Source organism: Telluria antibiotica (assembly GCF_011682055.1).
Taxonomy (GTDB): domain Bacteria; phylum Pseudomonadota; class Gammaproteobacteria; order Burkholderiales; family Burkholderiaceae_D; genus Telluria; species Telluria antibiotica.
Genome location: NZ_JAAQOM010000011.1, coordinates 1 through 56555 on the forward strand (window position 1 = coordinate 1; position 56555 = coordinate 56555).

A 56555-nucleotide genomic window follows, 5' to 3' on the forward strand; every position below is an offset into this window, starting at 1 on the left:
GTTCGGGGTTCGGGGTTCGGGGTTCGAGGTTCGGGGTTCGGGGTTCGGGGAACGGGAAACGGGAAACGGGGAACGGGGAACGGGGAACGGGGAACGGGGAACGGGGAACGGGGAACGGGGAACGGGACATCGTAGGGTGGGCACCCCGTGCCCACCAAGCGCACCCCGTCACGCGGCCTCCTCGTCCCCGCGCGGCGCCTTGCGATCGTCGTACGGCCCATGCGTGAGCCAGTACTGGCGGAACGCGAGCCGCACGTTGTCGCGCAATTCCGTGTCGTTCCACGGCTTCGTATAAAAGCGGTAGATCGCGCCGCGGTTGATCGAGTCGAGCACCGTCTCCACGCCCGTGTAGCCGGACAGGATGATGCGCATCGTGTCCGGATACATCTCCTTGACCTTGCTGAGGAATTCGGTGCCGTTCATGACGGGCATCTTCTGGTCGCACAGGATCACCTGCACGTGGTACAGCGCCAGCAGCTCGAACGCCTCGGCCGGCGAAGCGGCCGTCAGCACGCGGTAGTTGTCGCGCCTGAACAGGCGGTGCAGCGTGCCCAGGATGTTGACGTCGTCGTCGACGAGCAGCAGCGTCTGGACGTTGCGGTCGTCCTCTGCCGGCCGCGTGGGCTGGGCGCGGTTTTCCAGCACGAGCCGGGCCAGGTCGGCGGGCGCGAGCGCGCGCGCGAAATGGAAGCCCTGGATCTCGTCGCAGCGGTGGCGCCGCAGCAGCGCCATCTGCGCGCGCGATTCCACGCCTTCCGCGATTACCTGCATGTGCAGGCTGTGCGCCATGCTGATGATCGCGAGCGCGATCGCGGCGTCGTCCGGGTTCGTCGTGATGTCGCGCACGAACGCGATGTCGATCTTCAGCTTGTCGATCGGGAAACGCTTCAGGTAGGCGAGGCTCGAATATCCGGTGCCGAAATCGTCGATGGCGATGCGGATGCCGAGCGCCTTCAGCCGCTCCAGCACCTGCACCGTGTGCTCGAAGTTCGACATCAGCGCACTCTCCGTCAGCTCCAGTTCGAGCAGGCCCGGGTCCACGCGGTGTTCCGCGAGCGCGGTGCGGATGTCGCCTTCCAGGTCGCCCTCGACGAACTGCCGGCTCGACACGTTCACGGCCACGCGCACGTCGCGCACGCCTTCCTGGATCCACTTGGCGATCTGGCGGCAGGCCTCGCCGATGATCCACGCGCCCACGCGCACGACCATGCCCGTGTCTTCCAGGATGGGCACGAATTCGGCCGGGTACACGAGGCCCGTGCCGGGACGGCGCCAGCGCAGCAGCGCTTCCACGCCGGTCACGCGGCCCGTGTTCAGGTCCAGCTTGGGCTGGTAGTGCAGCTCGAACTGGTCGCCCTCGATGGCGCCGCGCAGCGCCAGCTCGAGCTCGAGCCGGGCCAGCACCTGCACGTTCATCCCGGCCGTGAAGAAACGGTAGCCGTCGCGGCCTGCCTCCTTCGCGCGCACCATCGCCACGTCGGCGTATTTCACCAGCGTGCCGGGGTCGGTGGCGTCGTCCGGGTACATCGCGATGCCGATGCTGGCCGTCAGCACGGCCTGCTGCCCGTTCAGGTCGAACGGCGCGCGCAGCGCCTCGCGCACCTCGTTGGCGACGCTCACGGCCTCGTCCTCGGTCTGCTCGCGCGTCATCGTGAGGATCAGCGCGAACTCGTCGCCGCCGAGACGCCCGATCGTGTCGCGCAGGCGCACGCAACGCACCAGCCGCGTGCTGAACTGGCGCAGCAGCTCGTCGCCCAGCGCGGGACCCAGCGAATCGTTGACGATTTTAAAACGGTCGAGCGTGATGAACAGGACGGCGATGCGCCAGTTCTTGTCCTGCGCGAGCTCGATGGCATCGCGCAGCGTGTGGAAGAACAGGCTGCGGTTCGGCAGGCCCGTCAGGCTGTCGTAGTTCGACATGTGCTTCAAACGCTGCGCCGCCTGCAGGCGCTCGCTGATGTCGCGCGCCACCGCGATCAGGATGCGGTCGTGGTTCTCGTACTGCAGCTGCCAGCTGATCTCGACCGGCACGGCGCCCTGTCCGTCCGCGCGCAGCAGCTCCGTCTCGACGATGTCGTGCTCGCGCGACGCCGACGCCGGGTCGGCATAGCGTTCGAGCTGCGGCCGCTCGGCGAGCCCCAGCGCCACCGGGTCGATGCGCAACAGCGCCTCGCGCGAAAAACCCAGCATGCGGCAGGCGCCGTCGCTGACGTCGACCATCGCCATCGTGCGTGCATCGACGAGGAAGATGGCGTCGGACGTCGCGTCCATCGCGCCGCGGAAGCGCTGCAGCTCCGCGGTCCGTTCGCGCACCTTGCGCTCCATGCGCGCGCCGTAGTCGCGCGACTCCTGGTGGAACAGGCGCACTTCGAGCAGGTTGCGGATGCGCGTCAGGACCTCGACCGTGTCGAACGGCTTGCCGATGAAGTCGCGCGCGCCGGCCTCCAGCGCGGCCAGCTTCTTGTCCGGCTCCGCCGTCACGACGAGCACGGGCAGCCACGACTCGCGCTCCATCGGTTTCAGCGCCTCCATGACCTGGAAGCCGTCCATGTGCGGCATCTGCAGGTCGAGGATGATCAGGTCGTAGCGGTGCTGCAGGTGCAGCGCGGCCACCTGGCGCGGATCGGTGGTGCTGGCGACGTGCTCGTAGCCGCTGGACTTGAGCAGGAATTCGAGCAGTTGCACGTTCACCGGCTCGTCATCGACGACGAGGATGTGCGCGCGGCGGATGTCGGTAGGCGAAATCATGGAGCGTCCTCACTGGGGCTGTTTCTCGTCGACGGCGCGGGTGGCGAGCACGCCGTCGATGGCCTCGTTGAACTGGCCGATGTCGATCGGCTTGGTCAGGTAGCGCGCGAAGCCGGCGGCCAGCGCACGGTCGATGTCGGCGCGCATGGCGTTGGCGGACACCGCGATGGCCGGAATCCGCGCGGTGTCCGGTTCGCGGCGCAGCTGCGCCAGCACCTCGAACCCCGACAGGCCGGGCAGGTTCAGGTCCATCAGGATCACGTCGGGCAGCTGGCTGCGCGCGAGCGACAGGCCGAAGTGGCCGTCCGGCGCACACACGAGGCGCAGGTCGGGACGGAAGCGCACGATTTCCTGCACCAGCTTCAGGTTGGCCGGATTGTCCTCGATGTACAGCACGGTGGCCGGGCTTGCGGCCGAGGCGCCGTCGGCACGGACCGGCCCGGCGCCGACATGCGCGGCGGGCGGCGCCTCGGGCGCGGTGGCGGCACCGAGGTCGACGCAGGCCAGCTCGATCCAGAACACGCTGCCCACGCCAGGGCTGCTGGTGACGCCGATCTCGCCGCCCATCAGTTCTACCAGGCGGCGCGTCACCACGAGGCCGATGCCCGTGCCTTCCTGCGTGCCCGCTTCCTGGCCGAGGCGGTTGAACGGCTGGAACAGGCCCGCCACCTGTTCGGGCGACAGGCCCATGCCCGTATCCTGCACGGACAGGCGCAGGCGCTGCGGCGCCGGCTGCGCGCAGTCGACGACGACGGCGCCGCCGTCGCGGTTGTACTTCACGGCGTTCGACAGCAGGTTCAGGAGCACCTGCTTCAGGCGCGTGCGGTCGGCCTGCACGCGGGCCGTCGGCGCTTCCGGGAACAGCACGCGCACGCCACGCGTGGCGGCCAGCGGCGCGATCATGCCCCGGCATTCGGCCAGCACGTCGGCGAGCGGCACCGGCTCCATCGACAGCGACACGGCGCCCGCCTCCACCTTGGCCAGGTCGAGGATCTCGTTGATCAAGGTGAGCAGATGGCGGCCCGACTTCAGGATGTGGCCCGCGAATTCCTGCTTTTGTTCGGGCGTCGTCGGCATGTCGTTCGACGCCAGGATCTGCGCGAAGCCGAGGATCGCGTTCAGCGGCGTGCGCAGCTCGTGGCTCATCGACGACAGGAACGCCGACTTGGCCTGGTTGGCATTGCGCGCCTCCTCGATCGCGAGCTCCAGTTCCGAGTTCGCCAGTTCCAGCTGGGCCGTGCGTTCCTGCACGCGCGCCTCCAGCCCTTCGTTCAGGCGCATCACTTCCTGCTGCGCGCGCGCCCGTTCCTGGGCTTCGCGCGCGATCTCGCGGTTCGAGTCTTCCAGCGCGCGCGTGCGCTGCTCGATCTCGGTCAGCATGGCGTTGAACGAGTCGACGAGTTCCGCTGCCTCGTCCTCGCTGATGCGCGGCGCGCGCCGCGAGTAGTCGCGCCGTGCCACCACTTCGCGCGCGATGTTCGTGATGGCGTCGATGGGCGTCGTGATCGTGTGGCCCAGCCGGCGCACGAGCAGCCACGCGGTGAACAGCGCGAGCACCGTCACGCACACGCAGATCACGAGGTAGTCGCGCATGCGCGCCATCATCTGGTTCTGCGAGCGCAGGTACACGGTGCCGAGCAGGTCGCCGTTCTCGCTGATCGGCTTGTACAGCACCAGCTCGTCGCCGTCGCCGACATACGTTTCCTTGGCGCCCGCGCGCACGGGTCGCCCGCCCTTCGCCGGCCGCACGGGGAACACGCCGGCCTCGCCGGGCGCGACGTAGGTCGCGAACAGCGCGCCGTGCTCGTCGTAGATGGCGGCCGCGCGCACCGACGGCCGGCTGCGCAGCAGCGCAAGATTCTCGCCCGCCAGCCGGGCATCGTCGAAGGCCAGCGCGGCCGACGTCATGTGGCCCACCAGTTCCGCCTGCGTCGCCAGGTCGTTCAGCAGCGCGTGCTTGTAGCTGCGCAGGTCGTAGGCGACGACGGTGCCCACCGAGACGACGAGTGCGGCGAGCGTCGTCGACATCACGATCGTGACGAGTTTTTCGCGGATGGAGCGGCGCGGCCGGATCATGGCATCACCACGCGGACAGCGCCAGCAGGCGCGCGCTGATGCGCAGCTGCGCGGCCAGCGCCTCGGGCCGGTCGATGTGCAGGCGCAGGTGGGCCCCGTCCGCCACGAGCCCGATCACGCAGCCCTGCACGGGCGCGCCGTCGCAGACCGTCAATACGGGCCGGCTGCGTACGGCATCCAGCAGGCGCGTGCGCGCCGCCCCCGGCGCCACGTACAGGACCTGCAGCCCGGGCGGCACGGCACGTGCGGGGTCGATGCGCTGGACAGCCAGCGAATGGCCGTGGACAAGGCGCCCAGCCATGTAGCGCTCGGCCTCGTCGGCCAGCGCGTCGTCGCCGGCGACGCCGACGTTCAAGGGGCTGCCGGGACGCGGGAATGCGGCGTCCGGCCAGTCGACGAACGTGGCGACGCGGTACAGGTAGGCCGCCTTGAGCTTGCGCTCAGGGGCGGCAACGGGGGCGGCCCGGGCCTGGGCGGCATCTGCGAGGATCAGCAGGCACAGCACCGCCTGGCGGGCGCGACGCGCGGCTGAGAAGGACGACGCCATCACGGGTATGCCGGCCCCGGATGGCCATGCGCGAAACGGTCGAGCGGCATGCGAGGTCCTGGTTCGGTCAGTGGACAACGGTGCGGGCGAGCCCCACGGCCGGCCCGCAAGTCGAGCAGGATAGCAGCACGGCCGCAGGTAATGTCGCACGGAACGAAGGCATGCATCCACGACGATAAATACACCGGCAATCGTATGGACGGCCGGCGCATCGTGCCCGCCGTGGCTTTTCGTTAAGATTCCAACGCCGCGCACGGGAAGGCGCGCTAGAATGGACCCGAGCGCGCTGCGGATCCTGTCGCCGGCACACGGCGGCGCGCCCACGACTGATCCTGGAGACCCTGGCGGCGCACCCCGGCCGCCATCATACAAAGGAGCGACACGTGACGAACGACATCCTCGACCTGGCCACCCGTGTGGGCCGGGCACTCGAAGCCAAGAGCCTGCTGCTGGCCACCGCCGAATCCTGTACCGGCGGCGGCGTCTCCCAGGCCATCACGGAAATCCCCGGCTCGACCGGCTGGTTCGAATGCGGCTTCGTGACCTATTCGAACGCGTCCAAGACCGAGATGCTGGACGTGCCGGCCGCGCTGATCGCGCAATTCGGTTCCGTCAGCGAGGAAGTCGCGGGCGCCATGGCCGAAGGCGCCGTCGCCAACAGCAACGCCGACGTGGCGGTCTCCACGACGGGCATCGCCGGCCCGACGGGCGCCGTCCCCGGCAAGCCCGTGGGCACCGTGTGCTTCGGCTGGTCCAAGGGCGATACGACGTACACGGAACGGCTCGTCTTCTCCGGCGACCGCCACGCGGTGCGCGAGCAGACCGTGGCGCACGCGCTGGCCGGCCTGCTGCGCCTCCTCGAGTAGGATGCGGGGTGTGCCGATGCGGGCCGCGGCGGCGCTGCTCGCCGCGCTCGCCGGTCCGGCTGCCGCCGCCGACCTCGACGAGGGCGTCACCGTATATGCGGCCGGCGACATCGCGCGCTGCGCCTATCCCGACCCCGCGTACTCGGGCGCGGCGGACACCGCCGCAACCGTCGCGGCCGGGCTCGCGCAAGACCCGCGTGCCGTCGTGCTGGCGCTGGGCGACCTGACCTACCCGCGCGGCGCCGCGCGCGAATTCACCGACTGCTACGCCCCCACGTGGGGCCGCTTCAAGGACCGCACGTGGCCCGCGCCCGGCAACCACGAGTACTACACGCCTGGCGCGACGCCCTATTTCGCCTGGTGGGGCGAGCGCGCGGGCCGCGGCTACTACAGCTTCGACCTCGGCGGCTGGCACATCGTCTCGCTGGACAGCAACCTCGCCCCGGCCCGGCACGCGGCCCAGCTGGACTGGCTGCGCGCCGACCTGGCGGCCCATCCGGCGCATTGCACGCTCGCCTACTGGCACCATCCGCTGTACAGCTCGGGCGGCCATGGCAGCATCCCGAAGATGCGCGACGCGTGGCAGGTGCTGTACGACGCCGGCGCGGAACTGGTGCTGTCCGGGCACGACCACGATTACGAACGCTTCGCCCCGCAGGACGCCGACGGCCGGCTCGACCCGGCGCGCGGCATCCGCCAGTTCGTCGTCGGCACGGGCGGGGCGTATCCGACGCCGTTCCTGCTCACCGTGCCGCACAGCGAAGTCCGCGACAGCAACCGCACCGGCGTGCTCCGGCTGCGCCTGTACCCGGGCGGCTACGGCTGGGAATTCATCGAGTCCACCCGGCTGTATTCGTTCGGGGTCGCGCCGGCCGACCACGGCAGCGCCGCCTGTCATTAAAAAAACGGAGTCCCCATGAAACGCCTCCTGTCCGCCCTGTCCCTGCTGTTGCTGTGCGCCGGCGCGCCGGCCGCGTTCGCGCAGCCCGGTGCGGCGGCGGCCGTGCCGCAGGTCCGCTACGACAAGACGACGCTGCCCAATGGCCTCGAAGTGATCCTCGTCGAGGACCACCGGCTGCCCATCGTGGCCGTCAACATCTGGTACCACGTCGGCCCCGCCAACGAGGCGCCGGGGCTGACCGGGTTCGCCCACCTGTTCGAGCACATGATGTTCGCCGGCAGCCGGCACCTGCCGCGCGGCCTCGCCGACCGCCTGCTGGAAGGCGCGGGCGCCACCGACAGCAACGGCAGCACGGACTACGACCGCACGAATTACTACGACACTGTGCCGTCGAACCAGCTGGAACTGGCGCTGTGGGTGCACGCCGACCGCATGGGCTACCTGCTCGACGTGCTGGACCAGACGGCGCTGTCGAACCAGCAGGACGTCGTGCGCAACGAGCGGCGCCAGAGCGTCGAGAACCGCCCGTACGGCATCGTCGAGGAAACGCTGAACCACGCGCTGTTCCCCAGGACGCATCCGTATTACGCGGCCGTCATCGGCTCGCACGCCGACATCCAGAACGCGAAGCTGGCCGACGTGCGCGACTTCTTCAAGCGCTACTACGGCCCGAACAACGCCAGCATCGTCATCGCGGGCGACATCGACAAGGCCAGAACGCGCGCCCTCGTGGCCAAGTACTTCGGCAGCTTCAAGCGCAGCGCGCCCGTCGTCCACCCGCAGGTGGCCACGCCGCCCATCACGCGCGAGCGCCGCATCGTCGTGCCGGACCGCGTCGAGCTGCCCCGCGTGTACATGGCGTGGCTCACGCCGCCCGCGTTCCAGCCGGGCGACGCGGAACTGGAGGTGACGGCGCAGATCCTTGCCGGCGGCAAATCGAGCCGGCTGTACAAGTCGCTCGTGTACGAACAGCAGATCGCGCAGGAAGCGTCCGCCGCGCAGAATTCGAACGCGCTCACGTCGACTTTCATCGTCGACGCCACCGCGCGGCCGGGCCACGACGCGGCCGAACTGGAAGCGGCCATCGACGCCGAGCTGAAGACGCTGCGCGACACCGGGCCGTCCGAACAGGAGATCGAACGCGCCCGCAACACGATCGAGACGGCGATGCTGACGGGGATCGAGAAGCTGGGCGGCACGGGCCTCGCGAACCAGATCAACCAGTACAACCAGTACACGGGCGACCCGGGCTACCTGCCGAAGGACGTCGAGCGCCTGCGCCGCGTGACGGCGGCCGACGTGCGCCGCGTGGCGCAGGCGTTCCTGGCACCGAACGCGCGCGTGATCGTCTCCGGCGTGCCGGGCAAGCCGGATCTCGGGCCCGATGTCCCGACGCCGCCTCCGCCGAAGGCGTCGAAGACGGGACTGTCCGCCGGCATCAACCGCGACGAGCCGTGGCGCCGCACGCCGCCGAAGCCGGGCCCGGCGCCCCGCTTCGCGCTGCCGCAGGGCGCCTCGTTCACGCTGCCGAACGGCCTGACCGTCATCCATCACCCGAACCCCGCGCTGCCGCTCGTGGCGGCGGAACTGGTCGTGAAAAGCGGCTCCGACGCCAACCCGACCGACCAGCCGGGCCTCGCCGGCTACACGGCGCAGATGCTGCAGGAAGGGACGGCCACGCGCAGCGCGCCGCGCATCGCCGACGAGATCGCGCAGCTCGGCGCCTTCCTCGGCAGCGACGCGTCGAACGACGCGTCGACCGTGTCGCTGCTCGCGCTGCGATCCACGTTCGGGCAGGCGCTGGACGTGCTGGCCGACGTCGTGCAGCATCCGGCCTTTCCCACTGCGGAAGTGGAGCGCCAGCGCGCCGCGCGCCTGGGCGACCTGACGCAGCAGCGCGACGACCCGGCGCTGGTCGCCGCCGTCGCCGCGGCGGGCGCGCTGTACGGCCCGAACCACCCGTACGGCTACGGCCAACTGGGCACGGAGCAGGCGATCCGCGCCACGACACGCGAAGACCTCGTGCGCTTCTGGCGCCGCCACTACCTGCCGGGGAATGCGGCCCTTGTCGTCACCGGCGACATCACGCTGGACGAACTGCGTGCGCTGGCGGAGAAGCGCTTCGGCGGCTGGGAACAGGCCGACGCGGCCGTGTCGGCGGTCGGCGATCCGGAAGGCAGCAAGGCGCGCCTCGTCGTCGTCGACAAGCCGGGCGCCCCGCAGACGGCGCTGCGCGTGACGGCCATCGCGGCCGCGCGCAGGACACAAGACTATCCCGCCATGCAGGTCATGAACGCAGCGCTGGGCGGGCTGTTCTCGAGCCGCATCAACCTCAACCTGCGCGAGGAAAAGGGCTACAGCTACGGCGTGTTCTCCGCGTTCCGCTACGACCGCACGCCGGGCCCGTTCACCATCGCGGGCAGCGTGCGCACGGACGTCACGGGGCCGTCCGTCGCGGAGATCTTCAAGGAAGTGAACGGCATGCGCGACAAGCCGCTGCCGGCCCCCGAGCTCGCGGGCGCGCGCGACTCGCAGGTGTATTCGCTGCCGGGCCGGTTCGAGACGAACAGCGGCACCGTCGCGAGCCTGGCCGAGACGTACGTCTTCGACCTGCCGGCCGACTACTGGCGCAGCTTGCCGGACCGGTTCCGCGCCGTGACGGCGGCGCAGGTGCAGGCGGCGGCGCAAACGTGGCTGAAGCCCGACCGCCTGAAGGTAATCGCCGTGGGCGACCGCGCGGCGATCGCGCCGCAGTTGCAGAAGCAGGGACTCGGCACGCCGGAAGTGCGCGATGCGGATGGGCAGGTGCAGTGATGGCCTGAGGCCGCCACTCACACGATTCAGACGGACGCGGCTTGCTGCGATACGAGCTGCATCGCCTGGTCGAGCTCGTTCGTCAACTGCAGCGCCGTCGCTTTATTGGCGGTGGCGTCTAGCGGCACGGCGACGGCCGCGCCAAACGTGATGCGGATCGTCGGCCGGCGGAACAGGTGTGCGAAGCGGATCCGGTCGGGTCCCTGGTAATGGGCAGGCACGATTTCTCCGCGAGCGCGCAATGCGATCGTCGCGGCGCCCCGCTTGGCGTCCGCATTGTCCTGATTGCGTGTGCCCATGGGGAAGATCAGCACCAGGCCGCCCTGCTCGACAAGCGATACCGCGTGCTTGATGGTGGCCGTCGAGGGGTTGCCACGATCCACCGGGAACCCGCCCCCGGAGCGTACGAACCAGCCGCTGACCGGATGATCGAACAGCTCTTTTTTCGCCATCTGGTGCAGGACGCGCGGCAGCACTGCATAGCCGACCCATAACGGATCCGCCCAACCCACGTGATTGCAGACGATGACTTTTCCGACCGGGCCATGCAGGTGCCCGGTCCCCGTCACCGTGACCTTGCCGACGCGCGACATGAGGCTTCTCAGCGCGCGGATGAAGAGTGGCAATTTAGTGGCGGTAGACGAAGTATTGACCATATTTATTGCATGGCAAAAGGATAATTGTAGCGCAGCCCTGCGGTCATGGTCCGGAGTCGGATAGGCAACAGACGTTGTGCACGGCGTCAAATGTGACTTGCGCTCGTCACGCCTATGCGTTTAACATGTGAACAGTTCTTCACACGTTAAGCATGAGCATCCCACCCGACATCGACAATGCCGTCGACGAACTCGCCGACCTGTTCCACCTGCTGGGCGACCCGACGCGCCTGCGCATCGTGCTCGCCTGCCTCGCGCAGCCGACGGCGGTGGGTGACATCGCGGCGGCGTTGAACCTGTCCAGCTCGCTGGTCAGCCACCACCTGCGCCTGCTGCGTGCGGCCCGCATCGTCAAGGCCGAGCGCCAGGGCAAGCAGGTGTTCTATGCGGCCGCCGATGCCCACATCAGCGGCCTGCTCTCCGACATGTTCGAACACATCGCCGAACCCGTCACCGAATCAACCACCGGACTGGACGCATGAGTCACCACCATTCCCACGGCCATGGACATGGCCACCATCACCACCCCGCGCCAGGCGACAACGGCCGCGCGTTCGGCCTCGCGATCGCGCTGAACACGGCCTTCGTCGCCATCGAATTCGTCTACGGCTTCATCGCCAACTCGACGGCGCTGATGGCCGACGCCGGCCACAACCTGTCCGACGTGCTCGGCCTCGGCCTCGCCTGGGGCGCCGCCTTGCTCACGAAAAGCATGCCGACGCGCCGCTTCACGTACGGCATGCGCGGGACGACCATCCTGGCTGCCCTCGCCAACGCCCTGCTGCTGATGGTCGCGTGCGGCGCCATCGCCTGGGAAGCGCTGCACCGCTTCGCCCATCCGGAACCGGTGGCCGGCACGACGGTGTCCATCGTGGCCTTCATCGGCGTGCTGATCAACGGCTTCTCGGCCTGGCTGTTCGTGGCCGGCAGCAAGGACGACATCAACGTGCGCGGCGCCTACCAGCACATGGCGGCCGATGCCGTGCTGTCGCTGGGCGTGGTCATTTCCGGCATCGTCATCATCTACACGGGCTGGACATGGCTCGACCCGGTTGTCAGCCTGCTGCTCGTTATCGTGATCGTCGTCGGCACGTGGTCGCTGCTGAGGGAATCGATCCAGATGGTGCTGGCGGGCGTGCCGGCCAGCGTCGATGCGACAGCCGTGACGGCGTTCCTCGCCGCGCAACCCGGCGTGACGGAAGTGCACGACGTCCACATCTGGGCGATGAGCACGACGGAGACCGCGTTGACGGCCCACCTCGTCATGCCGGCCGGCTATCCGGGCGACGCGGCCATCGACGACGTCACCCGCCATCTGCGCGAGTACTTCTCCATCCACCACTGCACGCTGCAGGTGGAGCAAGGCACGACCAAGCACAGCAGCTGCAGCCTGCACGACGGGCTGGAAGCGCATGCGCACGACGATCATGACCATGACCATGGCCATGACCACGATCATCACGGCCACGATCACGGCCACCGCGCCCACCCGCACCCGCATTGAATCCACTAAAAAAATGGCCCGCGCATCGGCGGGCCATTTTTTTGAAACGCGCGCTGATCAGCCCGCGAGATTCGCGAACAACGCCGTGCTGAGGTAGCGCTCGCCGAACGATGGGATGATCGTCACGATCAGCTTGCCCGCATTCTCCGGCCGCTTGGCGACCTGGATCGCGGCCCACAGGGCGGCGCCCGACGAGATGCCGACCAGCAAGCCCTCCTCGCGCGCGGCCGCGCGAGCCGTCTCGAACGCGTCGTCGTTCTTGACGGTGATGACCTCGTCGTAGATTTTCGTATTCAGCACTTCCGGGATGAAGCCGGCGCCGATGCCCTGGATCGGGTGCGGGCCCTTCGTGCCCTTGGACAGGATCGGCGACGCTTCCGGTTCCACGGCGATGGCCTGGAAGCCCGGCTTGCGTGCCTTGATCACTTCGGCCACGCCCGTGATCGTGCCGCCCGTGCCGACGCCGGCCACGAGGATGTCGACCTTGCCGTCGGTGTCGCGCCAGATTTCCTCGGCCGTCGTGCGGCGGTGGACGTCCGGGTTCGCGGGGTTGTTGAATTGCTGCGGCATGAAGCAGTTCGGATCGGCCGCGACGATTTCCTCGGCGCGGCGGATGGCGCCCAGCATGCCTTCCGGCCCCGGCGTCAGCACCAGTTCGGCGCCGTACGCGCGCAGCAGCATGCGGCGCTCGTTGCTCATCGTCTCGGGCATGACGAGGCGGCAGCGGTAGCCGCGCGCCGCGCATACCATCGCCAGCGCGATGCCCGTGTTGCCGCTCGTGGGTTCCACGATGATGGTGTTCGGGCCGATCTTGCCGGCCTGCTCGGCCGCCTCGATCATGGCCCAGCCGATCCGGTCCTTCACGCTATGGGCCGGATTATAAAACTCGAGCTTGGCGGTGATGTCGGCGCCGGCGCCCTGCGCCATGCGGCGGATCCGCACCAGGGGGGTATTGCCGATCAATTCCGTCACGTCGTTCGCGATACGCATGCAGTCCTCCAGGTTGATGAATTTGGACTTACTTGACCTTCAACAGTTCCACGTCGAAGATCAGGTCGGAATCCGGCGGAATCGAGCCGCCGCCGGCGCCCCGTTTGCCGTAGGCGAGTTCGCTCGGGATGATCAGGGTGCGCTTGCCGCCCACCTTCATGCCCTGCACGCCCTGCTCCCACCCCTTGATGACCTGGTGCGCGCCCAGCTGGAACTCGAGCGGTTCGCGGCCCGCATCCAGCGACGAGTCGAATTTGCGGCCGTGCTGCTTGGTGGCCAGCGGCTTGTAGAACCAGCCCGTGTAGTTGACGACGACGTTGCTGCCGATGGTCGCTTCCGCGCCCTTGCCGATCACGTGGTCGATGACCTGGACTTGCGGCCCTTGCTCCGCCTGGGCGTCGGGTGCCGGGTTGACGGGATTGGTCGGGTTGGCGGGGGCGGCGGCGGTGGCGGTGGCCTGGGCCGGGTCCTTGGGACCTTGCAGGCCGTTGCCGGCCTGCCGGGATGCGTCCTGCGCGTGGGCGGCAGCAGCCGCCAGCACCAGGCTTGCGAAGGCGATACGACGGATCATGGAGCCTCTTTCATGGATCAGTAAGAAAAAACCAATCCTATGATAGCAAGGCCTCCTCGGGTTGCACAGCGTCGACGGACTCGGTTACAAGTGCCGGCGCAGGCACGGCATTGGCCTCTTCCGCCAGCTTGCGCAGCAGATGCCCGGCCGCGACCATGCCGAACGTGGCCGTGACGACCATGCTCGAGCCGAAGCCCGCGCAGTTCAGGCCCGTGATGCTGTTCGCGTCGACCGCGCACGCATCGCCCGCTTCCGGGTAGCGCAGCGGCTCCATCGAGAACACGGCGTCGATGTGGTACTTGTTCTTTTCGCCGCGCGCGAAGCCGTACTGGGCGCGCAGCACCTTGCGCACTTTCTTGAGCAGCGGCTCCTGCTCGGTGCGGGCGAGGTCGCGCACCTCGATCTTGGTCGGGTCGAGCTGGCCGCCGGCGCCGCCGATGACGATCAGCGGAATCGCCTGCCGGCTGCAGTACGCGATCAGCGCGGCCTTCGCCTTCACGCTGTCGATGGCGTCGACGACGTAGTCGAAACGGGCCGCGCCAGGCCGGTCTGTGCCAATCATCGCCGGGATATTGTCCGGATCGATGAAATCCTCGACGAGCTCGACTTCGCAGTAAGGATTGATGAGCGCGATGCGCTGCTTCAGCGCCTCGATCTTGGGCATGCCGACCGTCGTGGACAAGGCCTGGATCTGCCGGTTGATGTTGGATTCGGCCACGTTGTCGAGGTCGATGAGCGTAAGCCGGCCCACGGCGCTGCGCGCGAGCGCTTCGACGATCCAGGAGCCGACGCCGCCCACGCCGACCACGCAAACGTGCGCCGCGCGGAAACGTTCCAGTGCACGCTCGCCGTAGAGGCGGGCAATGCCGCCGAAGCGGCGGCCGAAGTCGACGTCGGCGAGCATGTCGTCCGCAACCGTCACAGGGAGGGAGGTGGAAATCGTAGTCATGATCCTTTCATTTTACCGGACGGAATGGCGCTCCTTGCCCTAAAATAACTTTCAGTCAATCAAAAAATCATCCGCAAACTGCGCGTCCACAACAGCAACCATGAACACCTTACTTCCCGAACCCGCTCCCGATTTCGACCAGCCCGTCGCCGTCCTCAAGCATTGCCACGGGCGGATCCGCAAGCAGCTCGCCACGTTGGAAAAACTGCTCGTCCACCTGCCGGAATACGGCGCCGACGAACAGGCGCGCCAGGCGGCAAGTGCCGTGCTGAAATACTTCGACAAGGCGGCCCACCTGCATCACGACGACGAAGAACAGGACCTGTTGCCGATGCTCCGTGCCGTCGCCCAGGGCGAGGATGCGGCCACGCTGCAGGCGCTGGCGCCGCGCATCCTGCAGGAACACAAGGACATGGATGCGATGTGGCAAGACCTGCACGAGCAGCTGGCGGCCATCGCGGACGGCAGCGGCACGCAGCTGTCGGCCTCGATCGTGCGCCGCTTCGTGCAGTGCTACCAGGGCCACATGGAACGCGAGGAAGGCTTCGTGGCGCCGATGGCGCTGCGCCTGTTCGGGCCGGAGCAGATGGCCCGCCTGGGCGGTGCGATGCGCCGGCGCCGCGGCCTGGACGAGCCGGCAGCGTCCGTCACACCGGCGTCACATGCGGCCCCGACAATCGGCGAACGCGTGGCCGACCTGCGCAAGGACTACGGCCAGGCGAGCCTCGACGAGAGCGACGTCGCGGACGACCCGGTCGCGCAGTTCGCGCGCTGGTTCGAGGAAGCGCTGAAGGCCGAGGTGAACGAGCCGAACGCGATGAGCGTGGCCACCGTCGACGCGGATGGGCGGCCGACGTCGCGCATCGTGCTCGTCAAGCAGTTCGATGCGCGCGGCTTCACGTGGTACACGAATTACGCGAGCCAAAAAGGCAAGCAACTGGAAAGCAATCCTTTTGCGGCTCTGCTATTCTTCTGGAGTGAACTTGAACGGCAAGTGCGGATCGAAGGGAAAGTCGAGCGCACGAGTGCCGAGGAAAGCGATAAGTATTTCAACAGCCGGCCCCTGAAAAGCCGGCTGTCGGCGATCGCGTCCGAGCAAAGCGAACCGATCGCGAGCCGTGCCGCCCTCGAAGAACACTACGAGGAAGTGGCGCGTCAATATGGCGAAGCACCGCCACGGCCACAACACTGGGGCGGTTTTCGCCTGGTGCCGGAACGGATCGAGTTCTGGCAGGGGCGGCGTTCACGCTTCCACGACCGCATCGTCTACACGCGGCAGGAAGACGGCAGCTGGGCGCGGCAACGTTTGCAACCCTGAGCCAGCCATCTGGTCCAGGACTAGCCGGAGGAATTCGCGTGTTCGACCAGATGAAACTTTCCGCCTGGACTTCAGGCATCCGCAGCAAGTTCAACCTGCCCCTGCGCGTCGAATTGTGGAATGGCGCGCACGTTGACCTGTCGTCCGACCAGCCGCGCGTGAAGATCCGCGTACCGAATCCGGGCGGGCTGCGCTACCTGCTCGCGCCGTCGCTGGGCAACCTGGGCGAGGCCTATGTCGAAGGCGCGCTCGAGATCGAAGGCCGCGCGGCCGACATGATCCAGGTGGGCTCGGCCCTCGCGGAAACGACGGGCAAGCCGGCGCGCACGAGCCGCGTCGCCAGCGCCGCCATGCGCCTCGTCTCGCCGCACACGCGCGAGAAGGATGCCGAGGCCATCCGCTACCACTACGACGTCTCCAACGAGTTCTACAGCCTGTTCCTCGATCCGGCCATGGTCTATTCCTGCGCCTATTTCGAGAACGGCGACGAGGACCTCGCCACGGCCCAGCAAAAGAAGATCGACCACATCCTCACCAAGATCGGCGTGCAGCCGGGCCAGGCCTTGCTCGACATCGGTTGCGGCTGGGGCGCCCTCGTCATCCGCGCGGCCGCCAAGTTCGGCGCGCGCTGCGTCGGTGTCACGCTGTCCGAGCGCCAGTGCGAGCTCGCGCGCAAGCGCGTGGCCGAGGCGGGCTTGCAGGACCGCATCGAGATCCGCCTGCAGGACTACCGCGACGTCGACGGCCAGTTCGACCGTATCACGAGCGTCGGCATGTTCGAGCACGTCGGCGTGGACCACCTGCCCGAGTACTTCGGGCGCATCAACAAGCTGCTGGCGCCGGGCGGCGTCGTGATGAACCACGGCATCACCACGACGGACGTCGAGCAGCGCAACAGCCCGCACGGCAGTGGCGAATTCATCGACAAATACGTGTTCCCGCACGGCGAGCTGGCGCACCTCTCGACCGTCATCCGCACGATGCAGGAAGGCGGGCTCGAAGTACGCGACGTGGAAAACCTGCGGCGCCACTATGCCCGCACGTGCGCGCAGTGGACGGAGAATTTCGAGAACAATGCCGACCGCATCCGGGCCACGTGCGACCCCAAGACCTTCCGCATCTGGCACGTCTACCTGGCCGGCTGCGCGTACGGCTTCGCGCACGACTGGATCAGCCTGTACCAGATCGTGTGCGGCAAGGCAGGGGACACGCCGGACCTGATGCCGTGGTCGCGGAAGTATATGTATCGGTGACCGATGTGCTTGGTGGGCACGGCGTGCCCACCCTACGGCACCGCTGGAAATTACTTGACGCGGTCCGTAAACGTCTTGCGGAACTTGGCCACCTTGGGCGCGACGACGAATGCGCAATAGCCCTGCAGCGGGTGCTGGGCGAAATAATTCTGGTGGTAATCCTCGGCCTTGAACCACTGCTCGGCCGGCAGCACCTGCGTGACGATCGGCGCATCCCACACCGAGGCCATCTCGGCCATCACCTTGCGCGCCATCGCTTCCTGCTCCGGCGACGTGAAGAAGATCGCGGACCGGTATTGCGTGCCCACGTCGTTGCCCTGGCGGTTGAGCGTCGTCGGGTCGTGAATGGTGAAAAAGATTTCCAGGATGTCGCGGTAGCTGATCACGCCCGGATCGAACTCCAGGCGCACCACTTCCGCATGGCCCGTCGTGCCCGCGCACACCTGTTCGTACGTCGGGGCGGGTGTCGTGCCGCCCATATAGCCCGATTCCACGCGGAGAATACCGCGCGCTTCCAGATAGACCGCTTCCAGGCACCAGAAACACCCGCCGCCCAGGATGGCCACTTCGGTTGCGGATTGCTGGCTCATACTGACTCCTCGAGGAATGAATTGTTTTCCATAGCTTTACTGTAACCGAAAGCGCATGCTTGTGCAGGACCGAAACAGGGCCGGCCCGAGGGGAATAGCCCATTGGTGGCATAATGCGCGCATGAACACCAGCTCACCTCGCGCCGCCACGCGCGGTTTCGATTCCGCCCATTTCCGCCAGGCCCTGTCGCAGTTCGCGACCGGCGTCACCGTGATCACGACGCGCCTCGGCGACGGCAAATTCCGCGGACTGACCGCGTCCTCGTTCAATTCCGTGTCGCTGGAGCCGCCGCTGGTGCTGTGGAGCCTGTCGAACATCGCCAACAGCCTGCCCATCTTCACGGGGAATTCGCACTACGTGATCAACGTCCTGTCCGCCGGGCAGGAAGAGCTGGCGCGCCGGTTTTCGCGCCGCGGACAGGACCCGTTCGAAGGCGTGGAGTACGAATTGTCGCGCACCGGACAGCCGATCCTGAAAGGCGTCTCCGCCTGGTTCGAATGCCACAACCGCAGCCGCTATCCGGAAGGCGACCACGTGATCTTCGTGGGCGAAGTCGAGGATTGCGCCGTGCATCCGCAATCCGCCCTGCTGTTCCATGGCGGGCGCTTCAGCAGCACCTGATCCGGACCACGCGCGTTCTTGCTCGTTTAAAAATGAAAATGCCTGTCGCAGTTTGAAAAGATGCGGCAAGGCGGGGTTTCTATAATGGCTCGACCCGGGCGACCATCCTTTCGCCCGCCCACCATTCTTACAAGAATTGAGACAGGAGCCCCATGAGCCGTTCCGCTACGCCCCACAAAGCCCAGTTCCATTGGGATGACCCGCTGCTGCTGAACGAGCAGCTGCTCGACGAGGAGCGCATGGTGCGCGATGCCGCCGCGGCCTATTGCCAGGACAAGCTGCTGCCGCGCGTCCTCGAAGCCTTCCGCCACGAAACCACCGACGCTGCCATCTTCCGCGAGATGGGCGAACTGGGCCTGCTCGGCCCGACGATCCCCGAGCAATACGGCGGCCCCGGCCTGAACTACGTCAGCTACGGCCTGATCGCGCGTGAAGTCGAGCGCGTCGATTCCGGCTACCGCTCGATGATGAGCGTGCAGTCGTCGCTCGTGATGGTGCCCATCTACGAATTCGGCAACGAGGCGACGAAGCAGAAATACCTGCCGAAGCTGGCGACCGGCGAATGGATCGGCTGCTTCGGCCTCACGGAACCGAACCACGGCTCCGATCCGGGCTCGATGGTCACGCGCGCGCGCAAGGTCGACGGCGGTTATTCGCTGTCCGGCTCGAAGATGTGGATCACGAATTCGCCGATCGCCGACGTGTTCGTCGTCTGGGCCAAGGATGACGAAGGCAAGATCCGCGGCTTCGTGCTGGAAAAAGGCTGGAAGGGCCTGTCGGCACCGGCCATCCACGGCAAGGTGGGCTTGCGCGCATCGATCACGGGCGAGATCGTGATGGACGAGGTGTTCTGTCCCGAAGAAAACGCGTTCCCGGAAGTGCGCGGCCTGAAGGGTCCGTTCACGTGCCTGAACTCGGCCCGCTACGGCATCGCCTGGGGCGCGCTGGGTGCGGCCGAAGACTGCTGGCACCGCGCCCGCCAGTACGTGCTGGACCGCAAGCAGTTCGGCAAGCCGCTGGCCGCCAACCAGCTGATCCAGAAGAAGCTGGCCGACATGCAGACGGAAATCACGCTGGGCCTGCAGGGCGTGCTGCGCCTGGGCCGCATGAAGGACGAAGGCACGGCCGCCGTCGAGATCACGTCGATCATGAAGCGCAATTCCTGCGGCAAGTCGCTGGACATCGCGCGCATGGCGCGAGACATGATGGGCGGCAACGGCATCAGCGACGAGTTCGGCGTGGCGCGCCACCTCGTCAACCTGGAGGTCGTCAACACGTACGAAGGCACGCACGATATCCACGCCCTCATCCTGGGCCGCGCGCAGACCGGTATCGCCGCATTCTGACGATAGCGGTACGCATGGCGGGCACAGGGTGCCCACCCTACGGCCAATGTATATCGTAGGGTGGGCTCCGCGAGCCCACCAGACGTAAAAAAACCCGCCGGTGGCGGGTTTTTTCATGCTGAGACGATGCTCAGAACTTGTAACCCAGCGTCAGCACCGTCGAGTTCGGATCCAGCTTCATGTGCTGGCCCTGGTGCGTCGAGAAGTGCACGTCGGTCCGCAGGCGCGTCTTCACCAGGGCGGCGTTGAGGAACCATTTCGGGCTGAAATTCCACACGCCGCCGATCTGGCCCGACACGGTCCACTTGTTGTCGATGCTGAACGTCGTCGCCGGACCGCCCGGGTTCGTCAGCGCGGTCATGCGGAACGAGCCAGTTTCCTTGTAGAAGTAGGCATAGGTCACGCCCAGGCCCACGTACGGACGGAATGCCGACGTCGGCTGGAAAAAGCGGTATTGCAGGAACGCGGTCGGCGGCAGCGCTTGCACGGTGCCCAGTTCACCCGTGCCGGCGATGGCGCCCGCGCCATACAGGCTGTGCTTGTACGGCTTCGCGAACGTGAATTCGCCGCTGATGTTGTCGGTGATACCGTAATTCACGACGATCACGGGTTCCGTGTCCTTGCCGACGTCGCCCAGCGAATTCGGCAGGGCCGGGGCCGTGATCGCGCCGCTCGTCACGTGCGGGGTGATCTGGGCGGCACCTGCCGACACGGCCCACTGCCCTTTCGACTGCGCCGCGGCGCTGCCCGCCACAGCCAGCGCGCCCGCAGCTACCAGCAGTTTCACGACATTGGAACTTACTTTCATGTTTTCTCCTGATTCTTATTGATCGCCCGCCATCTCCCGGCGGGCTGTCGTGACGATTACAGCCAACCCTTCGTGGCCATCTGCTCAAGGACGTAGCGCGCAACCAGCCAGTTCTCGAACGGCGTCGGGTGCACGTCGTCGGCGAACATGTAGTGACTGACGTCGCCGGCAATCACGTTCTTCGCGTTGCAGACGAGCGACGTGGTGCCCAGGGCGTTCGGGCCGCAGGCTGGGGTCGACGTATTCGACAGGCCGTACGGTCCAGGGTTGATGACCTCGTCGTGGCTGACGGTCCACAGGTCGACGTACAGGATCTTCGGATCGCCCGAGACACCAGCCTTGAGCTGCGCGTTGAAGGCGTCGACGGCAGTCTTGATCAGGGACTGGACAGCAGCCGATTGCGACTTGCCCGACGGCGTCGAGGCGACGTCCGGCAGGTTGTTCACGACGACGTAGCTCGCGCCCTTGGCCACGATCTGCGTCTTGACGAGGGCCGCCAGCTGGCCGCCCGCCGTGGCCATCGCGGTGACGACACCAGCGGCGTTCGCGGTCAGATAGTCGGCGCCTGCCTTCTGGCCGGCGGCCGTGGCGTCGGCCTGGGCCTTGGTTACCATCGGGCCATACACGGTCGCCTGGGCAGCGGCAGTATTCCCGGCCATGACGGCAGCGGTGACTGCAGCCTGCACGATCGACGTATCGGTGTGGCCAGTACGCGCTGCTTCGGTCTGGATCGCGAGGCCGATCGACTGTGCAGCCGTGGCCGGGTTCGGCGCACCGGCAGCCAGCTGGGTCGTCAGCGACACGGCGAACGCCTGTGCGCCGGCCGCGGTACCGGCAGCGGTGGCGCTGGCCGACAGTTGACCCATCAGGAACAGGATGTCGTTACCGCCGGCCATCACGGTCACCAGTTCGGTGCCGCTGAATTTGCCGCCGGTCTTGGCCAGGTGGTTCGCGATCTGCGTCACGACAGGCACGGTGGTCGCGCCCAGCGCCGCACCGGTGAGCCGGTTGCCTGGGCCGACCGGATCGGTCACGCGCGCGCCGCCCTGCGCATAGTTCAGGCAGCTGACGTTGAACGTGATCGGTACATTGAGGCCTTGCGTCGCGTCGCCCTGCAGACCCGTCTGGGCCGGGCACGGTGCCGGCAGCTGCAACTGGGCAGCGAGGACTTCGGTCCAGTTCTTGCCCGTCAGCTCGGGGTTGACGGACGTATTGTCGCCGTTGATCGTGAACTTGCCGCCGCCCAGTGCCTTCACGGTGCCAACCGCATAGGTGCCGACGTCCGACAGGCTGTCGCCGAACGATACCTGAGCGCTGAACTTGGTGGCCGGGGTCTGGTCACCGCCGCGGGGGCTGCTGCCGCCGCATGCCGCCAGTGCGGCGGCGGTCAACAGTGCAAGCGCGAATGAGGTCTTACGCATTGTGTCTCCTAAAGAATTTTTCTTTTGCAACGAACGGCCGTGCTATTCGTGTCGTAACAATATGCCAGCGTTCGGCATGGTTGTATAGAGAAAACCTTTGTCGTGCACGAGCAACAACACGCGAATAGCCGAGGCAGGGACAAGGCCGGCAGCGGCCGATTATAGCAACGCTACCGCCGTGTTCATGACCGAACGTGACAATGTTGAACAGAAATAAATGCGTGGCGCGCGCACCACAGTCGGGGCAGACTGTGTCGTGCGCCATGCCGGAGGGATTACAACGCGGGCGCGTCGTTGATCAGCCCGTGCACGATGCCGGTCGAACCGTGCGCGGCGCGGCGCAGGCGGTCGTTGACGCCAAGCCACGGGCCATCCTGCGGCGGCGCTTCGACGAGGATGACGTCGGCGGAGGTACCGTCCATCGCCCGCAGCGCTGCGTACAAGGCATGGGCAAACCCGTCCGGCGAGGCCGGCAGGCGGACTGCCGCATGCGTGGCCGGCAGGTCGGAGTAATGAATCAACGCGACGGTGCGCCCCGCCGCATGCAGGCGGGACAGGGTGTCGACGAGCGTCGCCGTGTCCTGCATGGCAACGGGCGTATGCGGTGCGTAATGCGATTCCAGCGTGCCGGAGGCGCGCGGCGCCGCGGCATCGGGACGGGCCGGCACCTGGTCGATGACGGCAGCGATGGCATCCGCCGAGATATGGCCGGGACGCAGCAGCACGGGACCGTGCGTGGCCAGGCGGGAGAGATCCACGATCGTCGATTCGATGCCGACCTCGCTCTGGCCGCCGTCCAGCACGAACGCGATACGGCCGTGTTCTCCGATGTCGTCGCCGAACTCGTCGCGCACATGCTGCGCCGTCGTCGGACTCACGGCGCCGAACTTGTTCGCGGACGGCGCGGCGACGCCGCCCTTCCCGCCCTTGAACGCCTGCAATAACTCGATGGCGACCGGATGCGACGGGCAGCGGATGCCGACCGTGTCCTGGCCGCCCGAGACGGCGTCCGGGATGTGCGGCGCGCGTTTCAGGATCATCGTCAGCGGGCCGGGCCAGAAGGCGTCGGCGAGCTGATGGGCTTCCGACGGGATGTCGGTGGCCCAGTAGTCGAGGTCAGCGCCAGGCGCCACGTGCACGATCACGGGGTGATCCTGCGGGCGGCCCTTGGCGGCGTAGATCGCGGCGACGGCGGCCGGGTTTTCCGCGTCGGCGCCGAGGCCGTACACGGTCTCCGTCGGCAGCGCGACGAGCCGGCCGGCCTCGAGCGCGCGCGCGGCCGCGGCGATCACATCATCCGTCACGACGTAATTCCCAGGATGGTGCAGGCTTGCGCGAAACTCGCCTGGGCTTCGGCCAGCGAAGGCGCGACGAACGTCACGTGCCCCATCTTGCGGCCGCGGCGCGGATCCGTCTTGCCGTACAGGTGCAGGTTCGCACCGGGCAGCGCCAGCACCCGGTCCCACGCGGGTTCGCGCGCGACGTCGCCGGCGCCGTCGAACCACACGTCGCCGAGGATGTTCAGCATGACGGCGGGCGAATGCTGGCGACAATCGCCCAGCGGCAGCTTGGCCATCGCGCGCACCTGCTGCGCGAACTGGCTCGTGATGCACGCGTCGATCGTGTAATGGCCGCTGTTGTGCGGGCGCGGCGCCATCTCGTTGACGACCAGGGAGCCGTCGGCCAGCACGAAGAACTCGATGCACAGCACGCCGACATAACCGAGCTCGGCCACGATGGCACGGGCCGCATCCTGCGCCTCGCGCGCGCAGTCGGCGGACACGTTCGGACCCGGGACGGTGGTCGTGAACAGGATGCCGTCGCGGTGCACGTTTTCCGCGATCGGGTAGACGACGGACTCGCCGTCCGCGCCACGCGCCGTCAGCACGGACACTTCGTACGCCAGCGGCAGCATCTTTTCCAGCAGACAGGTCACGCGGCCCATCGACTCCCACGCCGCGCGCACGTCCTCGCGCGTGCGCACGCGCACCTGGCCCTTGCCGTCGTAGCCCATGCGCACCGTTTTGAGGATGCCGGGCAGCAGGTCGTCGGCGATGGCGTCGACGTCGGCATCGCTCGCGATCACCTTGTGCGGCGCCGGCATCACGCCGGATTTGCCAGCGCAGGCGACGAAGAACGATTTTTCCGCGATGCGGTCCTGCGCGACGGACACGCCGTGTGCGTCCGGCGCGACGAACACCTGCTGCGCGAGGCGCGACAGGCTGGCGGCCGGGACGTTTTCGAATTCCGTCGTGACGGCCACGCATTGCGCGGACAACGCATCGAGGCCGGCGGCATCTTCATAGCCCGCCTCGACGAGGCGCTCGGCCACCTGGCCGGCCGGGCAGTCGGTCGACGGCTCCAGCACGGCCACGCGGTAGCCCATCGCCTGCGCGGCGTGGGCGAACATGCGGCCCAGCTGGCCGCCGCCCATCACACCCAGCCAGGCCGGTTCGCCGGCCGCCGGGAGATAGGCTTGGGACTTCGTATTACTCATCACTCGTTCACGGGCAGGGTCATGGCCTTGGCGGCGGCGGTCTGTTGCTGGCGGAATTGTTCCAACTGGCCGGCCAGCGCGTCGTCCGTCGTGGCGATGATGGCAATCGCCGTCAGCGCGGCGTTCGCGGCACCGGCTTCGCCGATCGCGAACGTCGACACGGGCACACCTTTCGGCATCTGCACGATCGACAGCAGCGAGTCTTCGCCGCGCAGGTATTTCGACGGCACGGGCACGCCCAGCACCGGCACGACCGTCTTCGCGGCCACCATGCCCGGCAGGTGCGCGGCACCGCCGGCACCGGCGATGATGGCGCGCAGGCCGCGGCTGCGGGCCGTTTCCGCGTACGTGAACATCTCGTCCGGCATGCGGTGCGCCGAGATCACCTGCGCCTCGAACGGCACGCCGAACTGCTTCAGCATGGCGCAGGCGTGCTGCATCACGTCCCAGTCGGAACTGGAACCCATGATCACGCCGACCAGCGGTTTCTGTTGTTCCGCCATCTCAGACCTTCAGCTTCTCGCCCGTCAGGCGTTCGATGGCTTCGAAGTACTTGGCCTGGGTTTTTTCGATGACGTCCTGCGGCAGCGGCGGCGCCGGCGGCGTCTTGTTCCAGTCCTTCAGCGTTTCCAGGTAGTCGCGCACGAACTGCTTGTCGAACGACGGCGGCGACATGTCCGGCGCGTAGGAGTCCGCCGGCCAGAAGCGCGAGGAATCGGCCGTCAGGACTTCGTCCATCAGGTGCAGCACGCCGTTGTCGTCGAGGCCGAATTCGAACTTGGTGTCGGCGATGATGATGCCGCGCGTGGCCGCGTAGTCGGCGGCGGTCTTGTACAGCTGGATGCTGATGTCGCGGATTTTATTGGCCAGCTCGGCGCCAATGCGCTGTTCCATGTCGGCAAAGCTGATGTTCTCGTCGTGCTCGCCCAGGTCGGCTTTCGCGGCCGGGGTGAACAGCGGCTCGGCCAGCTTGTCGGCCTGGCGCAGGCCGGCCGGCAACTGGATGCCGCAGACGGCGCCGGTCGCCTGGTAATCCTTCCAGCCCGAACCGATGATGTAGCCGCGCACGACGGCTTCCACGAGGATCGGCTTCAGGCGCTTGGCGACGACGGCGCGGCCTTTCACCTGCTCCACTTCTTCCGGCGCGACCACGGATTCCGGCGCGACGCCGGTCAGGTGGTTCGGCACGATGTGGCCGAGCTTTTCGAACCAGAAATCGGTCATCTGGTTCAGCACCATGCCCTTGCCGGGAATCGGTTCGTTCATGACGACGTCGAAGGCCGACAGGCGGTCGGTCGTGACGATCAGGATCTTGTCGTCGCCGACGGCGTAGTTGTCACGGACCTTGCCGCGGCCCAGCAATGGCAGGGAAGAAATAGTGGATTGGTAGAGGCTTTTCATAGAGGGAATATCTTGATAAAGCGAGACCGGCGAAGAGGCCGGTCGGATGGGCGGCGGTTCGGGAGAACCGGTGCCAAAGCGATATTTTACGTGATTCTCACGTCATCGTCGTCAAAAGCAAACGATGCGCGGTAGGGAGGGCATCTGAGGCCTGGGGGGATTGATGCCGGGGACATCAATCCAATGAAACGTGCCCACCAATGCGTATCGATAACGCATGGTGGGCACAGGGTGCCCACCCTACGAGATACCGCGACCGTAGGGTGGGCGGCCCTCCGCCCACGCGTAATGCACTTACTGAACGATCTGAGCGAGTTCGCCAGCTTTATAGCGCTCAGCCATTTTCTCCAGCGGAATCGGCTTGATCTTGGCAGCCATGCCTTCGCAGCCGAAGGAGATATAGCGTGCCTTGCAAATTTGCGTCGCCGCTTCGCGAGCCGGCTTCAGGTAGTCGCGCGGGTCGAACTTGGACGGGTTCTCGAACAGGTATTTGCGGATCGCGGCCGTCATCGCCAGGCGGATGTCGGTGTCGATGTTGATCTTGCGGACGCCGTGCTTGATGCCTTCCTGGATTTCCTCGACCGGCACGCCATACGTTTCCTTCATGTCGCCGCCGAATTCGCGGATGATGGCCAGCAGGTCCTGCGGGACCGACGACGAGCCGTGCATCACGAGGTGCGTGTTCGGAATGCGCGCGTGGATTTCCTTGATGCGGTCGATGGCGAGGATGTCGCCGGTCGGCTTGCGCGTGAACTTATAGGCGCCGTGCGACGTGCCGATGGCGATGGCCAGCGCGTCGCACTGGGTGCGCGCGACGAAGTCGGCGGCCTGCGCGACGTCGGTCAGCAGCTCTTCACGGGTCATGGTGCGGTCGGCGCCGTGGCCGTCTTCCTTGTCGCCCTTCATCGTTTCCAGCGAGCCGAGCACGCCCAGTTCCGCTTCGACGGTCACGCCGATCGAGTGCGCAAACTTGACGACTTCCTTCGACACTTCGACGTTGTAGTCGTACGAGGCGACGGACTTGCCGTCCGCTTCCAGCGAGCCGTCCATCATGACGGACGTGAAGCCGGAGCGGATCGCGGCCATGCAGACGGCCGGCGACTGGCCGTGGTCCTGGTGCATGACGACGGGAATGTGCGGATAGGCTTCGACGGCGGCGTCGATCAGGTGGCGCAGGAACGCTTCGCCGGCATATTTGCGGGCGCCGGCCGACGCCTGCATGATCACCGGGCTGCCGGTCTGGTCGGCCGCGGCCATGATGGCCTGGACCTGCTCCAGATTGTTGACGTTAAACGCCGGGAGGCCGTAGCCGTGTTCGGCGGCGTGGTCCAGCAGTTGACGCATTGATACGAGTGCCATGGTTTAGCTCCATAGGAATAAAGAAACCTTTCCGGGTCTCACACCTGCTGCGCGCGCGGATGCAGCCGGCCTCGCGCGACAGGCGCGTCAGCCATGCACATCACTCCGTTCGACAGTTTGGCGCGGCCGCGGGTTGCGGCCGCGCGCACAGGTATTGAGCTCCCTCTTAATCGAATTCTCCGACGCGAACAATTTTGAGTGCGTTCGTACCGCCGACCTGGCCCATCGGCTCGCCCCACGTGACGACGATCATGTCGCCTTTCTTGACGATGCCATTCGCGACCATCAGGTCTTCGGCCTGTTTCAGGACGGCACTGCTGTCGCCGCGCTGCGTCAGGTGGTACGCATGCACGTTACGATACAACGCAACCTTGCGCTGGGTGGTGACGCTTGGCGTCAGCGCGTAGATCGGCGTGTCGACGTGGTGGCGGCTCATCCACAGCGCGGTCGAACCGGACTCGGTCAGCGCCACGATCGCCTTGACGCGCAGGTGGTGCGCGGTGAACAGGGCGCCGTACGCGATCGACTGGTCGATGCGGGTGAACTGCACGTTCAGGAAGTCGGCTTCCAGCTTGTTGTATTCGGAACGTTCCGCTTCCACGCAGATCGCGGACATCATCTCGACCGTCTCGACCGGCCACTTGCCGGCGGCGGTCTCGGCCGACGTCATCACGGCGTCGGTGCCGTCCAGCACGGCGTTCGCCACGTCCGACACTTCGGCGCGGGTCGGCACGGCGTTGACGATCATCGATTCCATCATCTGCGTCGCGGTGATCGCCAATTTGTTGGAATCGCGCGCCATGCGGATCATGCGCTTCTGCAGCGCCGGCACGGCCGCGTTGCCCACTTCGACGGCAAGGTCGCCGCGGGCGACCATGATGCCGTCGGAGGCGTCCAGGATTTCCTGCAGCACGGGAATCGCTTCCGCGCGCTCGATCTTCGCGATCATCATCGGCTTGTGTCCCGACGGCTCGCCGGCGATGTTCGCCAGCTGGCGCGCCATTTCCATGTCGGTCGCCGTCTTCGGGAACGAGATCGCCAGGTAGTCGGCCTGGAAGCTCATCGCGGTCTTGATGTCTTCCATGTCCTTCGCGGTCAGCGCCGGCGCCGTCAGGCCGCCGCCCAGGCGGTTGATGCCCTTGTTGTTCGACAGGTCGCCGCCGACTTTCACGATCGTGTGGATCTCGCTGCCCGCCACGCGCTCGACGATCAGCACGATCAGGCCGTCGTTCAGCAGCAGCGTGTCGCCCGGACGGACGTCGTTCGGCAGTGCCTTGTAGTCGAGGCCGACGCGCTCCTGGTTGCCCAGTTCGCCGTTCTCGCCCCAGCGGGCGTCGAGGATGAAACGGTCACCGTTTTCCAGCAGGATCTTGCCTTCTTCGAACTTGCCGACGCGGATCTTCGGGCCCTGCATGTCGGCCATGATCGCCACTTCGCGGCCGCATTCGGCGGCGGCGCGACGCACCAGGTTGGCGCGGTCGATGTGATCCTGGGCGCGGCCGTGCGAGAAATTCAGGCGCACGATGTCCACGCCCGCACGAATCATGCGGACGAGCGTATCGAAGTCGGAGGAAGCGGGGCCGATGGTTGCGACGATCTTGGTACCACGAGACATTGTCTATCCTTGAAGTGAAAAGCGCAGCCCGTGGACTGCGCTGGTGACCGTGAGGTGTTATTTCGCAGCGCTACGCTGCAGCAGGATCTCCACCGCCGGAAGCGTCTTACCTTCGAGGAATTCGAGGAAGGCGCCGCCGCCGGTCGAGATATAGCCGACTTTGTCGGCAATATTGTATTTTGCGATCGCAGCCAGGGTGTCGCCGCCGCCGGCGATCGAGAAGCCTTTCGACGCGGCGATGGCGTGGGCCAGCGTCTTCGTGCCTTCCGCGAACTGGTCGAATTCGAACACGCCGACCGGGCCGTTCCACACGATGGTGCCGGCCTTGCCGATCTGCTCGGCCAGCTGGGCTGCCGTCTTCGGACCGATGTCGAGGATCATGTCGTCATCGGCCACGTCTTTCACATCCTTCACGGTCGCGGCGGCGGTCGGCGAGAACTCCTTCGCGCACACGACGTCGACCGGGATCGGCACGGTCGCGCCACGGGCGGCCATCTTGTCGATGATGGTTTTCGCCTCAAAGACGAGATCGGCTTCCGCGAGCGATTTGCCGATATTCAGGCCCACGGCCTTCATGAACGTGTTGGCGATGCCGCCGCCGACGATCAGGTTGTCGACCTTGTCGGCCAGGCTCTGCAGGATCGACAGCTTGGTCGACACCTTGGAACCGGCGACGATCGCCAGCAGCGGACGCTGCGGCGCGCCCAGCGCCTTGCCCAGCGCGTCGAGCTCGGCGGCCAGCAGCGGGCCGGCGGCAACGACGGGCGCGAACTTCGCGATGCCGTGCGTGGTCGCTTCGGCGCGGTGCGCGGTGCCGAACGCATCGTTGACGTACACGTCGCACAGCTTGGCCATCTTCTGCGCGAGTTCGTCCGCGTTCTTCTTTTCACCCTTGTTGACGCGGCAGTTTTCCAGCAGCACGACCTGGCCCGGCGCGACGTCGACGCCGTCCACCCAGTTCTGTTTCAGCTCGACCGGCTGGCCCAGCAGCTCGGACAGGCGCTTGGCAACGGGCGCCAGGCTGTCTTCCGGCTTGAACTCGCCTTCGGTCGGACGACCCAGGTGCGACGTGACCATCACGGCCGCACCCGCATCAAGCGCCGCGCGGATCGCGGGAACCGAAGCGCGCACGCGCGTGTCTTCCGTAATGTTGCCGGCGTCGTCCTGCGGGACATTCAGGTCGGCACGGATGAAGACGCGCTTACCTTTCAGCGCGCCTTGGTCGATCAGGTCTTGCAAGCGGGTGAAGTTGAGAACGGCCATTGTCAGAGTGGTGGAATGTTTAAAGAACGCTATTTTACCTTAGTGGCGGTTGTGGAAAACACCAGAAACGCTCAGGACAGTCCATACAAGCACGGCAGGGTGATCGGCTTGCAACAGCGCGCCGCCCGCGCCTGCGGAGCTTTCTTTGTGGAAAATTTAAGGCCGCTATTCTACTGGGCCATTCCGGCAACGACATCGAATCCGTTAAAATCGTGGTTTTGGGAATGCCGAAGCGGGATTCCCTGTGCTCATCTTGCTGACGGAGAAATCAATGAACGACAAGACCATCCCGGTCGTGGAACTGGAAGCCAAGGACCTGCCGGCCTATTGCCCGAACCCGGCCATGCCGCTGTGGTCGTCGCACCCGCGCGTCTTCCTCGATTTCGATCACGATGGCAATGCCAAGTGCCCGTACTGCGGCACCCAGTACCGCCTGAAGCCGGGCACCGTACTGGCCCACCACTGATTTCTGCCTGCCCGGTGCGCCTGCCGTGAGCCCTGCCCGCGCCGCGGCGTCCGCCGCATCGGACTACCGGGCGCCCTGGTGGCTGCCCGGCGGCGACCTGCAGACGATTTATCCGGCGCTCTGCATCGCGAAGCCCGCCGTCGCGTACCGCCGCGAGCGCTGGGACACGCCTTGCGGGCACGATTTCATCGACGTCGACCTCGTTGACGGTGCCGCGGCCGATGCCCCCTGCGTGCTGCTGTTCCACGGCCTGGAAGGCTCGTCGGACAGCCATTACGCGCGCAGCCTGATGGCCGCCGTCGCGGCGCGCGGCTGGCATGGCGCGATCCCGCATTTCCGCGGCTGCTCGGGCGAAGCCAACCTGGCGCCGCGCTTCTACCATTCCGGCGACGCCGAAGAACTCGACTGGATCATCCGCCGCCTGCGCCCCCGCTATCCCGGGCCGCTCTACGTGGCCGGCGTCTCGCTCGGCGGAAATGCCATGTTGCGCTGGCTGGGCGAGCAAGGGCATGGCGCCGACATCGTCGACGCGGCCGTGTCCGTGTCGGCCCCGCTCGACCTGGCGGCCGGCGGCGCCGCGCTGTCGTCCGGCTTCAACCGCTTGTACACGCGCATGTTCCTGCAGACGCTGAAGCCGAAGGCACTCGCGAAGCTGGAGCGCTTCCCCGGCCTGTTCGACCGCGACCGCCTGCTGGCCGCAAACGATTTATACAGTTTCGACAACGTCGTCACGGCGCCGCTGCACGGCTACCGCGACACGGATGATTACTGGCACCGCGCCAGCGCCCGCCACGTCCTGCACGACATCGTCGTCCCGACGCTCGTGCTGAACGCGCAGAACGATCCGTTCCTGCCCGGCCGCCACCTGCCGCGGACGGCCGCGCCGGCGGTGACGCTGGAGTATCCCGCGACGGGCGGCCACGTCGGCTTTTCTGCAGGTCCGTTCCCGGGACGGCTCGACTGGCTGCCGCAACGCATCCTGGGCTTCTTCGACCACGTGGCCGGCCGCGTGGACTCCCCCGCCACGCGCGCGCCGACGCCCGCGCGGGTATGCCAAGCTTGAACCCATGGACGACATCGTAAAACAGGCAATGGCCAAGTGGCCGAACGTGCCGTACTGCTACGGCTGGCTCGCGCTGGATGCGCGCGGCGGCTGGCGCATGCGCGACGAGGCCGCGCAACGCGCCGGGGCGCCCGGCGACAGGCTGACGAATGCCGCACTGGTCGGCTTCATCGCCCGCAATTACCTGGCGGATGAACGGGGCTGCTGGTATTTCCAGAACGGCCCGCAACGCGTGTACGTGAACCTCGAGGCAACGCCGTTCGTCGCGCGCACCGACCCCGCGCACGGCCTTGTGCTGCATACGGGGCAGCCGCTGGGCGCGCCGGACGAGGCGCTGCTCACGGACGCGGGCGGGATCTTGCTGCGCGCCGGGCAGACGGTCGCGCAGCTGGACGACCGCGACGCGGCGCAGCTGCTGCAGGCGTTCGAACTGGATGGCCGCCCGGCGGCGGACGACGACGTGATGGCGTGGCTCGAAGGCGGCGACGGCGAACTCGCGTTGCGCTGGCAAGACCGGCGCCTCGTCGTCGGACGGATCGCGGCGGACGACGTGCCGGGCCGCTTCGACTTCGTGCGCCGGCCCGACGTGCTGCACGCGCACGCGTAGGGTGGGCACCCCGTGCCCACGCGTAACGTTCGCGTCACGTTAGCAAGGTTTAAAGCCCGCTTCAGCGGTCCTTGTCCTTCTTCTCTTTCTTTTCGTCCTTCTGACGCTCGCTCAACTCGCGCTCGCGGGCGTCGATGACGGCCTGGTCGTAGAACGACACGTCCTTCGCCTTGCGCGCCAGGTTGAGCTGGTCGACGGCGGCGGGCAGCGCTCCCGTCAGCACATACGATTCGGCCAGCGCCATGTGCTGCAAGGCGATCTTGCCCTGTGCAGCGTAGGTCTTGGCGAGCTGGTCGTACAGCTTCGGCTCTTCGCGGTACTGCTGCACCTGGTCGCGCAGGAACTGGGCCGCCTTGTCCAGCTGGCCGTCGGCGACGAGCGCGTCGGCATACTGGCGTGCCAGCATGCGCGACAGGGGAAATTTCTGGTACGCGGATTCCCCGTCCTGCACGGCCTGGTGCACGACGTCGGGCGGTTGCCCCGGCGCCAGCTTGATCTCGGTGCCGAGCGCGGCAAACATGGCGCTGCCGTCCGTACCGGTGCGCTCGCTCGAAAACACGCCGGGGCGCGGCTTCGTCGACGCCTTTGCCTTGTCGAGCCAGCTCTGCGCGCTTTTCAGGTCGCCCTGTTTGAGAGCGAGGAACGACATGCCGTACATCCCGGCCGTCTGTTGCTGCATGTTCTGCTGCGCCAGTTGGCTCTGGAACGTGGCCTTCGCTTCCTCGCGTCCTTTCTGGCTTTCGTCCTGTAGCACGCGCACGCGGGCGCGCACGAGGTGGAATTCGATGCTGTCCGGCCGGATGTGGATCGGCTTCGGATTCTCGCGGATGCGCGACTGGATGTCGGCGATGCGCTCGCCCGTCAGCGGGTGGCTGCTGAGCCAGGCCGGTGCCTCGCCGTAGATCCGGGTCGTGCTCTGCAGGCGCTTGAAGAACGCCACCATGCCGGACGTGTCATAGCCGGCCGCGCGCATCGTCTGGAAACCGACGCGGTCGGCCTCGCGCTCGGCGTCGCGGCTGAAGTTCAGCTGGCGCTGGATCGCGAGGCCCTGCCCGCCCATCATGACGCCCATCGCCGCATCGGCGCCGCCGCCCGCCTTGCCGACGAGGGCCGCCAGCAGCAGGGCGGCCAGCGGCAGCAGCGCATCCTGCTTCTGCTGGCCGATCATGCGCGCGATGTGACGCTGCTGCACGTGGCCGATCTCGTGCGACAGCACGGACGCGAGTTCCGATTCGTTCTGCGCCGACAGCAGCAATTGCGAGTGCACGCCAATGAAACCGCCGGGCAGCGCGAACGCGTTGATCATCGGGTCGCGCACGGCGAAGAAGAAGAAATCGGCATTCATCTCGCCGCGCGCGCCGGGCGCGAACGACACGAGGTTCTCGCCGAAGTTGTTCAGGAACTCGATGATCGCGTCGTCGTCCAGGTAATCGGGATCGCGCCGGATGTCGTTCATGATTTCTTCGCCCAGCTTGCGCTCCATCACGGGCGACAAGTCGGCGCGGGCGCTGTCGCCGAGCGTCGGCAAACCGGTGGTATCGGCGCTCCCGTGCAGGACGGGGACGGTGGGGGCGGCCAGGGCGGCGGCAGTGGCCACGGCGAGGCCGACGGCCGTGGCGACACGGCGCCATGGCCATCGAGATGAACGCTGGGACATCGTTGAAATCGGGTGTGGTTGCACGGTGCTATGATAACCGCTTCCCGGCCGCTGCCCCTGCCGGGTTTTATTTTGTGACTTCGCTCCCACGACAACATGACAACTCCCTCCGCCGACGCCAGCCCCCTGACCCATTTCGACGCGACCGGCCAGGCCCACATGGTCGACGTGGGCGCCAAGGACGCGACCCACCGCATCGCCGTCGCCGCCGGCACGATCCGCATGCAGCCGGCCACCCTCGACCTCGTGAAAGCGGGCAGCGCCAAGAAGGGCGACGTGCTGGGCGTGGCGCGCGTCGCCGCGATCATGGCGGCCAAGCGCACGAGCGACCTGATCCCGCTGTGCCACCCGCTGGCCATCACGCGCGTCGCCGTCGAGTTCGAGATCGACGACGCGAACTACAGCGTCCATTGCCGCGCGCAGGTCGAGACGGTGGGCAAGACCGGCGTCGAGATGGAAGCGCTGACCGCCGTGCAGGTGGGGCTGCTGACCATCTATGACATGTGCAAGGCGGCCGACCGCGGGATGGTGATGACCGATGTGCGCGTGCTGGAAAAACACGGCGGCAAGTCGGGCGACTGGACGGCGACCCAGGCTGAGTAAATCGTCGAGCATTTTGTTGCAATAAAGAAAATTCTTATTAACTTCGGGTAAGACCACTGCTGCAATCGAATTCAGTGTGGCAAAAATACCGAAAGACAGGCGCTTCTTTGAATTAATCCCTTCATACAATTTCCTGCAGTCAAGTAGTATTGACAGACAGCAGCGAACAAAAGCTGCCGTTTGGACCAAAGGAGATATGATGTTTCAACAACTGAAGGTCGGCACGCGCCTGACCGTTGGATTCCTTGTCGTCGTCCTGCTGGGCGCTACCGTCGCCAGCATCGCCATCTACAACTTGATGCAGATGAACGTCCGGGCGAAGGCGATCTACGAAAAGGACCTGCTGGGGCTTTCGTACGTCAAGGAGGCCAACATCGACCTGATCTACGTGAGCCGCATCGTGCGCAGCGCCATCCTGGTGCCGACCGAAGCGCAACGCGCCGCAAAGTTCGACGACATCGAGAAGTTCAAACGAAAAATCCAGGACAACCTCGACAAGGCCCGCCCGTTGTTCTACTCGGCAGACGGCAAGCGTACGTTCACGGAAACCGATGCCCTGCTGCGTGATTACCTCGGCGTGGTCGACGAGCTCACGAAACGAATCCGGTCGGAGGGCGTCCTACAACCACGGGACTCGATCAATTTCCTGTTCAATACCTTCCAGCCGAAGTCGCAGCTGATCGACGACAAGATGACGGAACTGGCTGCCATCAAGGAAAAGACTGCCCGGCTCACCAGCGTTTCCAATCGCGACGCTTACGAAAGCAGCCTCACCCTGCTGCTGTCCCTGGTCGCACTCAGCGCGCTGGCCGGCACGGCGTTCGGCGTGCTGATCACGCGGGGCCTGATGCGCCAGCTGGGCGGCGAACCGACGTATGCCGCCGAAGTCGTGGGCCGTATCGCCGACGGCGACCTGTACACCGACGTCGAGCTGCGTCCCGGCGACGACCGGAGCCTGTTGTTCGCAATGAAGTCCATGCGCGACCGCCTCGCCCGCATCGTCAGCGAAGTGCGCCAGGGCACGGACATGATCGCCTCGGCGTCCGGCCAGATCGCCAGCGGCAACCTGGACCTGTCGTCGCGCACGGAACAGCAAGCCAGCTCGCTCGAGGAAACGGCATCGTCGATGGAAGAGCTGACGTCGACCGTGAAGCAGAACGCCGACAATGCACGCCAGGCCAACGTGCTGGCGCAAACGGCATCGAACATAGCCGGACAAGGCGGCCTCGTCGTCGCGCAGGTCGTGCAGACGATGGGCTCGATCAACGATTCGTCGAAGAAGATCGTGGACATCATCGCCGTGATCGACGGCATCGCCTTCCAGACGAATATCCTCGCGCTGAATGCGGCCGTCGAGGCGGCGCGTGCGGGCGAACAGGGCCGCGGATTTGCCGTCGTCGCGGGCGAAGTGCGCACGCTGGCCCAGCGTTCGGCGGCCGCGGCGAAAGAGATCAAGACGCTGATCGGCGACTCCGTCGACAAGGTCGCCACCGGCACCCGGCTCGTCGACAAGGCCGGCAGCACGATGCACGAGGTCGTCGAGAGCATCCAGCACGTGACCGACATCATGGCCGAAATCAGCGCCGCCAGCCAGGAACAGACGAGCGGCATCGAGCAGATCAACCAGGCCATCAGCCAGATGGACAACGTCACGCAGCAGAACGCCGGCCTCGTCGAGGAAGCGGCGGCCGCGTCGGAAGCGCTGCAGAACCAGGCCGGCAAGCTGGCGGAGCTGGTCAGCGTGTTCCGCGTCGACGACCGCGCCGTGGCGGCAGCGCCGAGCGCCCCGCAGCGCGCGACGCCGGCCGTCGTGGCACTGGCGCGCCCGGCCAGCCGCCCGGCCACCAAGCCGGCGCTCCGTTCCGCGCCGACCAGCGCGGCGGCAAGGATTCCCGCCCCCACGGCCGGCGACGGTTGGGAAGAATTCTGATCGTCCCCGCCGCCGGACGCCTGCCCGCCGGCCGGGGCGTCCGGCGGTGCGCATCATGCGCCTGAACCGTGTCACAGATGTATCGTTGTGCAATACGACTGTCCCGCTTTGACACACCCTTCCCCGACTATCCCGCGCCGTCAGCCCCCCTGACGAGTGGCACGGATATTGCGAATTCCTCCTTGACTGCGCGTCGCGCAATCACAACCCATCCAACGATCAAGGAGACCACCATGGCCTGGACCAAACCCGAATTCACCGACTGGCGCTTCGGCTTCGAAATCACGATGTACATCGCGAATCGCTGATGCAGCCATGCCCGCGGCGACGCCGCGGGCTCACCGGACCCCGTCATGAACATCGTCGTACTAGGCTCCGCGGCCGGAGGCGGTTTCCCGCAGTGGAACTGCAATTGCCGCAATTGCGCCGGGCTGCGCAACGGTACCGTCCGCGCGACGGCGCGCACCCAGTCATCGATCGCCGTGTCCACCAACGGGACCGACTGGGTGCTGATCAATGCCTCGCCGGACATCCTCACGCAGATCCGCGCGACGCCCGCACTGCAGCCGGCGCGCGCGCGGCGCGATTCCGGCATCGCCGCCGTCATGCTGATGGATGCGCAGATCGACCACGTCACCGGCCTCCTGATGCTGCGCGAGGGGAAAGAGCTGCCCCTCTATTGCACGGCCCAGGTCTGGCGCGAACTGAACGAAGGACTGCCGCTCGTCCCCGTGCTGTCGCACTATTGCGGCGTACGCTGGCACGCACTGCCGACCGCGGGTGGCGTGCACGTGCCGCGCATTCCCGGCATCCGCTTCACGCCGCTCGCGCTGTCCAGTAAGGCACCGCCGTATTCGGACCACCGGCACGATCCGCACCCGGGCGACAACATCGGCCTGCTGATCGAAGACGTCGACTCAGGACTATGCGTGTTCTATGCACCCGGCCTCGGCGCGATCGACGCACCGGTGGAGGCCGCGCTGGGCCGGGCGGATTGCGTGCTCGTCGACGGCACCTTCTGGCAGGCGGACGAAATGATCGCGCTGGGGTTGTCCGGCAAGACGGCGGCCGACATGGGGCACCTGCCGCAATCGGGCGCCGGCGGCATGATCGCCGTGCTCGACGGCGTCAACGCGCAACGCAAGATACTTATCCACATCAACAACACGAACCCGATCCTCGACGAAGACTCGGCGCAACGCGCCCTGCTCGCGCGCCACGGGATCGAAGTCGCGTTCGACGGGATGGAGATCAGACTATGACCACCGCAACGATGTCTCCGTGGAGCCGCGACGAGTTCGAGGCGCAATTGCGTTCGCGAGGTGCCGGCTACCACATCCACCACCCGTTCAACGTCAAGATGAACGATGGCCTGCTGGGCCCGGAGCAGATCCGGGGCTGGGTCGCCAACCGCTTTTATTATCAGGTCAATATCCCGCAAAAGGATGGCGCCATCCTCGCCAACTGCCCGGACCGCGCCACGCGGCGCCGCTGGGTGCGCCGCATCCTCGACCATGATGGCTGGGGAGGGAACGAAGGAGGTATCGAGGCCTGGGTGCGGCTCGGCGAGGCCGTCGGGCTCAAACGCGAGGCGCTGTGGTCGCAGCGTCACGTCGTGCCGGGCGTGCGCTTCGCCGTCGATGCGTACGTCAATTTCGCGCGCCAGGTGCCCTGGCAGGAAGCCGTCTGCTCGTCGCTGACGGAGATGTTCGCGCCGAAGATCCACAAGGACAGGCTGGCCACCTGGCCCACCCATTACCCCTGGATCGATCCCGATGGCTTGCAGTACTTCCGCAGCCGCATTTCGCTGGCGGAGCGCGACGTCGAACACGGCCTTGAAGTGACGCTCGGCCACTTCACCACCCAGGTCCAGCAACAGCGCGCGCTCGACATCCTGCAGTTCAAACTCGACATCCTGTGGGCAATGCTCGACGCGATCGAGAAAGCCTATCCGTGAGGAGGTTAGCCATGCACACCGTTCCCGAACAACCCGCGCTGTCGCGCCTGTTCCGCATGCAGTGGGAAGAGGCCCAGGGCACACACGTCCTGCTGTATCCGGAAGGGATGGTCAAACTGAATCCGAGCGCGGCCGAGATCCTGAAACGCTGCGATGGCCGTCATACCGTGCCGGCGATCGTCGACGAACTCGAACAGGCGTTCCACTGCGACGGGCTGCGGGGCGACGTCGACGATTTCCTGCGCGTCGCCAGCGAACGCGGCTGGATCGTGTGAGCCCCTCATGAACGCCCCGACCATCGCCCCTGCGATCGCGCCGCCACTCTGGCTGCTGGCCGAGCTGACCTATCGCTGCCCGCTGCACTGCCCGTTCTGCTACAACCCGGTCGATTACGCCAACGGCCGCACCGAACTGACGACGGAACAATGGTTCGACGTGATGCAGCAGGCGCGCCGGCTCGGCGCGGCGCAGCTCGGCTTCTCCGGCGGCGAGCCGCTGCTGCGCGACGATCTCGAAGACCTGGTCGGCGAAGGCCGCCGGCTGGGGTTTTATACGAACCTGATCACGTCCGGCATCGGCCTCACCGAGGCGCGCCTCGCGCGCATGAAGGAACTGGGGCTGGACCACATCCAGCTGTCGTTCCAGGATTCGACGCGCGAGCTGAACGATTTCCTGTCGAGCACGAAGACGTTCGACCTGAAAGCCCGCGTCGCGCGGCTGATCAAGCAGTACGACTATCCGATGGTGCTGAACGTCGTGCTGCATCGCTTCAATCTCGACCATGTGGAACGCATCATCGACATGGCCCTGGACATGGGCGTCGACTACCTGGAGCTGGCCAACACGCAGTATTACGGCTGGGCGCTCGTCAACCGCGACCAGCTGATGCCGACGCGGGAACAGGTCGCGCGCGCGGAAAGCGTCGTGAATGCGTGCCGCGCGCGGATCGGCAACCGGATGCGCATCCTGTTCGTCGTACCCGACTATTTCGAGGCGCAACCGAAAGCCTGCATGAACGGCTGGGGCAGCGTGTTCCTCGGCATCGCGCCGGACGGCACCGCCCTTCCCTGCCACGCGGCCCGCACGTTGCCGGGCATCGATTTCCCGAACGTGCGCACGACCAGCGTGAAGGCCATCTGGTACGACAGCGCCGCGTTCAACCGCTACCGCGGCGATGCCTGGATGAAGGATCCGTGCCGCACGTGCGACGACAAGGCGAAGGACTTCGGCGGCTGCCGCTGCCAGGCGTATGCGATGACGGGCGACGCGGCGAACGCGGACCCCGTGTGCGCGAAGTCGGCGCGGCATGGCGACGTACAGACGATCGTGCTGCATGCGCAGCGCGCACGGCAGGGTGCGCCGGACGCCACCGTGTGGCCGCCGGCGCAACCTATCGTGTTCCGGTCCGACGTCAATTCGCGGAAGGCGAGTCCGCCCTGCCCGTGAAGCTTGTGGTCGAACTCGTTGCAGAGCGCGTCATTGGCCGCTTGCCGCCACGCCGCACAGCCGCGTCCCGATCCACCAGTAATTGCCCTGCGCATCCTGCACGCCGGCCGACCGGTCGCCGTACGGAAGGTCGCGTGGTGCCGCGAGGCTCGTCGCGCCCTGGTCCAGCGCCCGCGCATACACCTTGTCGACGTCCTCCACGTACACGTGCACGGACCCGATCGGTAACTCGGCCCACGGCCTGAACCCGACCATCAGGACAGAATCGCCGATCCGGACTTCGGCGTGCCGGAGCGCCCCGTCGGCGTCGACCTGGCGCCGCAATTCGGTCGCGCCGAACGCATGCGCGAGAAAGTCGAGCAGCGTGCGCACGTCCTGCACGAGCAGGTAGGGCGACACGGCATTGTAGCCATCGGGTTTGTATCGATCGTTCATTGTCTCTCTCCTTATCGTTTTTATTGAACTCGACAATTGTGTCACATTCGTATGGACGCCCGATGCCATCCCGACAAAATGGACAGAGAGTTCACGAAAAATGCCTCGTTGCCAAATCATTGCTTGATTGCCTGATAAGAAACAAAACTTCCTCCTTGAGGAGTGTTGGGAAAACGCGCCAGATTGTGAGTATTCGTTAGTTTTGTGCTTAGAATTATTGCCGCACATCAATTAACATGAAATCGACCCGACGCGAACGTGCAGCGTGCGGGCGCCCCTTCCCGACTCTCGCCACTTCTCAGGAGACCACTATGTTCCAGCAAATGAAAGTCGGCACCCGTCTTACTCTCGGCTTCCTGACCGTCGTCATGCTTGGAGCAATCGTCGCCGGCATCGCCGTCTACAACATGGCGCAAATGAACGAGCGCGCGAAAGTCATGTACCAGAAGGAATTGCTGGGCATTTCCTACGTCAAGGAAGCCAACATCAATGTCGTCTACATCGGCCGCGCGCTGCGCGGCGCGCTGCTGGCGCCGACCGAAGAACAGCGCGCCAGGATCCTCGGCAACCTCGACAAATACAAGCAGGCGCTGCAGCAGAACCTCGACAATGCGCGCCCGCTGTTCTACACGGAAGACGGCAAGCGCACGTTCGCGGAAGCGGATGCCCAGGTGCGCGATTTCGACGGCCTGATCACGGAACTGATCAAGCGCATGAAGGCGGAGCCGCTCGCGCAACAGCACGCGTCCGTCGATTTCCTGTTCGATACGTTCCTGCCGAAAGCACAGAGCATCGATGAAAAAATGGCGACCCTCGCCCGCTTCAAGGAGAAGCTGGCCGAGCAAAACAACTTGCACAACAAGAGCGAGTACGAAAGCAGCCGCACCACGCTGCTCGTGCTCGTCGTGCTCAGCGCCATGGCCGGCTTCGGCTTCGGCATCGTGATCACGCGCGCCCTGACGCGCCAGCTGGGCGGCGAGCCCGGGTATGCGGCCGAAGTCGCGGGCCGCATCGCCGACGGCGACCTGGGCACGGAAGTGCAGTTGCGCGCCGGCGACGAGACGAGCCTGCTGTTCGCGATGAAATCCATGCGCGACCGCCTCGCCCGCATCGTCAGCGAAGTGCGCCAGGGCACGGACATGATCGCCTCGGCGTCCGGCCAGATCGCCAGCGGCAACCTGGACCTGTCGTCGCGCACGGAACAGCAAGCCAGCTCGCTCGAGGAAACGGCATCGTCGATGGAAGAGCTGACGTCGACCGTGAAGCAGAACGCCGACAACGCGCGCCAGGCCAACGTGCTGGCACAAACGGCATCGACCGTGGCCGGACAAGGCGGCCTCGTCGTCGCGCAGGTCGTGCAGACGATGGGCTCGATCAACGATTCGTCGAAGAAGATCGTGGACATCATCGCCGTGATCGACGGCATCGCCTTCCAGACGAATATCCTCGCGCTGAATGCGGCCGTCGAGGCGGCGCGTGCGGGCGAACAGGGGCGCGGTTTTGCCGTCGTCGCGGGCGAAGTGCGCACGCTGGCCCAGCGTTCGGCGGCCGCGGCGAAAGAGATCAAGACGCTGATCGGCGACTCCGTCGACAAGGTCGCCACCGGCACCCGGCTCGTCGACAAGGCCGGCAGCACGATGCACGAGGTCGTCGAGAGCATCCAGCACGTGACCGACATCATGGCCGAGATCAGCGCCGCCAGCCAGGAACAGACGAGCGGCATCGAGCAGATCAACCAGGCCATCAGCCAGATGGACAACGTCACGCAGCAGAACGCCGGCCTCGTCGAGGAAGCGGCGGCCGCGTCGGAAGCGCTGCAGAACCAGGCCGGCAAGCTGGCGGAGCTGGTCAGCGTGTTCCGCATCGATGGCCGCGCGGCAGGCGCCGCGCCGTCGGCGCCGCCCGCTCCGCCCATGCCCCCTGCGCCCGCGCGCGCCGCTGCACCCGCCCCGGCGGCGCGCGTCACCCGCGCCCGGGCCACGCTCGCGGCGCCGGCCGCGAAACCGGCCTTCGTGAAACCCGCCATCAAGCCTGCCGGGAAGGCCGTCCCCCGGAAGGCCGGCCTCGCGAAACCCGTCCCCGCCCAAGCGGCCGCGGACGAGTGGGAAGAGTTCTGACCGTCGGCCAATCGCGTCCCGCCGTCCCGTAACGCCCCCGCCCAGTCGGGGGCGTTCTTTTTCCGGCACCGCGCCGCCGCATGCTTGCATTCCCCAACATGTTTTTCGCGTGGTAAATTGCTTCCTTTCACCGGCCGAGCCAACCCGGCAGGCCGCGTATTCACAAGCCACAAGCGAGAGGACAGAATGAAATTAGGTATGCTGGCGCTGGCCGCAACCATGGCGGGCACGACGCTCGGCGCGGTCGCCGCACCGCGCGGATTCACGGTCGGGGACCTGGTGGCGATGGAACGGGTCGGCAGCCCGGCGGTGTCGCCGGACGGCAGCCGCGTCGCCTACACGGTGCGCACGACCGACATGGGAAAGAACCGCGGCCACACCGAGGTGTACGTCGTCGACCTGCGCGCCGCCAACCCGACCCCGCAACGGCTGACGTCGGACGCGGCCAGCAGCACGGATCCCGAATGGTCGCCGAACGGTGACGCCGTGTATTTCCTGTCGTCGCGCTCCGGGTCCGGCCAGGTGTGGCGCGTGCCGGCGGCGGGCGGCGACGCGGTCCGCGTGACGGACCTGCCGCTCGACGTGGACGCATTCCGCGTGGCGCCGGCGGGCGATCGCATGCTGCTCAGCATGGCCGTGTTCCGCGACTGCGCGGATCTCGCCTGCACCAAGGCGCGCCTGGACGCGAAAGAGAAGGACAAGGCCAGCGGCAAGATCTATGACCGCCTGTTCGTTCGCCATTGGGACACGTGGTCCGATGGCCGCAACAACGTGCTGTACGCGGCGCCGCTGGATGCGTCCGGCCGCGTGAACGGCACGCCCGTCAGCCTGTCGGGCTCGCTCGACGGCGACGTCCCGTCGAAACCGTTCGGCGACCGCGAGGAATTCCGCTTCAGCCCGGACGGCAAGACCGTCGTGTTCTCCGTCCGCATCGCGGGCAAGACCGAGGCATGGTCGACCAACTTCGACCTGTATGCGGTCCCCGCCGCCGGCGGCACGCCGCGCAACCTGACGGCCGACAACCACGCCTGGGACACGAAGGGCGTGTTCTCGCCGGACGGCCGCACGCTCGCGTATCTCGCGATGTCGCGCCCTGGCTTCGAGGCCGACCGCTACCACATCGTGCTGCTCGACCTCGCCAGCGGGAAGAAGCGCAACGTGGCCGAAAGCTGGGACCGCTCGCCGGGCGGCCTGCAGTGGACGGCCGACGGCAAGACGCTCGTCGCGGACGCCGAGGACGTCGGCCAGCATCGCCTGTTCGCCATCGAGGTGGCCAGCGGCAAGGTGTCGCCGCTGACCGACAAGGGCTCGATCGGCGGCTTCGACGTGCGCGGCAATACCGTCGCCTACACGCAAACGAATTTGGCATCGGGCGCGCAATTGTTCGGCATGCAGCTGGGCACGAACAAGGCGGCGCAACTGACGCGCGTGAACGAAGCCCAGCTGGCCGACGTGCGCTGGGGCGAGTACGAGCAGTTCTCGTTCAAGGGCGCGAACGGCGACACGGTCTACGGCCACGTGATGAAGCCGTGGAATTACGAGCCGGGCAAATCGTACCCGATCGCCTTCCTCGTGCACGGCGGCCCGCAAGGCAGCTTCGGCAACGGCTGGAGCTACCGCTGGAATCCACAGGTGTACGCCGGCGCCGGCTATGCGACCGTCTTCATCGACTTCCACGGCTCGACCGGCTACGGCCAGAAATTCACGGACGCCATCAGCGGCGACTGGGGCGGCAAGCCGCTCGAAGACTTGAAAAAAGGCCTGGCCGCGGCCGTGGCGAAATATGCCTGGCTGGACCGCTCGCACGCCTGCGCGCTGGGCGCGTCGTATGGCGGCTACATGATGAACTGGATCGAGGGTAACTGGCCGGACGGTTTCAAATGCATCGTCAACCACGACGGCGTGTTCGACACGCGCGGCATGGCCTATTCGACCGAGGAACAATGGTTCACGGACTGGGAAAACGGCGGTCCCTACTTCACGGTGCCGGAAAAGCATGAGCGCTTCAACCCCGTGCTGCACGTGAACAAGTGGAAGACGCCGATGCTCGTCGTGCAGGGCGACCTCGATTTCCGCATCCCGACGGCCCAGGGCCTGTCCACGTTCACGGCGCTGCAACGCCGCGGCATCGAGAGCAAGCTGCTCGTGTTCCCGGACGAGAACCACTGGGTGCTGAAGCCGGCCAATTCGTTGCTGTGGCATCACACCGTCATCGGATGGCTCGACCAGCACCTGAAACAGTAAATACGAACCTCAGCAGTTGCCCATGGTGCTACTATTGCTGTGTCACAAGATCGTAAACTTGGTCTTGAGCACGGTTAAAGGAGCACCATGAGCGAGCCGCAAACGGAACACGAACTCAAGCCCCAGGAATTCGAATTCGAATCGATGCATTTGCAGGTCGGCGTACGCCTGCAATTCATCACGCACCGGACCTTGAAGCCCGTCCAGCATTTCTCGACGCTGATCGGCTGGCTGAAGGACGAATACCTGATCGTCAAGATGCCGATGGACAGCGGCGCGCCCATCGCACTGGTCGAAGGCGAGCGGGTGACGATACGCGTGTTCTCCGGCATCCACGTATGCTCGTTCGCGTGCACGGTCGAGCGCGTGTTCGGCCGGCCGCTGTCGTACCTACACATCTCGTTCCCCCGCACGATCCAGGGCACGAGCCTGCGCACGGCGATCAGGGTCAAGGTCGACATTCCCGCCAGGATCGTCCCGGTGAACGGCGCCGCCGCCGCCGCCGACTGCCTGTTGACGAACCTGAGCGTGAGCGGCGCGCGCATCGAATCGCAGAAGAGCCTGCCGCAGGACGAGGACGAATTCGACCTGGAATTCGTGCTGCTGGCGCCGCCCAACAACCAGGAAGTGCGCGTCCGCGCGCGGTCGACCGTGCGGAATATCAGCGCGCTGTCCACGGCAGCGGAACAGGCCGAGGGCTTTGCCTATGGCGTGCAGTTCTCGGGGCTGAATCCGGCGCACTACACGTTGCTGCAGAACCTCACGTATGAGGCGTTGCTGGCGGATCGGCAGAAGATCGTCTGAGGCCGACTCGGACGTTCGTTCAGAAGAAGCCCTGCTCCCAAAGTCGGGGCCAGCGCAGGCCTCGATTGGCGGCCGCGTTCGGCGTACCGTCATGCATCACGTCCACGATGTCGGCATACGTTCCCGCGACGAGGCTGGCCAGCGCAGCTGACAGGACAACGACATTGGCGAGCCGCATTGCGCCCCCGGCCGCGCGTGGTGGCTGTTCCGCCGGGCTGCTCATGCGCACCCAGGCGATGGCAAAGCCCAGGTACATGGCGATCGCGAGCTGGCTCTGGGGCATCACGATGAGGCCAGAGACCAGACCATCGACGAGCACCGCAGCGCCGCTGACGAGCAGTGCAGGCAATACAACATTGCCGCTCTCGATGGACGCCATGCCCGCCCGCGAGCGGACGAGCGCGCGCATGCCCCGAAACAGCGCGAAGCCCAGCAACAACAGCGCCGGGAGTCCCCATTCGGCGGCGATCTGCAGCACCCAGTCGTGCGGATGCGCCGCCCAGCGGAAGCGGGCGGCATCGTGGGCGAAGTGCATCGGACCGACGCCGAACCATGGATGCTGGCGGCCCAGCTCGAGAGCATTAGTCCATACAAAAAAGCGCATGCTCGAAGGGTCGTTCCTGCTACGTTCGAGAGCGAATTCAAAAGCGCCAAAGCTGCCGTGCCCAGCGATCACTGGAATGATGACAAGGAAGACGACGTACATGGCGATACCGCCTGCCACAGTCAACGCGAATGTCTTCAGATACGGAACTGCGGAGCGGCGCAGCACGACCACGGCGATAATCACGCCGGCCGCAAGGCCCATGACGGTGCCACGGCCCGTGGTGGCGAAAATGCTCAGCCACCAGAGCGAGACCAGCGCCAGCCACAGGTAACGCAGGCGCGAAGCGCGCGGCGTAAGGCAGTAAAGGAGGACCAGCAACGGAAGCAGCGCCGTCTGGGTATGGTTGAAAAAACGGTGATTGCTGAAGCCTGGTGCAAAATCCAGGGGTTCAAGTTGGGTGCCCAGCGCGAAGGACGCACAATAATTGACGACGATCCGGACCGCGTGCAGCACGGCCGCGCAACCGAGCGCCTGCAATGCCATGCGCATCAGCGGAATACCGCCGCGTTGGACTTGCTCGGCGATCGCCAGTGCAATTGCCAGCAACAGTAAGAACAACGCAACCTCGACTCTGGCGTAACCGGGTGCATACGCCATTGTGGTGGAGGCTGCGCCACACGCAAAAAACAGGGCAAGCGCGCGACCGCCCCAGGACGCGCAGAAAAATTCCATCAGCGCGGCTGACCTCGCGAGAACGAGCACGAGTCCGGTCGCGAGCAATAGCGCGATTTCATGGATGCGCTGCTCATCGTGTCCATTTCTGCTCAAGAAATTGATGCCCACGACGACGATGAGGGCGACCAAATAGCCGGCGGGCAGGATCCGCTTCCAGCCCGGAGGGTTGTCGAGTGTGGCAGTCGCGGTCGTCATTGTCGTTATCGAAGATAATAAAAAATGCCGCTCAGCTTACACTGAGCGGCATTTTGAGGGAATCGTCGGAAGACGAGGTCCGATTAGCTCTGGCCGACGCAGACGCCCGTGGTGCCGATCAGCTTCTGCTTGATCGTATCTGCGGCGCAGGTCCAGCCACCGTCGGTGCTACGGGTCAGGACGATCTTCTGACCAGAGACGGTCGACGGACCGCCGACGATCGTGCAAGTCAGCGAGGTGCCGTCCACGTCGAACTTCGAGCAGTTCGCGGTCGGGGTGGTCGACAGGCCGACGTCGCTAGCAGCACCCGGGGTCGCGCCTTCGTTCAGCTTGACTTCAAAGGCGGTCTTGCCTGCCGACACTTCGCCCAGTGCTGCGGCGAACTTCGACTTGGCGACGTAGTCTTGGTAAGCCGGGATGGCCACGGCGGCCAGGATACCGATAATCGCGACAACGATCATCAGTTCGATCAGGGTGAAGCCGGCTTGGGCTTTCTTGACGATTTTCGGTGCTTTCATGATGTCTCTCCAGGTTGGTACTGCAAAATTTAAAGGGCTGTTTCGTATCCGGTACTGCTTGCTTCTGCCCTTTCCTATATGCAACCGGCGTGCCAGGTCATTTCCACACGGAATCGTTATCGCCGTGCTAATAAATTGTGGTTTTTGGTGTATTTTTTGCCTTATTGCCTGACAATTTTTGTCACGGAACTTGGCGAAAATTGTCGGGAGGACGAATTTTGTTGAGCCGCGACAAAAAGTGTCGCTCCGTCGTGCCAGCTGGACGAAAAAAAACGGGACGCCGAAGCGTCCCGTTTCAATGGATGCGAATCCGCAGGATTACAGCATCGCCTTCAGCAGACGAGCCATTTCCGACGGGTTCTTGGTAACCGTGATACCGCAGGCTTCCATGATTTCCAGCTTGGCTTGTGCCGTGTCGGCACCACCCGAGATCAGCGCGCCGGCGTGGCCCATGCGCTTGCCCGGCGGCGCGGTGACGCCGGCGATGAAGCCGACGACCGGCTTCTTCATGTTGTCCTTGATCCAGTACGCGGCGTTCGCCTCGTCCGGGCCGCCGATTTCGCCGATCATGATGACGGCGTCCGTGTCCGGATCGTCGTTGAACATCTTCATCACGTCAATGTGCTTCAGGCCGTTGATCGGGTCGCCGCCGATGCCGACTGCCGACGACTGGCCCAGGCCCAGCGCCGTCAGCTGGCCAACGGCTTCATACGTCAGCGTGCCCGAACGCGACACGACGCCGATGCGGCCCTTCTTGTGGATGTGACCCGGCATGATGCCGATCTTGATCTCGTCCGGCGTGATCAGGCCCGGGCAGTTCGGGCCCAGCAGCAGGGTCTTCGAACCGGCCTTGGCCATGCGGTCCTTGACTTCCATCATGTCGCGGACGGGGATGCCTTCGGTGATGCAGATTGCCAGGTCCAGCTCGGCTTCCACGGCTTCCCAGATGGCGGCGGCGGCGCCTGCCGGCGGAACGTAGATCACGGAGACGGTCGCGCCCGTGTTCTGCTTGGCTTCCTTGACGCTCGCGAAGATGGGGATGCCCTCGAAGTCTTCACCGGCTTTCTTCGGGTTCACGCCTGCGACGAAGGCTTCACGGCCGTTCGCGTAGTCGCGGCACATGCGCGTGTGGAATTGGCCGGTCTTGCCGGTGATGCCTTGGGTGATGACTTTGGTGTCTTTGTTAATCAGAATCGACATTTTATTTCCTTCGCGAATTAAGCTTGGCCAGCTGCAGCGGCAACGACCTGCTTCGCTGCGTCTTCCATGGTGTCGGCCGAGATGATCGGCAGGCCGGAGTCGGCCAGCATCTTCTTGCCCAGGTCTTCGTTGGTGCCCTTCATGCGGACGACCAGCGGCACTTGCAGCGAGACGGCCTTCGATGCGGTGATCACGCCTTCGGCGATCACGTCGCAGCGCATGATGCCGCCGAAGATGTTGACGAGGATGGCTTTCAGGCCCGGGTTCTTCAGCATGATCTTGAAGGCTTCCGTCACCTTCTCTGCCGTCGCGCCGCCGCCGACGTCCAGGAAGTTGGCCGGCTCGCCGCCGAACAGCTTGATGGTGTCCATGGTGGCCATGGCCAGGCCGGCGCCGTTCACCAGGCAGCCGATGTTGCCGTCCAGGGAGATGTAGGCCAGGTCGAATTTCGATGCTTCGACTTCAGCCGGATCTTCTTCGTCCAGATCGCGGTAGGCGACGATTTCCGGATGACGGAACAGGGCGTTCGAGTCGAAGTTGAACTTGGCGTCCAGGGCGACGACCTTGCCGTCGCCGGTCAGGATCAGCGGGTTGATTTCGGCCAGCGATGCGTCGGTGTCCCAGTAGGCTTTGTACAGGCCTTGCAGGTTCGCGCGCGCGGCGGCGATCGAGGCTTCCGGCACGCCGATCTTGGCGGCGATGCTGTCAGCGTCGGCGTCGGTCAGGCCGATGGCCGGATCGATGGCGATGGTGTGGATTTTTTCCGGGTTGCTGTGCGCGACTTCTTCGATGTCCATGCCGCCTTCCGACGAGGCCATCAGCACGACGCGCTGCGTGACGCGGTCGGTGACCATCGACACGTACAGTTCTTTCTTGATGTCGGCGCCTTCTTCGATCAGCAGGCGGCGGACTTTCTGGCCTTCCGGGCCGGTCTGGTGCGTGATCAGCTGCATGCCCAGGATCTGGTCCGCGTATTCGCGCACTTGTTCCAGCGACTTGGCGACTTTCACGCCGCCGCCCTTGCCGCGGCCGCCAGCATGGATCTGGGCCTTGACCACCCAGACCGGACCGCCCAGCTCTTCAGCTGCCTTGACAGCTCCGTCGACCGAGTCACACGGAATGCCGCGCGGAACGGTCACTCCGAATTTTCGGAGGATCTCTTTGCCCTGATACTCATGGATTTTCATGCTGGCTTCCCTTCTTCTGTTACTGATGTAGTTTAGAAATGCGGTTTAAATTGCGACAAACCCGGAGTCTACTCCGGACAACACTACCCCGGCACCGCCTTGAGAGCCCAGCGCGGATAGTAGGTTTCGACGGCAGGGCCATCGAGACGCAGCGCGTGGCAGCGGTCCAGTTCATAAGGCCGTTCGGTCGAAGTCTCGGCCGAGCGGTTGGCCATCGCGTCATCGGCGAAGGCCTGGATTGCCGCGGTGGGCAGGACTTGCGCGAGTTCGGTCAGGTGGGTGCAGCCGAGGACCCCGGACAGGCGATCTTTCAGATGCAATCGGAAATGTTTCAGCAGCGATAAGCCAATGAGCTTTTTGTAGGCAGGGCCGATGGTGTCGCAATAACCGGGATAGGGGACGGCATCGGACGCCGCTTCGGCGTCGACGATGGTCATGTCGCGGTCGATGGTCACGCGCAGCTTGAGTTCGTGCACAGGCAAGCCGGCCGGACGAGGGCCGGAAGGCAGGGCGATGTCGTGCGTCTTGGTGTCGCGGATGCAGGCGTCGAGGTCCCACAGGCCATCATCGCGCGCGAACACGTCGACAGTAATGGCGCGCGTGTGCCGAGGCTTACGCGGAGCGGGTGGAGACAGGGGCATAAACACCAATGCCGGAATGCGGCGAAAAAATTTGCAGCCGTTGTGCCTGATGCACGTTGCCGCAGCTTCTACGGCAACAACCGCTCTTGCGGCGCTGCTTAAACCATGAAAGTTTAGCACAGGGTGCCGGGCTGTGCACCGAATCCTCGGTGACACAAGGGTTTTTGGAAGGAAGATCGGGGGAGATGTTGCTAGGTTGTGATGACGAAACCGCAAATGTGCGCGCATTGTCACGTCACCGGACTGTCATAAACAAAGCGGCAGTCGGTCATTCACAAAGAAGAGATCAGTGGACCGGCGAATCAGAACTCGTCGTCGTCGCCACCCCGCAGCGCGGCACGGACCGCACTCTGGGAAAAACCACGTTGCAGCAGGAAGCGCATCTGCTTGCCGCGCTCTTCGGCGTCTTGCGGGACGGTGCCGAACTTGCGGCGCCAGACTTCCCGCGCCCGTTTGATTTCCGTTTCCTTCAATCCGGACTTGAGTTCGTCGAGCGCCTCGCCCTTCACGCCGTGCTGCTGGAGTTCGGACAGTACCCGGCTGTTGCCGTAGCGGCCGGCACGCCGGTGCACGAGCGACTCGGCAAACCGTTCCTGCGACAGCCAGTTGTTCTTTTCGAGGAAATCGAGGAGGGCTTCGACGTCGTCGCCCTCCTCCGCATAACGGGACAATTTGCGCGCCAGCTCGAGCCGGCTGTGCTCGCGCGTCGACAGATACTTCAACGCGCGAGCCTTGAGGCTCAGCTGCTGGCGCACCATCAGGGACGATTACTCGTCGCCGACGACGGACAGCTGGGGCGCATCACCGGCCGGGGCCGGCGGCAGTTCGCGCACGCCGAGGGCCGCACGGACCTTGTTTTCGATCTCGCGTGCCAGTGCCGGACGCTCGCGCAGGAAGATACGGGCGTTGTCCTTGCCTTGGCCGATGCGTTCGCCGTTATAGCTGTACCACGAACCCGACTTCTCGACGATCTTGTTGTCCACGCCCAGGTCGATGATCTCGCCTTCGCGCGACGTGCCTTCGCCATACAGGATGTCGAAGTGCGCTTCCTTGAACGGCGGCGCGATCTTGTTCTTGACGACCTTGACCTTGGTTTCGTTACCGATCACCTCGTCACCCGTCTTGATCGAACCGGTACGGCGGATGTCCAGGCGCACGGAGGCGTAGAACTTCAGCGCGTTACCGCCCGTCGTCGTTTCCGGGCTGCCGAACATGACGCCGATCTTCATACGGATCTGGTTAATGAAGATCACCAGCGTGTTCGTACGGTTGATCGATGCGGTCAGCTTGCGCAGCGCCTGCGACATCAGGCGGGCTTGCAGGCCCGGCAGCGAATCGCCCATGTCGCCTTCGATCTCGGCGCGCGGCGTCAGCGCCGCCACCGAGTCGATGACCACCATGTCGACGCTGCCCGAACGCACGAGGGCGTCCGTGATTTCCAGTGCCTGCTCACCCGTGTCCGGCTGCGAGATCAGCAGCTCGTCCAGCTTGATACCCAGCTTTTGCGCATAGGTCACGTCCAGCGCGTGCTCGGCGTCGATGAACGCGCAGGTGCCGCCCAGCTTTTGCATCTGGGCGATGGTCTGCAAGGTCAGCGTCGTCTTGCCCGACGATTCCGGACCGTAGATCTCGACGATACGGCCACGCGGAAGGCCGCCGACGCCGAGGGCGATGTCCAGGCCCAGCGAGCCGGTCGAGACGGTTTGCACTTCCTCGACAGGCGCATTGGTATCCATGCGCATCACCGAGCCTTTGCCGAATTGCTTTTCAATCTGCGCGAGGGCTGCTGCCAGCGCCTTGCCCTTCTCGGCTGCATTTACTGCGGATTTTTTGTCGTCCATAACTTTCTTTCTGTCCTAGAGTGAACCAAGGTGTGGGCCGCTCGCGCGATTTCAATAGGAAGTACTGTATAAAATCCCAGTGGTTTTGGCAAGCGGTATTTGCTGTCGCTTGACCGATTCGACATGTTGCGTAACTTGACACACAATAAGCGGGTAAGCGGGATCGAACAACAAAAGCCGGGGGAGCGATGCGTATTTTACTTGCCGAAGATGATAGCGTGTTGGCCGACGGGCTGACGCGCTCCTTGCGCCAGTCCGGCTATGCGATCGATTGCGTGAAGAACGGGCAGGATGCCGACACGGCGCTGTCCACGCAGGAATTCGACTTGCTGATCCTCGACCTCGGCCTGCCCAGGCTGTCCGGCCTCGACGTGCTGCGCCGCCTACGCGCGCGCGGGTCGCTCCTGCCCGTGCTGATCCTGACGGCGGCCGACTCCATCGAGCAGCGCGTGGGCGGCCTCGATGCCGGCGCCGACGACTACATGCCGAAGCCGTTCGCCCTGTCGGAGCTGGAAGCCCGCGTGCGCGCCCTCACCCGCCGCGGCCAGGGCGGCGGCTCCACCGTGATCCGCCACGGCCCGCTCGTGTACGACCAGGTCGGCCGCAGCGCCTACATCAATGACCAGATGCTCGACCTCTCCGCGCGCGAGCTGGGCCTGCTGGAGATCCTGCTGGCACGCACGGGGCGCCTCGTCTCGAAGGAGCAGTTGGTCGACCACCTGTGCGAATGGGGCGAGGAAGTGTCGAACAATGCCATCGAGGTGTACGTGCACCGCCTGCGCAAGAAGATCGAGACGGACGGCATCCGCATCGCCACCGTGCGCGGCCTCGGTTACTGCCTCGAGCGCTATTCCGACAATGCCCGCGACGGCGCTCGCAAGAGCACCGACGCGGCCAGCCCCCACAAGTGAAGCTGTTGAGGCGGCGCCCGGCCGGACCGGATCCGCGCGCCGCCGCGGAGCCGCTCGAATCGCTGTACGTGCCGCCGCAGCCCGAGCCGGAAGAAAGCATCCAGCACTCGCTGTTCGGCGAAATCCTCGACTGGATGCTGGCCCCGCTGCTGTTGCTCTGGCCGATGAGCATCGCCATCACCTACCTCGTCGCGAAGTCGATCGCGAATCAACCGTTCGACCATGCGCTGGAAGACAGCGTCACGGTGCTTGCCCAGCAGGTCAAGGAAGTGGACGGCAAGGTCGTGGCACGCATCGGCGGCACGGCGCGCGACATCCTGCGTGCCGACGACGTCGACAGCGTCTATTTCCAGATCAGCGGCCCGCGCGGCGAAATCGTCGACGGCGACCGCGACCTGCCGCTGCCGAACCCCGACGACGCCGAGCGCAGCGGCCGCGTGCACTTCCGCACCGAGACGCTGCACGGCGCCCCGGTGCGCATCGCCTACGCCTGGGTCAACCTGCAGCCGCTGCTGGACGCGTCCGAGGAACCGCGCCTGGCCCTCGTGCAGGTGGCGGAAACGCTGGACAAGCGGGCGCAGCTCGCCAACGAGATCATCAAGGGCGTGATCCTGCCCCAGTTCATCATCCTGCCCGTGATCCTGGCGCTCGTCTGGTTCGCCCTGTCGCGCGGGCTGTCGCCGCTCGCGCAGCTGCAGGAGCGCATCCGCGCGCGCCCGCCGGACGATCTGTCTCCGATCGATTCGCGCCAGGTGCCGGAAGAGATCTCGCCGCTCGTGGGCTCGCTGAACGACATGCTGGCACGCCTCGCCCACACGATCGACGCGCAGAAGCGCTTCATCGCCGACGCCGCGCACCAGATGAAGACGCCGCTGGCGGGCATGCGCATGCAATCCGAGCTGGCGCTGCGCCAGGTCGATCCGAACGAGATCCACCGCTCGCTGGAACAGCTGGCCAAGAGTTCGGAATCGGCCACGCGGCTCGTGAACCAGCTGCTGGCGCTCGCGCGCGCCGAGAACCAGCCGCACGCGGGCCTCGCGCTGGCCCCGCTCGACCTCGCCGCGCTCGCGCGCGACGTCGTGCAGGACTGGGTGCAAGCCTCGTTCGCGCACGAGATCGATCTCGGCTACGAAGTGATCGGCGACCCGCCGGAAATCGCCGGCAGCGCCATGATGCTGCGCGAGCTGCTGTCGAACCTGATCGACAACGCGCTGCGCTACACGCCGCCCGGCGGCAGCGTCACCGTGCGCGTGCGCGGCACGAACATTGGCCAGGGCAACCAGGCGCTGCTCGAAGTCGAGGACACGGGCCCCGGCATCGCACCCGCCGAGCGCCACCACGTGTTCGAGCGCTTCTACCGCATCCTCGGATCGAGCGCGCCCGGCTCCGGCCTGGGCCTCGCCATCGTGCGCGAGATCGCGCAGCAGCACGGGGCCGAGATCGAGATCTTCAACAACCCGCGCAGCACGCACAAGAAATTCCCCGGCAGCCTGTTCCGGCTGACCTTCCCGCCCACCGTCATGCCTGACCCCGATGCCGACCGAGACCGCCCATTCATCTGACCCCGACCGCGACGAGGAACGTCGGCGTGCGCGCATCCTCGCCGCGCGCGCCGCACACTGGGCGCGCGCGCGTCGCCTCGTCGCGCTGCTGCTCGCGCTGTGGCTCGCGACGAGCTTCTGCACGGTGTTCTTCGCGCGCGACCTCGCGCACCTGTCCGTGTTCGGCTGGCCGCTGTCGTTCTACCTCGCCGCGCAGGGCGCGTCGCTGACGTACCTGGCCATCATCGGCGCGTACGCCTGGCGCATGCGCATCCTCGACCGCGACTTCGCGCGCATGCTGGAGGCGACGCCATGACCGGCGCCGCACCGCCCGCCGCGGCCACGAAGGCGAAGACGCGCAGCTACTTCCGCCGCCTGTCCCGCTACTACCTGTGGTTCACGCTGTGCTTCGGGCTGTTCCTGGGCGCGCTGGCGATCCTGGAAAACGAGGGCATGCCGCGCCAGTGGATCGGCCACCTGTACATGTTCGCCACGATCGTGCTGTATGCGATCATCGGCGTCGTCAGCCGCACCTCGAACGTGTCCGAATACTATGTGGCGGGACGGCGTGTTCCCGCGCTGTTCAATGGCATGGCGACGGCAGCCGACTGGATCTCGGCGGCCAGCTTCATCAGCCTTGCCGGCACGTTGTACCTGCACGGCTTCGATGCGCTGGCGTACGTGATGGGCTGGACGGGCGGCTACTGCCTCGTCGCCCTGCTGATCGCGCCCTATCTGCGCCGCTTCGCCCAGTACACGATCCCCGACTTCCTCGCCGCCCGCTACGGCGGCGAGGCCGGCACGCGGCGGGGCAGCATCGTGCGCGCGCTCGCCGTCGGCGCCACCATCGTCGTGTCGTTCACGTACGTCGTCGCGCAGATCTACGCCGTGGGCCTGATCGCGTCGCGCTTCACCGGTGTCGATTTCTCGGTCGGCATCTTCCTCGGCCTCGCCAGCATCCTCGTGTGCTCGTTCCTGGGCGGGATGCGCGCCATCACGTGGACGCAGGTCGCGCAATACATCATCATCCTCGTCGCCTTCCTGATCCCGACCATGTGGTTGTCGGTGAAATTGGCAGGCAACCCCGTGCCGCAGGTGGCGTACGGTTCCGTGCTGCCGAAACTGGCGAAGCGCGAGGCCCAGCTGGCGGCGGACCCGCGCGAGGCCGAGGTGCGCGCCGTCTTCCGCGTCCGCGCCGACGACTACGGCACGCGCATCGCGGGCCTGCCGCATTCCTGGGAAGCAGGCAAGATCGAGGCGCAGCGACGCCTCGACACGGCGCGCAGCCGCAACGCGCCGCTGACCGAAGTGCGCAGCGCCGAGCGCGCGCTGCTGGACTATCCGCGCACGGCGGACGAAGCGGCACACGTGTGGAACGACCTGCGCGCCGCCAACCTCGCGCGCGCGCAGCCGCCCGAGCCGCACGCGGAACCGTTCCCCGGCAAGACCCGGCAGGAATCGGACATCCGCCGCAACAACTTCCTCGCGCTCGTGTTCTGCCTGATGTTCGGCACGGCCGCGCTGCCGCACATCCTGATGCGCGCCTACACGACGCCATCCGTGCACGAGACGCGCGTGTCCGTGTTCTGGACGCTGTTCTTCATCCTGCTGATCTACCTGACGATGCCGGCACTGGCTGTACTCGCCAAGTACGACATCTACACTGCGGTCGTGGGCACGAGCTACGACACGCTGCCGACCTGGGTCTCGTACTGGGCCAACGTCGACAAGTCGAACCCGCTGATCAGCATCGTCGACGTCAACGGCGACGGTATCGTGCAGCTGGCCGAAGTCG

Annotated in this window: 52 protein-coding genes (1 of these 52 running past the window's edge); 26 read left to right on the plus strand and 26 right to left on the minus strand. The window is 65.9% G+C overall.

Features of this window, described 5'->3' with window-relative positions; all coding sequences use genetic code 11:
• Positions 1–168: 168 nt before the first annotated feature.
• Genes HAV22_RS17965 through HAV22_RS17975 form a run of 3 tightly spaced genes read right to left on the minus strand, consistent with a single transcriptional unit; the run spans position 169 to position 5371 of the window.
• Positions 169–2748 (minus strand): EAL domain-containing protein, encoded by a 2580-nt coding sequence (locus tag HAV22_RS17965; protein WP_166860913.1) that lies wholly within the window; start codon positions 2746–2748, stop codon positions 169–171.
• Between the two features lie 9 nt (positions 2749–2757).
• Complete coding sequence (locus tag HAV22_RS17970) at positions 2758–4824, minus strand: sensor histidine kinase, YfiR-like protein-associated (RefSeq protein WP_166860914.1); 2067 nt, start codon at positions 4822–4824, stop codon at positions 2758–2760.
• A 4-nt stretch (positions 4825–4828) separates the two neighbouring features.
• Positions 4829–5371, minus strand: coding sequence for a YfiR family protein (locus HAV22_RS17975; protein WP_166860916.1), 543 nt, complete (start codon positions 5369–5371; stop codon positions 4829–4831).
• Between the two features lie 383 nt (positions 5372–5754).
• Between HAV22_RS17975 and HAV22_RS17980 the strand changes: the two genes are divergently transcribed.
• Genes HAV22_RS17980 through HAV22_RS17990 form a run of 3 tightly spaced genes read left to right on the plus strand, consistent with a single transcriptional unit; the run spans position 5755 to position 9952 of the window.
• Positions 5755–6237 carry a CinA family protein gene (locus HAV22_RS17980; RefSeq protein WP_166860917.1) on the plus strand — a complete coding sequence of 161 codons (483 nt, stop codon included), beginning with the start codon at positions 5755–5757 and terminating at the stop codon, positions 6235–6237.
• 16 nt (positions 6238–6253) lie between these two features.
• Positions 6254–7138 carry a metallophosphoesterase family protein gene (locus HAV22_RS17985; protein ID WP_229421316.1) on the plus strand — a complete coding sequence of 295 codons (885 nt, stop codon included), beginning with the start codon at positions 6254–6256 and terminating at the stop codon, positions 7136–7138.
• A 15-nt stretch (positions 7139–7153) separates the two neighbouring features.
• Positions 7154–9952, plus strand: a complete 2799-nt coding sequence (locus tag HAV22_RS17990) for a M16 family metallopeptidase (protein ID WP_166860920.1) — start codon at positions 7154–7156, stop codon at positions 9950–9952.
• A 26-nt stretch (positions 9953–9978) separates the two neighbouring features.
• Here the strand turns inward: HAV22_RS17990 and HAV22_RS17995 are convergent, their stop codons facing one another.
• Positions 9979–10608 carry a lysophospholipid acyltransferase family protein gene (locus HAV22_RS17995; protein WP_166860922.1) on the minus strand — a complete coding sequence of 210 codons (630 nt, stop codon included), beginning with the start codon at positions 10606–10608 and terminating at the stop codon, positions 9979–9981.
• A gap of 152 nt (positions 10609–10760) precedes the next feature.
• On the opposite strand from HAV22_RS17995, the gene HAV22_RS18000 reads away from it, so the two are divergent.
• Both HAV22_RS18000 and HAV22_RS18005 read left to right on the plus strand, forming a co-directional pair.
• Positions 10761–11090, plus strand: coding sequence for an ArsR/SmtB family transcription factor (locus HAV22_RS18000; protein ID WP_166860924.1), 330 nt, complete (start codon positions 10761–10763; stop codon positions 11088–11090).
• Positions 11087–12112, plus strand: coding sequence for a cation diffusion facilitator family transporter (locus tag HAV22_RS18005; protein ID WP_166860926.1), 1026 nt, complete (start codon positions 11087–11089; stop codon positions 12110–12112). The genes HAV22_RS18000 and HAV22_RS18005 overlap by 4 nt, the downstream gene beginning before the upstream one ends.
• Positions 12113–12169: 57 nt before the next feature.
• Here the strand turns inward: HAV22_RS18005 and cysK are convergent, their stop codons facing one another.
• From cysK to tcdA, 3 genes are read right to left on the minus strand one after another with little or no spacing between them, the layout of a single operon-like run.
• A complete protein-coding gene (gene cysK / locus HAV22_RS18010) occupies positions 12170–13102 on the minus strand; it encodes a cysteine synthase A (protein WP_166860927.1) in 933 nt (310 codons plus the stop codon).
• Between the two features lie 28 nt (positions 13103–13130).
• On the minus strand, positions 13131–13673 hold the full coding sequence (locus HAV22_RS18015; protein ID WP_166860929.1) for an FKBP-type peptidyl-prolyl cis-trans isomerase: 543 nt from the start codon (positions 13671–13673) through the stop codon (positions 13131–13133).
• 37 nt (positions 13674–13710) lie between these two features.
• Positions 13711–14622, minus strand: a complete 912-nt coding sequence (gene tcdA / locus HAV22_RS18020) for a tRNA cyclic N6-threonylcarbamoyladenosine(37) synthase TcdA (protein ID WP_166860931.1) — start codon at positions 14620–14622, stop codon at positions 13711–13713.
• A 100-nt stretch (positions 14623–14722) separates the two neighbouring features.
• Between tcdA and pdxH the strand changes: the two genes are divergently transcribed.
• Positions 14723–15940 (plus strand): pyridoxamine 5'-phosphate oxidase, encoded by a 1218-nt coding sequence (pdxH, locus tag HAV22_RS18025; RefSeq protein ID WP_166860933.1) that lies wholly within the window; start codon positions 14723–14725, stop codon positions 15938–15940.
• A gap of 38 nt (positions 15941–15978) precedes the next feature.
• Positions 15979–17193, plus strand: a complete 1215-nt coding sequence (locus tag HAV22_RS18030) for a class I SAM-dependent methyltransferase (protein WP_166860935.1) — start codon at positions 15979–15981, stop codon at positions 17191–17193.
• Between the two features lie 50 nt (positions 17194–17243).
• Here HAV22_RS18030 and msrA read toward each other — a convergent pair whose 3' ends face one another.
• Positions 17244–17783: a peptide-methionine (S)-S-oxide reductase MsrA gene (msrA, locus tag HAV22_RS18035; RefSeq protein WP_166860937.1), complete on the minus strand. Its 540-nt coding sequence runs from the start codon at positions 17781–17783 to the stop codon at positions 17244–17246.
• Positions 17784–17904: 121 nt separating this feature from the next.
• Between msrA and HAV22_RS18040 the strand changes: the two genes are divergently transcribed.
• Together HAV22_RS18040 and HAV22_RS18045 are read left to right on the plus strand one after the other, a co-directional pair.
• Entirely contained in the window at positions 17905–18405 is a 501-nt protein-coding gene (locus HAV22_RS18040) for a flavin reductase family protein (RefSeq protein WP_166860939.1), read from the plus strand.
• A gap of 152 nt (positions 18406–18557) precedes the next feature.
• The gene (locus tag HAV22_RS18045) at positions 18558–19751 is read left to right on the plus strand and encodes an acyl-CoA dehydrogenase (protein ID WP_166860940.1); all 1194 of its coding nucleotides are present in this window, start codon (positions 18558–18560) and stop codon (positions 19749–19751) included.
• A gap of 130 nt (positions 19752–19881) precedes the next feature.
• On the opposite strand, the gene HAV22_RS18050 is transcribed toward HAV22_RS18045, so the two are convergent.
• The 9 genes from HAV22_RS18050 to HAV22_RS18090 all read right to left on the minus strand — a co-directional run bounded on the left by HAV22_RS18050 (position 19882) and on the right by HAV22_RS18090 (position 30115).
• Positions 19882–20559 carry an OmpW/AlkL family protein gene (locus tag HAV22_RS18050; protein WP_166860941.1) on the minus strand — a complete coding sequence of 226 codons (678 nt, stop codon included), beginning with the start codon at positions 20557–20559 and terminating at the stop codon, positions 19882–19884.
• 56 nt (positions 20560–20615) lie between these two features.
• A complete protein-coding gene (locus HAV22_RS18055) occupies positions 20616–21980 on the minus strand; it encodes an SGNH/GDSL hydrolase family protein (RefSeq protein ID WP_166860942.1) in 1365 nt (454 codons plus the stop codon).
• A 275-nt stretch (positions 21981–22255) separates the two neighbouring features.
• Positions 22256–23284: an L-threonylcarbamoyladenylate synthase gene (locus HAV22_RS18060; RefSeq protein ID WP_166860943.1), complete on the minus strand. Its 1029-nt coding sequence runs from the start codon at positions 23282–23284 to the stop codon at positions 22256–22258.
• On the minus strand, positions 23281–24477 hold the full coding sequence (locus HAV22_RS18065; protein ID WP_166860945.1) for a 5-(carboxyamino)imidazole ribonucleotide synthase: 1197 nt from the start codon (positions 24475–24477) through the stop codon (positions 23281–23283). The genes HAV22_RS18060 and HAV22_RS18065 overlap by 4 nt, the downstream gene beginning before the upstream one ends.
• Positions 24477–24980, minus strand: a complete 504-nt coding sequence (gene purE, locus HAV22_RS18070) for a 5-(carboxyamino)imidazole ribonucleotide mutase (protein WP_166860947.1) — start codon at positions 24978–24980, stop codon at positions 24477–24479. The genes HAV22_RS18065 and purE overlap by 1 nt, the downstream gene beginning before the upstream one ends.
• A 1-nt stretch (position 24981) precedes the next feature.
• Complete coding sequence (locus HAV22_RS18075) at positions 24982–25878, minus strand: phosphoribosylaminoimidazolesuccinocarboxamide synthase (protein ID WP_166860948.1); 897 nt, start codon at positions 25876–25878, stop codon at positions 24982–24984.
• A 294-nt stretch (positions 25879–26172) separates the two neighbouring features.
• Positions 26173–27237, minus strand: a complete 1065-nt coding sequence (gene fba / locus HAV22_RS18080; RefSeq protein ID WP_036236196.1) for a class II fructose-bisphosphate aldolase — start codon at positions 27235–27237, stop codon at positions 26173–26175.
• A gap of 166 nt (positions 27238–27403) precedes the next feature.
• Positions 27404–28852: a pyruvate kinase gene (gene pyk, locus HAV22_RS18085; protein ID WP_166860950.1), complete on the minus strand. Its 1449-nt coding sequence runs from the start codon at positions 28850–28852 to the stop codon at positions 27404–27406.
• Positions 28853–28909: 57 nt separating this feature from the next.
• Positions 28910–30115, minus strand: a complete 1206-nt coding sequence (locus HAV22_RS18090) for a phosphoglycerate kinase (RefSeq protein WP_166860951.1) — start codon at positions 30113–30115, stop codon at positions 28910–28912.
• A 271-nt stretch (positions 30116–30386) separates the two neighbouring features.
• Between HAV22_RS18090 and HAV22_RS18095 the strand changes: the two genes are divergently transcribed.
• Genes HAV22_RS18095 through HAV22_RS18105 form a run of 3 tightly spaced genes read left to right on the plus strand, consistent with a single transcriptional unit; the run spans position 30387 to position 32251 of the window.
• Positions 30387–30581, plus strand: a complete 195-nt coding sequence (locus HAV22_RS18095; protein ID WP_036236204.1) for a zinc-finger domain-containing protein — start codon at positions 30387–30389, stop codon at positions 30579–30581.
• A 25-nt stretch (positions 30582–30606) separates the two neighbouring features.
• Entirely contained in the window at positions 30607–31644 is a 1038-nt protein-coding gene (locus tag HAV22_RS18100) for a YheT family hydrolase (RefSeq protein ID WP_166860953.1), read from the plus strand.
• Positions 31645–31648: 4 nt separating this feature from the next.
• The gene (locus HAV22_RS18105) at positions 31649–32251 is read left to right on the plus strand and encodes a DUF2946 family protein (RefSeq protein WP_166860955.1); all 603 of its coding nucleotides are present in this window, start codon (positions 31649–31651) and stop codon (positions 32249–32251) included.
• 61 nt (positions 32252–32312) lie between these two features.
• Here HAV22_RS18105 and HAV22_RS18110 read toward each other — a convergent pair whose 3' ends face one another.
• The gene (locus HAV22_RS18110; RefSeq protein WP_166860957.1) at positions 32313–33908 is read right to left on the minus strand and encodes a beta-barrel assembly-enhancing protease; all 1596 of its coding nucleotides are present in this window, start codon (positions 33906–33908) and stop codon (positions 32313–32315) included.
• Between the two features lie 96 nt (positions 33909–34004).
• On the opposite strand from HAV22_RS18110, the gene moaC reads away from it, so the two are divergent.
• The 7 genes from moaC to pqqE all read left to right on the plus strand — a co-directional run bounded on the left by moaC (position 34005) and on the right by pqqE (position 39844).
• On the plus strand, positions 34005–34511 hold the full coding sequence (gene moaC / locus HAV22_RS18115; protein ID WP_166860959.1) for a cyclic pyranopterin monophosphate synthase MoaC: 507 nt from the start codon (positions 34005–34007) through the stop codon (positions 34509–34511).
• Between the two features lie 199 nt (positions 34512–34710).
• A complete protein-coding gene (locus HAV22_RS31685; protein WP_166860961.1) occupies positions 34711–36441 on the plus strand; it encodes a methyl-accepting chemotaxis protein in 1731 nt (576 codons plus the stop codon).
• A 233-nt stretch (positions 36442–36674) separates the two neighbouring features.
• Complete coding sequence (gene pqqA / locus HAV22_RS18125) at positions 36675–36749, plus strand: pyrroloquinoline quinone precursor peptide PqqA (RefSeq protein WP_166861271.1); 75 nt, start codon at positions 36675–36677, stop codon at positions 36747–36749.
• Between the two features lie 45 nt (positions 36750–36794).
• Entirely contained in the window at positions 36795–37703 is a 909-nt protein-coding gene (pqqB, locus tag HAV22_RS18130; RefSeq protein WP_166860963.1) for a pyrroloquinoline quinone biosynthesis protein PqqB, read from the plus strand.
• A complete protein-coding gene (gene pqqC / locus HAV22_RS18135) occupies positions 37700–38398 on the plus strand; it encodes a pyrroloquinoline-quinone synthase PqqC (protein ID WP_166860965.1) in 699 nt (232 codons plus the stop codon). The genes pqqB and pqqC overlap by 4 nt, the downstream gene beginning before the upstream one ends.
• An 11-nt stretch (positions 38399–38409) precedes the next feature.
• On the plus strand, positions 38410–38673 hold the full coding sequence (gene pqqD, locus HAV22_RS18140) for a pyrroloquinoline quinone biosynthesis peptide chaperone PqqD (protein ID WP_166860967.1): 264 nt from the start codon (positions 38410–38412) through the stop codon (positions 38671–38673).
• A gap of 7 nt (positions 38674–38680) precedes the next feature.
• A complete protein-coding gene (gene pqqE, locus HAV22_RS18145) occupies positions 38681–39844 on the plus strand; it encodes a pyrroloquinoline quinone biosynthesis protein PqqE (protein ID WP_166860969.1) in 1164 nt (387 codons plus the stop codon).
• Positions 39845–39874: 30 nt separating this feature from the next.
• Here pqqE and HAV22_RS18150 read toward each other — a convergent pair whose 3' ends face one another.
• A complete protein-coding gene (locus tag HAV22_RS18150; protein WP_208296261.1) occupies positions 39875–40279 on the minus strand; it encodes a VOC family protein in 405 nt (134 codons plus the stop codon).
• A 311-nt stretch (positions 40280–40590) separates the two neighbouring features.
• On the opposite strand from HAV22_RS18150, the gene HAV22_RS31690 reads away from it, so the two are divergent.
• The 3 genes from HAV22_RS31690 (at position 40591) to HAV22_RS18165 (ending at position 45444) form a co-directional block, all read left to right on the plus strand.
• Positions 40591–42396, plus strand: coding sequence for a methyl-accepting chemotaxis protein (locus HAV22_RS31690; protein WP_308789226.1), 1806 nt, complete (start codon positions 40591–40593; stop codon positions 42394–42396).
• 186 nt (positions 42397–42582) lie between these two features.
• Positions 42583–44640, plus strand: coding sequence for an alpha/beta hydrolase family protein (locus tag HAV22_RS18160; RefSeq protein WP_229421302.1), 2058 nt, complete (start codon positions 42583–42585; stop codon positions 44638–44640).
• A gap of 87 nt (positions 44641–44727) precedes the next feature.
• Positions 44728–45444, plus strand: coding sequence for a flagellar brake protein (locus tag HAV22_RS18165; protein WP_166860972.1), 717 nt, complete (start codon positions 44728–44730; stop codon positions 45442–45444).
• A 19-nt stretch (positions 45445–45463) separates the two neighbouring features.
• Here HAV22_RS18165 and HAV22_RS18170 read toward each other — a convergent pair whose 3' ends face one another.
• The 7 genes from HAV22_RS18170 to recA all read right to left on the minus strand — a co-directional run bounded on the left by HAV22_RS18170 (position 45464) and on the right by recA (position 52308).
• Positions 45464–46921: an O-antigen ligase family protein gene (locus HAV22_RS18170; protein ID WP_166860974.1), complete on the minus strand. Its 1458-nt coding sequence runs from the start codon at positions 46919–46921 to the stop codon at positions 45464–45466.
• 83 nt (positions 46922–47004) lie between these two features.
• Positions 47005–47439 carry a pilin gene (locus HAV22_RS18175; protein ID WP_166860975.1) on the minus strand — a complete coding sequence of 145 codons (435 nt, stop codon included), beginning with the start codon at positions 47437–47439 and terminating at the stop codon, positions 47005–47007.
• A gap of 318 nt (positions 47440–47757) precedes the next feature.
• A complete protein-coding gene (sucD, locus tag HAV22_RS18180; RefSeq protein ID WP_166860977.1) occupies positions 47758–48639 on the minus strand; it encodes a succinate--CoA ligase subunit alpha in 882 nt (293 codons plus the stop codon).
• A gap of 17 nt (positions 48640–48656) precedes the next feature.
• Positions 48657–49826, minus strand: coding sequence for an ADP-forming succinate--CoA ligase subunit beta (gene sucC, locus HAV22_RS18185; protein ID WP_166860979.1), 1170 nt, complete (start codon positions 49824–49826; stop codon positions 48657–48659).
• 83 nt (positions 49827–49909) lie between these two features.
• The gene (locus HAV22_RS18190; RefSeq protein WP_166860981.1) at positions 49910–50467 is read right to left on the minus strand and encodes a DUF2889 domain-containing protein; all 558 of its coding nucleotides are present in this window, start codon (positions 50465–50467) and stop codon (positions 49910–49912) included.
• A 302-nt stretch (positions 50468–50769) separates the two neighbouring features.
• Positions 50770–51225, minus strand: a complete 456-nt coding sequence (recX, locus tag HAV22_RS18195; RefSeq protein ID WP_166860983.1) for a recombination regulator RecX — start codon at positions 51223–51225, stop codon at positions 50770–50772.
• A gap of 9 nt (positions 51226–51234) precedes the next feature.
• Positions 51235–52308: a recombinase RecA gene (recA, locus tag HAV22_RS18200; RefSeq protein WP_166860985.1), complete on the minus strand. Its 1074-nt coding sequence runs from the start codon at positions 52306–52308 to the stop codon at positions 51235–51237.
• A 188-nt stretch (positions 52309–52496) separates the two neighbouring features.
• On the opposite strand from recA, the gene HAV22_RS18205 reads away from it, so the two are divergent.
• The 4 genes in view from HAV22_RS18205 to HAV22_RS18220 are tightly spaced (at most 5 nt apart) and all read left to right on the plus strand, a layout consistent with a single transcriptional unit that may run on beyond the window.
• A complete protein-coding gene (locus HAV22_RS18205) occupies positions 52497–53219 on the plus strand; it encodes a response regulator (protein WP_166860987.1) in 723 nt (240 codons plus the stop codon).
• Between the two features lie 5 nt (positions 53220–53224).
• Positions 53225–54781 carry a sensor histidine kinase gene (locus HAV22_RS18210; RefSeq protein WP_371869686.1) on the plus strand — a complete coding sequence of 519 codons (1557 nt, stop codon included), beginning with the start codon at positions 53225–53227 and terminating at the stop codon, positions 54779–54781.
• A complete protein-coding gene (locus HAV22_RS18215; protein WP_166860989.1) occupies positions 54753–55076 on the plus strand; it encodes a DUF4212 domain-containing protein in 324 nt (107 codons plus the stop codon). The genes HAV22_RS18210 and HAV22_RS18215 overlap by 29 nt, the downstream gene beginning before the upstream one ends.
• Positions 55073–56555 carry the 5' portion of a sodium:solute symporter family protein gene (locus HAV22_RS18220; protein WP_166860991.1) on the plus strand. The gene runs 602 nt beyond the window's last position, so 1483 of the gene's 2085 nt are visible here — the first part of the coding sequence; its start codon is at positions 55073–55075; its stop codon lies off the right edge, out of view. The genes HAV22_RS18215 and HAV22_RS18220 overlap by 4 nt, the downstream gene beginning before the upstream one ends.

Excerpts from the sequence above, each read along its gene's own strand:
- HAV22_RS17965 (WP_166860913.1), bottom strand. The coding sequence starts at position 2,748 with ATGATTTCGCCTACCGACATCCGCCGCGCGCACATCCTCGTCGTCGAT.
- HAV22_RS17970 (WP_166860914.1), bottom strand. The coding sequence starts at position 4,824 with ATGATCCGGCCGCGCCGCTCCATCCGCGAAAAACTCGTCACGATCGTG.
- HAV22_RS17975 (WP_166860916.1), bottom strand. The coding sequence starts at position 5,371 with ATGGCGTCGTCCTTCTCAGCCGCGCGTCGCGCCCGCCAGGCGGTGCTG.
- HAV22_RS17985 (WP_229421316.1), top strand. The coding sequence starts at position 6,254 with ATGCGGGCCGCGGCGGCGCTGCTCGCCGCGCTCGCCGGTCCGGCTGCC.
- HAV22_RS17990 (WP_166860920.1), top strand. The coding sequence starts at position 7,154 with ATGAAACGCCTCCTGTCCGCCCTGTCCCTGCTGTTGCTGTGCGCCGGC.
- HAV22_RS17995 (WP_166860922.1), bottom strand. The coding sequence starts at position 10,608 with ATGGTCAATACTTCGTCTACCGCCACTAAATTGCCACTCTTCATCCGC.
- HAV22_RS18000 (WP_166860924.1), top strand. The coding sequence starts at position 10,761 with ATGAGCATCCCACCCGACATCGACAATGCCGTCGACGAACTCGCCGAC.
- HAV22_RS18005 (WP_166860926.1), top strand. The coding sequence starts at position 11,087 with ATGAGTCACCACCATTCCCACGGCCATGGACATGGCCACCATCACCAC.
- cysK (WP_166860927.1), bottom strand. The coding sequence starts at position 13,102 with ATGCGTATCGCGAACGACGTGACGGAATTGATCGGCAATACCCCCCTG.
- HAV22_RS18015 (WP_166860929.1), bottom strand. The coding sequence starts at position 13,673 with ATGATCCGTCGTATCGCCTTCGCAAGCCTGGTGCTGGCGGCTGCTGCC.
- tcdA (WP_166860931.1), bottom strand. The coding sequence starts at position 14,622 with ATGACTACGATTTCCACCTCCCTCCCTGTGACGGTTGCGGACGACATG.
- pdxH (WP_166860933.1), top strand. The coding sequence starts at position 14,723 with ATGAACACCTTACTTCCCGAACCCGCTCCCGATTTCGACCAGCCCGTC.
- msrA (WP_166860937.1), bottom strand. The coding sequence starts at position 17,783 with ATGAGCCAGCAATCCGCAACCGAAGTGGCCATCCTGGGCGGCGGGTGT.
- HAV22_RS18040 (WP_166860939.1), top strand. The coding sequence starts at position 17,905 with ATGAACACCAGCTCACCTCGCGCCGCCACGCGCGGTTTCGATTCCGCC.
- HAV22_RS18045 (WP_166860940.1), top strand. The coding sequence starts at position 18,558 with ATGAGCCGTTCCGCTACGCCCCACAAAGCCCAGTTCCATTGGGATGAC.
- HAV22_RS18050 (WP_166860941.1), bottom strand. The coding sequence starts at position 20,559 with ATGAAAGTAAGTTCCAATGTCGTGAAACTGCTGGTAGCTGCGGGCGCG.
- HAV22_RS18055 (WP_166860942.1), bottom strand. The coding sequence starts at position 21,980 with ATGCGTAAGACCTCATTCGCGCTTGCACTGTTGACCGCCGCCGCACTG.
- HAV22_RS18065 (WP_166860945.1), bottom strand. The coding sequence starts at position 24,477 with ATGAGTAATACGAAGTCCCAAGCCTATCTCCCGGCGGCCGGCGAACCG.
- purE (WP_166860947.1), bottom strand. The coding sequence starts at position 24,980 with ATGGCGGAACAACAGAAACCGCTGGTCGGCGTGATCATGGGTTCCAGT.
- HAV22_RS18075 (WP_166860948.1), bottom strand. The coding sequence starts at position 25,878 with ATGAAAAGCCTCTACCAATCCACTATTTCTTCCCTGCCATTGCTGGGC.
- fba (WP_036236196.1), bottom strand. The coding sequence starts at position 27,237 with ATGGCACTCGTATCAATGCGTCAACTGCTGGACCACGCCGCCGAACAC.
- pyk (WP_166860950.1), bottom strand. The coding sequence starts at position 28,852 with ATGTCTCGTGGTACCAAGATCGTCGCAACCATCGGCCCCGCTTCCTCC.
- HAV22_RS18090 (WP_166860951.1), bottom strand. The coding sequence starts at position 30,115 with ATGGCCGTTCTCAACTTCACCCGCTTGCAAGACCTGATCGACCAAGGC.
- HAV22_RS18095 (WP_036236204.1), top strand. The coding sequence starts at position 30,387 with ATGAACGACAAGACCATCCCGGTCGTGGAACTGGAAGCCAAGGACCTG.
- HAV22_RS18105 (WP_166860955.1), top strand. The coding sequence starts at position 31,649 with ATGGACGACATCGTAAAACAGGCAATGGCCAAGTGGCCGAACGTGCCG.
- HAV22_RS18110 (WP_166860957.1), bottom strand. The coding sequence starts at position 33,908 with ATGTCCCAGCGTTCATCTCGATGGCCATGGCGCCGTGTCGCCACGGCC.
- moaC (WP_166860959.1), top strand. The coding sequence starts at position 34,005 with ATGACAACTCCCTCCGCCGACGCCAGCCCCCTGACCCATTTCGACGCG.
- HAV22_RS31685 (WP_166860961.1), top strand. The coding sequence starts at position 34,711 with ATGTTTCAACAACTGAAGGTCGGCACGCGCCTGACCGTTGGATTCCTT.
- pqqB (WP_166860963.1), top strand. The coding sequence starts at position 36,795 with ATGAACATCGTCGTACTAGGCTCCGCGGCCGGAGGCGGTTTCCCGCAG.
- pqqC (WP_166860965.1), top strand. The coding sequence starts at position 37,700 with ATGACCACCGCAACGATGTCTCCGTGGAGCCGCGACGAGTTCGAGGCG.
- pqqD (WP_166860967.1), top strand. The coding sequence starts at position 38,410 with ATGCACACCGTTCCCGAACAACCCGCGCTGTCGCGCCTGTTCCGCATG.
- pqqE (WP_166860969.1), top strand. The coding sequence starts at position 38,681 with ATGAACGCCCCGACCATCGCCCCTGCGATCGCGCCGCCACTCTGGCTG.
- HAV22_RS18150 (WP_208296261.1), bottom strand. The coding sequence starts at position 40,279 with ATGAACGATCGATACAAACCCGATGGCTACAATGCCGTGTCGCCCTAC.
- HAV22_RS31690 (WP_308789226.1), top strand. The coding sequence starts at position 40,591 with ATGTTCCAGCAAATGAAAGTCGGCACCCGTCTTACTCTCGGCTTCCTG.
- HAV22_RS18160 (WP_229421302.1), top strand. The coding sequence starts at position 42,583 with ATGAAATTAGGTATGCTGGCGCTGGCCGCAACCATGGCGGGCACGACG.
- HAV22_RS18165 (WP_166860972.1), top strand. The coding sequence starts at position 44,728 with ATGAGCGAGCCGCAAACGGAACACGAACTCAAGCCCCAGGAATTCGAA.
- HAV22_RS18170 (WP_166860974.1), bottom strand. The coding sequence starts at position 46,921 with ATGACGACCGCGACTGCCACACTCGACAACCCTCCGGGCTGGAAGCGG.
- HAV22_RS18175 (WP_166860975.1), bottom strand. The coding sequence starts at position 47,439 with ATGAAAGCACCGAAAATCGTCAAGAAAGCCCAAGCCGGCTTCACCCTG.
- sucD (WP_166860977.1), bottom strand. The coding sequence starts at position 48,639 with ATGTCGATTCTGATTAACAAAGACACCAAAGTCATCACCCAAGGCATC.
- sucC (WP_166860979.1), bottom strand. The coding sequence starts at position 49,826 with ATGAAAATCCATGAGTATCAGGGCAAAGAGATCCTCCGAAAATTCGGA.
- HAV22_RS18190 (WP_166860981.1), bottom strand. The coding sequence starts at position 50,467 with ATGCCCCTGTCTCCACCCGCTCCGCGTAAGCCTCGGCACACGCGCGCC.
- recX (WP_166860983.1), bottom strand. The coding sequence starts at position 51,225 with ATGGTGCGCCAGCAGCTGAGCCTCAAGGCTCGCGCGTTGAAGTATCTG.
- recA (WP_166860985.1), bottom strand. The coding sequence starts at position 52,308 with ATGGACGACAAAAAATCCGCAGTAAATGCAGCCGAGAAGGGCAAGGCG.
- HAV22_RS18205 (WP_166860987.1), top strand. The coding sequence starts at position 52,497 with ATGCGTATTTTACTTGCCGAAGATGATAGCGTGTTGGCCGACGGGCTG.
- HAV22_RS18215 (WP_166860989.1), top strand. The coding sequence starts at position 54,753 with ATGCCGACCGAGACCGCCCATTCATCTGACCCCGACCGCGACGAGGAA.